Source organism: Pseudomonas sp. NPDC089918 (assembly GCF_050280605.1).
GTDB lineage: Bacteria > Pseudomonadota > Gammaproteobacteria > Pseudomonadales > Pseudomonadaceae > Aquipseudomonas.
Genome location: NZ_JBNNVP010000027.1, coordinates 1 through 55,939, shown reverse-complemented (window position 1 = coordinate 55,939; position 55,939 = coordinate 1). Strand labels below are relative to the sequence as shown.

The following is a 55,939-nucleotide window of genomic DNA, read 5'->3' as shown; positions in this document are numbered from 1 at the left end:
AGGATTTCGTGACCCGCGACGGCACGGACAATGGCGATGACACACCGCTGGAAACCCGCGTGCTGCGTGTTCGTCAGGCATTGACCAAGGGCCAGGCGCTGATCGTCTTCGATCCGGAAAGCGAGCAATGCCAGTTGATGCTCAAGCACGACGTGCCCAAGCACCTGTTCGACTGAGGCCCTTATCGGGCTTTGGCTTTGGCCTGTTTGATCTGGATGCGCTCATAGACTTCGGCGCGATGTACGTTGACCTGTTGCGGCGCTTCAACACCGAAGCGCACGCTGCTTCCGTTGACGGCGAGAACCCGCACGGAAATGTTGTCACCAATGGAAATCAACTCGCCCACAACGCGACTGAGTACAAGCATGGCATTCATCCTTCAGGGTTACCGGCCCTTGAAGATGCCCGGCGCGTAGCGGGTCTTCAATGCAACGGCAGCAAAACAGTCTTGCCCTACAGCCAAGGAGGCTTCGCCCTGACGGACGCGTCCGACAAACCGGTTAAATGAAGGAGCGATCCTTCAGGAAGCGGAAAAGCGCGGGCCAAACAGGATGACGCTGGCCCCGATCACACACAGCGCCACGCCAATCCAGTCCGAGCCCAGCGGACGAATCCGCTCGACCACCGCCAGCCAACCGATCGACGCAATGATGTAGATGCCACCGTAGGCGGCATAGGCGCGGCCGGCGTAGCTCGCTTCGACCCGGGTCAGCAGTACCGCGAACAAGATCAGGCTGAGCAACGCCGGGATGATCCACCAAGCGCTTTTACCTTGGCGCAACCACATCCAGAAGGCGAAGCAGCCAGCGATTTCAAACAGCGCGGCGAGGAAAAACCACAGGTAATTGAGCATGCAGATGTCTCGTGAGGATGACCGGTTGCGGCCACCCTAACGACGGTCTTGCGCACGGGCAAGTTCAGCCTGCGGATTGTTTGGCCTTGGCGCGCATTTTGTCGGCCATCACGGTCATTTCGTTGTAGAGCAACTGCGGATCTTTCTGTTTGATCGCCCAGGCCATGCGGCCCTGTTCGTGAGGCAGAATCAGGAATTCGCCGGCGGCGACCTGCTGATAGATGTAATCGGCAATGTCGGCAGCGGTGATCGGCGAGCTTTCCAGCAACTTGCCGACCTGGGCTTTCATGGCCGGAGTCGGGCCGCGGAAAGAGTCCAGCAAGTTGGTCTGAAAGAACGACGGGCAGACCACATGCACGCTGACTTCCTCGTGGGCCAGTTCGATCAACAGACTTTCGGACAAAGCCACCACACCCGCCTTGGCCACGTTGTAGTTGCTCATGGCCGGACCTTGCATCAGTGCGGCCATCGAGGCGATGTTGATGATCTTGCCTTTGCTTTTCTCCAGTAGCGGCAGGAAGGCCTTGCAGCCCTTGACCACACCCATCAGGTTGATCGCGATCTGCCAGTCCCAGTCTTCCAGCGACAATTCACTGAAGAACCCGCCCGAGGCCACGCCGGCGTTGTTAACGATGACGTCGATGCCGCCGAACTTCTCTTCACAGGCTTGGGCGAACGCCGTTAGTTGGCTGTAGTCACGCACATCACAACGCTGAATGAAACCATCACCGCCGGCTTCGCGAACCAGCTTCAGGGTTTCTTGCAGGCCGGGTTCACTGACATCCGACAAGGCCAGCTGCCAGCCTTCACGCGCCCAGCGCAGCGCGATTTCGCGACCCAGGCCTGAGCCCGCGCCAGTGATCATCATGCGATTTTGCATAGCAAACAGCCTTGTTGTTCCGGGGAAGATGCACCGAGTGTAGCGAAGGATAATGCGCGACCCACGCTCCATCAGATTGCTGAATGGCCAGCAATGAACCACGGCGCGGTCCGGTTGTTTCAACTTTGAGACGCAGTAAAAGAAATAAACGTGCTTTCCAAATACATTAAAAAAACCTGGAATTTTTCTTCATATCCATGAGTCGGATTTAGTAAGCAGCTAGGATTAATACAAGTCCAGCTGATGGCTAAAAGCTAAAACGCTAGGTCAACCACAACGCTTCCAACAAGGAAACAGACATGGGCACAATTCTTATCGTTATTCTTATCCTGTTGTTGATAGGTGGCTTGCCGGTCTTCCCACACTCCAGAAGTTGGGGTTACGGCCCGTCAGGTATCATCGGCGTGGTGTTGGTGGTGCTATTGATCCTGCTGCTACTCGGCAAGATATAAAGGTTTTGCCGGCAAAAAAAAGAGGCCCTGCGAAGGGCCTCTTTTCTATTGCGCCAACACTTAGTCCGGCTTGCCGTCAACCACACCGGCGGTGTTATCGATCAGGCTTTTGGTGGCCGTCTGAATGAACGACTCTAGCTTCTGCTTGAGCGCCGCTTCATCAGCCGATGCCGGGATCACTTCACCTTTCGGATTGGCGCCCAGTTCGTATTGATACAACTTCGGCGGCATCTCTTTGGGCAGTACCAGCACGCGATCCCCGGTAAGCAATGCGACCGTCTGATCGCTGCCCGACGGCTTGATCATGCCAAAACCCTTGTCGCCTTCCGGCAGGTTCAGCAAGTCGCGACCCCAGCATTGTTGAATCACCTCTCCACCAATACGGCCCATGATGGTCGGCACGATGTCGATCTGGGTGCCGACGGTATGGTCGACCTGGCCGAATTTTTCCTGGACGCCCGGCCCGATCAGCAGCATCGGCACGTTGAAACGACCCAGGTCCATTTCAGTGATCTGCTGTTCGTTGCCAAAACCGTGGTCGCCGACCACCACAAACAGGGTTTCCTTGAAATACGGCTCTTTGCGGGCCTGTTCGAAGAATTGACCCAACGCCCAGTCGGAATAGCGCATGGCGGTCAAGTGTTCGTTGAGGTTGCCGCGATCGGTCACAGGCTTCACCGGCAATGGCGTCGGCAAAGCGTACGGCGTGTGGTTGGACAGCGTTTGCAGCAAGGCATAGAACGGCTTCTTGTCCTTGCCATCGCGAGCCTTCAATTCTTCCAGGCCACGGTTGAACATGTCCTGGTCAGACACGCCCCAGGTCGGATCGGAGAACACCGGGTTGACGAAGTCATTACGCCCGATGAAGTTGGTCATGCCCTGGTTGCTGAAGAAGCCCGACTGGTTGTCCCAGGCGAAGTCGCCGTTATAGACGTACACATCGTCGTAGTCACGGGCACTGAGCAACTGCGGCAGGCCGGACAGTTTGTGGCTGCCTTCAGGCGTCTGCATCAGGTATTCGAAACCCGGCAAGTTCGGGAAGCAGGCCATGGTGGCGAACATGCCCTGGTGGGTATGGGTGCCGTTGGAGAAGAAACGATCGAACAACAGGCCCTCTTTCGACAGTTTGTCGAAGTACGGCGTGATTTCACCCGGACGACCCAGAGCGCCCACCGAGTGACCGGCGAAGCTTTCCATCAAGATCACCACGACGTTCTTGATCGGCAGTGTCTTGTTGGTGTCGGGGCTGAAATTGCGACGCACCGCAGCGGTCTCCGGATCGACCAGCTTGTCACTCGGGGTCAACAACAAATCGCGCACGGTCTGCTGGGCCAGGGGCTGTGGCAGTGTGGCTTTCCAGACATTGTCGCGATGTTCGGACAGCCGGCTCTTGGCCGCTGCGATCAACGACAGCGTGCCGTTGAGGCCCAACTGATTGGCGAAGTTGGAGTCGGTGGTGTAAACGTCACCCCAACGCAGCGGCGGGCCTTGACGCAACGTACCGCGAGCCGCGACCACGCAGACCAGCAGGCAGACCACGAACACCACGCCACGCGCATACCACGGAGCGACCTGCCGCGTACTGATGCTGCCACCGCTGAACGGCCCGCGAGGACGCGTGGCGCGGTCGGCGCCCTTGAATGCAAGCGTCAGAATCAACGTGCCCACGGCCCAGGCCAGCAGGTAGCGAACCACCGGAAAACCGTACCAGAGCATGCTCATCACGGTTTTCGGGTCTTCTTTCACGTACTGGAAGACCAGACCGTTGAGGCGCTGGTGGAACTCGCGGTAAAAGTCCATCTCCATCAGGCCGAGGAACAGCGCGATGCTCGAGACAACGGTCAGCCACAACCGGAAGAACCCGCGAGCGGCCATCGCCCTGGCACTGAACAGGGCCAGCAGCAGCGGAATGCTGAGGTAAACCACCAGGCGCAAGTCGAAACGCAGGCCGTTGGCGAACGCTTCCAGAAAGGTCGAGGCCGGTGTGTCGAGGATCATCGAGCTGTTGTAGACCAGCAGCGCCACGCGCAGCAGGCTGAACATGACCATCATGACCAAGGCACACAATAGCGTGTAGGCCAGATGCGATTTGACGGTCGGTTGCAGCAGGCGACTAGAAGCTCGCTGCTGACTCAGGGCGTCCGGGTTTGCCATGTCGTTTTAGGACCCATTGGAAGTTGAAGTTTCAAAAATACAGCGGCGCCTTGCCTGATGCTGGTCGGTCAAGAAGCGAAAACCGTGGGAGCGGGCTTATGTGGCGAGAGGGCTTGCCCCCGTTCGAGTGCGCAGCGCTCGCAAATTTTTGGGTCCGCTGCGCGGCCCAACGGGGGCAAGCCCCCTCGCCACAAACCCGCTCCCACATGGATTGCGTTTAACTGACCGGCATCAGCTGTCTCGCCCTCTGTTGGCCATCCTCGGCCCCGGGGCTTGCGCGGTGCGCAAATGTTGCACGATCAACCGCGGCATTACCATTGATTACTGACCCGCAGGCCCGACTGTCGCTTGTAGCGTTGTGGGACAAGACGTGGTGCAAAGTTGCGGGCTGACTCATTGGGACGCGAGTGAATTGTCTTGGAGGCTTTGTGAAAATTTCGTTCAACGCATATCCAGAAACAAAATAAAGCCCCGTCCCTTGGTAAAAACACGAACGCCCCGATCAAATCGGGGCGTTGTTGAACGGGCATTATCAAAAGTATACGCGGTTACTTCTCGGCGCGTTCTTTCAGGGCTTTGAGGGTGTTGAACGGCGCATCGACCACAAACTTGTTGGCCAACCACGACGGCACGCTGCCGCCGGGTTCGGTATGGGCCTGATAAGTCACTTCGACTTGATCGCCCTTAGGCACGAGCTTCCAGAATCCTTTGACCTGGGCGACCCGTACAAAACCTTTTTCTTCCGGAACGTACTTGGGCTGCCCTTCCAACTCGCGGGTCAGGCTGCCATCGGCGCCTTCAACAGTGGTGACATGCAATACGGAGTCGCGAGGAGTGACCGGCCAAGGGGTATTGAATTGGGTGTAGGTCCAGCTCTGGTTACCTTCATGTTTGAGCAACTTCTGAGTCTTGCACTCGTGAATCCATGCACAGGCACCCGGCACGTCTTCCTGCAATGCACGCAGTTTGGCCATGGTGGTCTTCATGACGGTCACGCCACTGTAAGCCTTGTATTGGGAACCGGCCACTTCACTCAAGGACACCTTGATGCCCTCTTCTTCCTTGGCGGTTTTCCATTCTTCGGCCTGGGCCGTGGAGGCCAGTAAAACCGTCAAACCACACAGCACAGCCATACGATGCAGCGAACCCATAGTCTTATTCCTTATTGTTGAAGTTCCGTTCGTTGAACACATCACGCGGCCGTCATTTGCTCCCACCAGCCCAGCAACTTGATCGCTTCGTCGCTGCTGCTTCCGCAGACCTCGACATCGGCTTCAAATGCCGAACACACCGCAGGACGTTCCGGTTTGCCGAAAATGCTGCACAGGTTATCGGTAGACAGCTGTACGCAACGTTCTCCGGCGGCTTTGCCATTGGGCATTCCGGGAATCGGCGAACTGATGGAAGGGGCAATGCAACAGGCGCCACAGCCTTCACGGCATCTCATGACGACAAGCTCCTCGCGACGGGTAAAGGGACGTGGCACAGAGTAACGGCTAAAACGACTGTTTAAAATTACCTGAGCCCGGGTTTTTTCGTTGAAACGAACGTGACTGACCAGTCTCCGACAAAGCGTCTGGTCCGCGGGTCACGAATGCGAGGGATTTACTGCTTGAACTCGAATTCCAGCGCCGCGCCTTCAACTTCCCGACGCTCTTCATTGCGCAGTTGCAACTGCATTTCGTTGCTGAGCAGACGACCGTTGAGCTGGAACGGGCTGCTCTTGTCACCGAACATTTGAGGCAACAGCGCATCGTGTCGGGGCAAGGTTACCGTGCCGACCGGCTTCAGTTCTTCGACCATGTCCTTGGGCAGGCTCAAGTCGAGATTTGCGGAAGGGAGTTTGGTTTTCACGACTTCACTGGCCGGTTTCGACTTGGAAGCAACGGGGGAACGTTTCTTTACCGCTGCAGCCTTCTTTTTGGCCGGTGCGGCCTTTTTGACCGCTGCCGTTTTTTTCTCGGTGGTGCTGGCTGTCGGTTTTTCCTGAACGGAAGCCGCCATGACGCCTTCCGGGTGACAGGTCATTAACAGGCAGATCAACAACCAGGCGGCAGGATAAATCGGCTTCATGGACCCAACGGCGTGAACGGCAGAAGGCTACATGCTCTCCTGTTGGAGACGACAAGACAAGCGGCCAGTTCAGAACTGCCCGGCCGCTCAAAAACCGCTCGCCGTCTCCTGACAAAGTTGCGTCGCCAGCAACCCCAATGTCATCAATGCACGCTCGGCCTCGCGGTTCCAGGGGATGCCACAGTTCAGGCGAATGCAATGATTGAACTGCTCGGTATTACTGAAAATCAGCCCTGGCGCAATGCTGATGCCCTGCTGCAACGCACGCACATGCAGTTCCTGCGTATTCACCCGCCCCGGCAGGCTCACCCACAGAATAAAACCACCGGTGGGCCGGGTCATTTGCGTCCCTTCAGGGAAGTACTGCTGCACCGCCAGCTGAAAAGCGCTGAGGTTCTTGCGGTACTCCTGACGGATGTAGCGCAAATGCCGGTCGTAACCGCCGTTCTCCAGATAGGCCGCGATGCCCATTTGCGTGACGCTACAGGCTGAATGGGTGCTGAAGGTCTGCAAGCGCTGGATTTCCTGCTGGTACTTGCCGGCAATCATCCAGCCGATGCGCACACCGGGCGACAGGGTTTTGGAGAAGCTGGAGCAATAGATCACCCGATCCAGTCGGTCGTAGGCCTTGAGGGATTTGGTGCGACCCTGCTCGAACATCAGTTCGCCGTAAATATCGTCTTCGACGACCTGGATATCGAAATCCGAAGCCAGGCGCAGCAATTGTTTCTGCCGCTCTTCGGGCATGGTGCCGCCCAAGGGATTGCTCAGGCGTGTGGTCAGCACCAGCGCCTTGATCGACCACTGGTTGGCAGCCAATTGCAGGGCCTCGAGGCTCATGCCGGTGGCTGGATCGCTGGGAATTTCGATGACTTTCAGCCCCAGCAGGTCGGCCAGTTGCAGCAAACCGTAATAGGTTGGCGACTCGGCCGCGATCAGATCGCCCGGCCTGGTCAATACGCGCAGAGACATCTGCAACGCATCGACGCAGCCGTGGGTGATCACCACTTCCGACGGGTCGACCACCACGCCGGCGTCGCGCATGCGGATCGCCACTTGCCGACGCAACGGCTCGAAACCGGGGCTGAACATGTAGCTGAACGCCCGCGGGCTATGGAAACGGGTGACTTTGGCCAGTTGCTGATGCAGCGCCCGCACCGGCAGATAGTCAACGCTCGGTACGGCGGCGCCCAACGGGAAGACACCTTCGCGGCGGGATTCGACCAGGACTTGCTGAATGATGCTGCTGCGCGTGACAAGGCCAGGTCGCTCGACCCGTGCAATGTCCGGGGTTGGCGCCGTGAGCGCAGGCGTCTGGTGCACGTAGTAACCGGATTGCGGCCGGGCACGAATCAGCCCCTGATCTTCAAGGTTGGCGTAGGCCTGCAACACCGTTGCATGGCTGACGTTGAGCTGCGAGCTCATCTTGCGCACCGAAGGCACGCGCTCCCCCGGTTGATAAACACCGCGCCGGATGTCTTCGGCCAGTTGCTGAGCAATACGTTGGTAGAGCAAGAGATTGGTCATGACGCAGCACTCGATTTCACGGGCATTTTATTCTTGTGTGAAACAATACCGGAACAGTTTTGAAGTGTACTGGGACAGTTGTCACAATAGTCGACCGTACAGTGCATTGTCAGCAAAAACTGTACTGTTTTATGGAGAGTATTGCGCTGATTGGCAGGCACAAAAAAACCCGGCACTGCTGACAGGCCGGGTTTTCCAGTAACGCAGCCCTTAGCGGGCGGCGCCGAGCTGGCCTTTTTCGTCGGAGAACACAATTTCCACCCGACGGTTCTGTGCACGACCACGTTCTGAGGCGTTCACGTCCACCGGGTATTCATCGCCGTAGCCTTCGACTTTGATACGTTTGTCGTCGATGCCCAGGTCCATCAGCACGTCAGCCACCGATTGCGCACGGTCGCGGGACAGCTTGAGGTTTTCCTGTTTACCGCCAGTGCTGTCGGTGTAGCCTTCGATCCGCACCACGCGTTTGGGATTGAGCTGCAAGAACTGGACGATCTTCAACACCACACGATTTGCCGAGTTTTTCAGCTCTGCTTCACCGGTATCGAATAGCACATCGCCCAGAGTCATCACCAGACCACGGTCGGTTTGGGTAGTCGCCAACGCCACAATCTGCTCTTCGAGCCACTTGCCCTGTTGCTGCACGCTGAGCAACTTGGACTCACGCAGGGCCAGTTGCAGGCGCTGACGCTCGAGTTCGAGCTTCGCCGCGCGTTCCTCGTTGAGCACTTGATTGGTGTGTTCCCGGGCGATTTCGCTGTAGCGCCGGCTCAGGTAGGCGTAATGCACAACGTCCGAACCGCTGCCCCAGTAGCTGGACAGACGATCGGCGCGGGCCAGCGACTCGCCGGCACGGATCACGTCTTTGGGCGCAATGCGCAGCACGTTGGAGTCTTCCTTGACCTTCTGAAAGTCAGTGCCGGCCTGCTGGATTGCGGCTTCGCTGTGTTGACCAGCGCAACCATAAAGGCTTGCGCAACCGGCCAGGATCAAGCCGCCGAGTGCTTTGGTTTTCAGGCTCATTGGGCATCTCCCAGTTGCTTGCGCAGACGAGTGATGCGGGTATTGAGCACGTTCAACTGCTCCTCACTCTTGAGGGTCAGAACCCGGGCTTCGGCCAGACGCGCGTCCAGCTCGGCCTGCTCGGCCCGCATGCGCGCATTCTTGAAGGACTGGTCGGCCATGTTGCCCTTGGCACGCTTGAACTTGTCTTCAGCCAGTTTCAGCTCCGGCACTTCGTCGGCGGTAGCACCCACGGCCTTGGCTTGTTCGAGGGCCTGTTCGGTCAGGCGTATTTGTTCATTCGGCGCCGGATCGGCTGCACAACCCGCCAGAGCCAGAACGGCCAGGGCAGCGAAAAGAGGTCGAATACTCACTAAAAATCCCTACTGTTTTGGGGTACTGACAGGTTGTGGCTGCGGTTGTGAGAGTTGCGCTTTCCAACGCTCGATATTGCGCAGCAGCGCAGCTTCCGTCAGTCCGGACGCGGGCAATTCTGTCATCTTTTTAGCCAGCTGTCCGCGCAACCAAGGATCGTTGCAGGCAGAGTTATGGGAAACGGCAAGATACAGGCCCGGTTTGTCGATGGGGTGTGGGTGGGCCATCAAGTCATCGGCCATCCCCAGCGTTTGCACCAGGGCCATGCCCGAGTAGCGTCCGGCGAGGACAAATTCCACCTCGTTCAGCAGCAACTTCTGAAAGGCCTGGGTCAGATTGGGCGTGCGAACCAGAGTCAATTGCTGCTCGGCGAAAGTGCCAAATGACGTTGTTACTCGAGCCTTTTCTGACAAGGCGCCGGGATGACCGTGAAGGTCCTGGGCTTCGTTGTAGACCAGTAACGAGTCGTTGCGAGTCCAGACCAGGTAATCGTTCTCCAGCAGCGGTGGATGGATGTAATCCAGATTTTCCAGCTCACTGACCGTCAACGGCGCATCGGCCAGCATGTCCATGCGCCCGCTGCGCACTTCGTCCAGGGCCTGGGAGCGTTTGCCGGCGTAAAGCAGTTCGACCTTGATGCCCAACTCCCCCGCCACTTGCTGCAACAGGTCGGCGCTGGCGCCTATCAGGTACTTGGGGTTTTGCGGGTCTTGCCACAGATACGGCGGCGCGTCCGGACTACCGGTCACCACCAGGCGCTCACATTTGCCCGCGGCTATGGATAGCCCCGGCAACAGCGTCAGCCCCAGCAGTAATGACCAGCCACACACGCGGCGTAAATCCATGGGGACACTCCCTACAACCCAATATTTTCGCCCGTAGGAGCTCCTACAGAAGAACAAAAAAAAAGCCCGACCAAAAGGTCGGGCTCTTTATAAGTCAAGCCGCCGGATTAGACCAGCTTCTCGAACTCAGGGATGGCTTCGAACAAGTCTGCCACCAGGCCGTAATCGGCCACCTGGAAGATCGGCGCTTCTTCGTCCTTGTTGATCGCAACGATCACTTTGGAGTCTTTCATGCCGGCCAGGTGCTGGATCGCGCCGGAAATACCGACCGCAATGTACAGCTGTGGCGCAACGATCTTGCCGGTCTGACCGACCTGCATGTCGTTGGGAACAAAACCTGCGTCGACCGCGGCGCGGGAAGCACCGACGGCAGCGCCCAGCTTGTCAGCCAAGGCGTACAGGTGTTTGAAGTTGTCGCCGTTCTGCATGCCGCGACCGCCGGAAACGACGATCTTGGCAGCGGTCAGTTCCGGACGATCGGACTTGGCCAGTTCTTCGCCAACGAAACTCGAAGTGCCAGCGTCGTGAGCAGCCGCAACCGCTTCAACGGCAGCCGAACCACCTTCAGCGGCAACCGGGTCGAAACCGGTGGCACGCACGGTGATCACTTTGACCGCAGCGTTCGACTGAACGGTAGCAATGGCGTTACCAGCGTAGATCGGGCGCTTGAAGGTGTCAGCGCTTTCGACCGAGATGATCTCGGAGATCTGGTCAACGTCCAGGTTTGCGGCAACGCGCGGCAGGATGTTTTTGCCGTTCGAAGTAGCGGCAGCCAGGATGTGGCTGTAAGCCTTGCCCAACTCTGCAACCAGCGGAGCAACGTTTTCCGGCAGTTGATGAGCGTAAGCGGCGTTATCGGCCACCAGCACTTTGGCCACACCAGCGATTTTCGCCGCGGCTTCAGCCACGGCGCCAGCGCCCTGACCTGCAACCAGAACGTGGATATCACCACCGATCTTGGCGGCAGCAGCCACAGTGTTCAGCGTGGCCGGGGCCAGTACTTTGTTGTCGTGTTCAGCAATAACCAAGATAGTCATTTAGATTACCTTCGCTTCGTTTTTCAGTTTCTCGACCAGTTCAGCCACCGACTTGACCTTGATACCCGCGCTGCGTGCAGCCGGCGCTTCGACTTTCACGGTCTTGTTGGTGGAGGCGGTGGAAACGCCCAAAGCGTCCGGAGTCAGCACTTCGAGAGGCTTCTTCTTGGCTTTCATGATGTTTGGCAGAGACGCGTAGCGCGGCTCGTTCAAACGCAGGTCGGTGGTGACGATGGCCGGCAGTTTCAGGGAAACCGTCTGCGCGCCGCCGTCGATTTCGCGGGTCACGGCAACGCTGTCGCCGGACACTTCGACTTTCGAAGCGAACGTGCCCTGACCGTAGCCGCTCAATGCAGCGAGCATCTGGCCAGTCTGGTTGTTGTCGCTATCGATGGCTTGTTTGCCGAGGATCACCAGCTGAGGCTGTTCCTTGTCGACAACAGCTTTCAACAACTTGGCAACCGCCAGGGAAGTCAGATCTTCAGCGGATTCGACGAGGATGGCACGGTCGGCACCCAGAGCCAGCGCGGTGCGCAGTTGCTCTTGAGCGGTGGACGGGCCGATGGAGACGACGACGATTTCAGTCGCAACGCCTTTCTCTTTCAGACGTACGGCTTCTTCCACTGCGATTTCGCAGAATGGGTTCATCGACATCTTGACGTTAGCGAGGTCGACGCCGGAATTGTCCGCCTTGACACGAACCTTGACGTTGTAATCCACAACGCGTTTGACAGCTACAAGAACCTTCATGGATTCCTCGTTACTCTCCGGTGAAAAGAAAGTCGCCTAGGCGAACCTGGCGGTTGATGCTCATCGGCGCAAGGGCACCTCTAAAAACGCTGGCAGGTGTATCGGGTGAACGTTGCTCACGAGGCTGATAACCGTTCGTCAGTGGTGACCGACGAGTCATTCATTATCGCGGCGTGTAAACTGCGCGCCTGACCGCACTGCGCATCACCTTATACCGCCATCGCCCTGTCTTTAGAGGTGCTCTTGAAACCAACAGTCAGCCTACGGCGAGCGCAAAACCGACCGTATCTTGACCGGAACGCCTATTCCGGTCAATACGGCAAAATGGCCACTCATAAGCCGCGGTGACTTTGATTTATCTGGCTTTGAGCCAATTCAAACAAACGTTTGTATTGGACGCTAGGAGTGGTGTAGATATAATGCGCCACCTAGAGAGAAAGGTGAGTCATCCATTATCCCTTCCGACCGTTGCCGGAGGAAATAATGGATGCAACGCCAAACCTCCAATTAGAAAAAAACTGTTGAGCCTTGAGTAGGAGATAGCCTGTGGAACGCGAATACATGGAATTCGACGTGGTCATCGTCGGTGCCGGCCCCGCTGGCCTGTCCGCCGCCTGCCGTTTGAAGCAGAAGGCCGCCGAAGCCGGTAAGGAAATCAGCGTCTGCGTGGTCGAAAAAGGCTCCGAAGTCGGTGCTCACATCCTGTCCGGTGCCGTGTTCGAACCACGCGCCCTGAACGAACTGTTCCCGGACTGGAAAGAACTCGGCGCTCCGCTGAACACGCCAGTCACACGCGATGACATCTTCGTTCTGAAAAACGCCGACAGTGCGCAGAAGATTCCTGACTTCTTTGTGCCCAAGACCATGCACAACGAAGGCAACTACATCATCTCCCTGGGCAACCTGTGCCGTTGGCTGGCTCAACAGGCCGAGAACCTGGGCGTGGAAATCTACCCGGGCTTCGCCGCCCAGGAAGCACTGTTCGACGAGAACGGCGTGGTTCGCGGGATCATCACTGGCGACCTGGGTGTTGATCGCGAAGGCAATCCGAAAGAAGGCCTGTACACCCCGGGCATGGAACTGCGTGCCAAGTACACGCTGTTCGCCGAAGGTTGCCGCGGCCACATCGGCAAGCAGTTGATCAAGCGTTTCAACCTCGACAGCGAAGCCGACGCCCAGCACTACGGCATCGGCCTGAAAGAAATCTGGGAAATCGACCCGGCCAAGCACCAGCCAGGCCTGGTGGTCCACACCGCCGGCTGGCCGCTGGACATCATGGGCACCGAGAACACCGGCGGCTCGTTCCTCTATCACCTGGAAAACAATCAGGTGGTGGTCGGTCTGATCGTCGATCTTTCCTACAGCAACACCTTCCTGTCGCCGTTCGACGAGTTCCAGCGCCTCAAGCATCACCCGGTGCTCAAGCAATACCTGGAAGGCGGCAAGCGCATCAGCTACGGCGCGCGTGCTATCTCCAAAGGCGGCTTGAACTCGCTGCCGAAAATGGTCTTCAAGGGCGGCGCGCTGATCGGTTGCGACCTCGGCACCCTGAACTTCGCCAAGATCAAAGGCAGCCACACGGCGATGAAGTCCGGCATGCTTGCCGCTGAATCGGTAGCTGACGCACTGTTCGCTGACAAAGACGGCACCGAAGAGCTGACCCCTTACGTCGACGCCTTCAAGAAGAGCTGGCTCTACGATGAACTGTTCGCCAGCCGTAATTTCGGCCCGGCGATGCACAAGTTCGGCCCGATCATCGGTGCCGGTTTCAACTGGCTTGACCAGAACATCTTCGGCGGCAAACTACCGTTCACCCTGCACGACACCAAGCCGGATTACGCTTGCCTGAAACTGGCGGCCGACTGCAAGAAGATCGACTACCCGAAACCGGACGGCAAGATCAGCTTCGACAAACTCAGCTCGGTGTTCATCTCGGGTACCAACCACGAAGAAGAGCAGCCTTGCCACTTGAAGCTGGCCGACGCGAGCATTCCGATCGCCAAGAACCTGCCGATGTACGATGAGCCTGCCCAGCGTTACTGCCCGGCCGGCGTGTACGAAGTCGTCACCCAGGAAGACGGCGAGAAGCGCTTCCAGATCAACGCCCAGAACTGCGTTCACTGCAAGACCTGCGACATCAAGGACCCTGCACAGAACATCACCTGGGTGGCGCCGGAAGGCTCTGGCGGCCCGACTTACCCGAACATGTAAGTTGACTCGCTGAACATCAAGGCTCCCGAAACGGGGGCCTTTTTGTTGCCCGAAATTAAGCCACACCACAAAACCAATGTGGGAGCGGGCTTGCTCGCGAAAGCGGTTTATCATCCAACATTGATGTCGACTGATACATCGCTTTCGCGAGCAAGCCCGCTCCCACAGGGGATCATCGTCAACTTAAGCAGCCCGCTCATCTCCGGGATTACGTTCGAAGTAACGCTTGTACTCGCGGCTGAACTGCGACGTGCTCTGATACCCCACCCGATGCGCCACCTGGGCCACGCCCAAGCCTTCGCCCAGCAACAACTGCTGGGCTCTGAGCAAGCGCAAACGCTTCAAATACTGCACCGGCGACAACAAGGTACTGCGCTTGAAATGCTCATGAAACGTCGACGCGCTCATGTTCGCGCAACTGGCCAGGGTCTCGACGTTCAGCGGTTCGGTGTAATGCGCATGCAGATGACTCAGGGACGCCGCGATCCGGGCGAACTGCCCCTGTTGTTCCACCAGCGCGCGCAATACATCCGCTTGCGGCCCCCGCAACGCCACGAACAACAATTCACGCAAACGCGCCGGGCCCATGATCTGGCATTCCAGCGGATCGTGCAGGCAGCGCAACAACCGTTCCACACAACCGCGCATGGCATCGTCGAGCACCGCCGAGGTCATGGACTCGGGCGTCTGTGCGGGAACCGTGCGCCCCGGTGACAGCCCCATGGCCAGCACCAACTCGCCGAGCATTACCCGGTCGATGGCGATGGAAACGCCCAGCATCGGGCCATCCGGCGCCGAAAACGTTTCGCACTCGAAGGGCACCGGCAACGCCTGAATCAGATAATGCCCGGCACCGTATTCAAGCGTACGCGGGCCCAGATACGCCAACTTGCTACCCTGGGCGATGATGACCAGGCTTGGCTCGTAGATTTGCGGGCCACGGGCCACATCACAACTGGCGCGCAAAACCTGCACCCCCGGCAATGCGGTGGGCGCGAAACCATCGCGAAGGGTCAGCGGCTGGATCAGCGAAACCAGGGTGGCATTGGCATCGAGATGACGGGTCAACAACATGAGGGAGCTCTTCACAAAAGAAGTCACAAAAAAAGTCGCGAAAAAAGGGATGAAAGCATCATCGCAGGTCTGAACGCCAATGCGACCAATCAACGGTGCATGCCGGAGGATTAGGCATGACACCCGGAGGAATCGCCATGGCCGGTCACCCGTGCGGCGCCCAGAATTGCTCGCCTCACCTGTCACTGCTTTTGCGAGGTTCACCATGTACACCGCCATCGGATACGCCGCTCAGTCAGCCACCACTCCCCTCGCCCCAATGAAATTCGAACGCCGCAGCCCACGGGCCGACGACGTTGCGATCGACATTCTCTACTGTGGCGTCTGCCATTCCGACATCCATCAGGCCCGCAACGAGTGGGGTATTGCTGTTTACCCGCTGATGCCCGGTCACGAAATCGTAGGCAAAGTTACCGCCGTCGGTGCGAACGTTACTAAACACAAAGTCGGCGACCTGGTCGGGGTCGGTTGCATGGTCGACTCGTGCCGTCACTGCGAAGCCTGCCAGGCGGATCTGGAGCAATACTGCCTGGAAGGTCCGACCATGACGTATGCCACCCCGGACCGGGTCGATGGCAGCAACACCATGGGCGGTTACTCCGACAGCATCGTGGTCAGCGAGCACTTTGTCGTGCGTATTCCGGAGCAACTCGACCCGGCCAGCGCCGCGCCGATTCTGTGCGCCGGCATCACCACCTACTCGCCGCTCAAGCACTACGGCGTCAAGGCCGGTGACAAGGTCGGGATTCTCGGCATGGGTGGCCTCGGCCACATGGGCATCAAGTTCGCCAAGGCGATGGGCGCTGAGGTGACGTTGTTCACCCGCTCGGCGAGCAAGGCCGAAGAAGGTCGTCGCCAAGGCGCGGACCACGTGATCGTGTCCACCGACGCAGAACAGATGAAAGCCGCCGCAGGACATTTCGATTTCCTGCTGGACACCATTCCGGTGCAGCACGACCTCAATCCCTACCTCGATACCCTGCGTTTCGACGGCGTACACATTCTGGTGGGCTTGATCGAACCGATCGATCCACCGGTGCATGCTGCCAAACTGGTATTGGGTCGTCGCGTGCTGGCCGGCTCGCTGATCGGCGGCATCGCCGAAACCCAGGAAGTGCTGGATTTCTGCGCCGAGCACGGCATCACCTGCGACATCGAAATGCTCGACATCCGCCAGATCAACGAGGCTTACACCCGCATGATTGCCGGTGACGTGAAGTACCGCTTCGTGATCGACATGGCGACACTGAAGGTTTAAACCTTCAAGCCAAGCTCCGCCGACAGCCGGGCTGTGACCCCTTTGATCAGGGGAATCAGCTCGGCCATTTTTTCCAGCGGCATGTACGGCACGGTGCTGGCGATGCTGATGCCGGCGACGATGCGCTTGCTGGCATCGCGGATCGGCGCCGCCACGCAGCGAATCGACGGTTCGTTGTCTTCCAGGTCGAAGGCGTACCCGCCAGCCACATACTCAATCATGCGCTGCTGAAACTGCTCCCAGGATTGCTCCGGGTGCTGCGGCCAGAACTGATTTTTCCCACCCACCGGCAAGCTGATTTCGTAAAGCCGTTGCCATTCTTCCTGCGTGTCATCGAGCATCAGCGCCTTACCGATCCCGGTACGCGCCAATGGCATGCGGTGACCGACCCGCGAACGCATTTCCGGACCGTTGCGCCCCGGATTCTTGTGCAGGTACAGCACCTCGTCACCCTCACGAATCGCCAGGTGAATGGTGTCACCGGTCAACGCCGACAACTCATCCAGATACGGCCCGGCCAACGTCACCAGTGGCAGCTCTTCACGTGCCTGGAAACCCAGCTCGATCAGTTTCGGCCCCAGCAGATAACCGACTTGCGGCACCACCCGCAAATAACGTTCATCCACCAGGCAGCTGGCCAGACGATGAGTGGTGCTGCGCGTTGTGCCGATCAGCCGGGCGATTTCCTTGAGATCGCGGGCGCCACTGGCCACGGCCTGAACCACACCCAAACCACGAAGCAGTGTCTGGGTGCCGGTCGGCGCGGCGTCCTTGGCGATTTTTGGGGCGTCTTCCTGCATATCCAGCCTTTACCGTTGAGCGAGTGAACGGGCGGCATTATGGTCGCCCGATGGCCGCAACTACAACTTGATACGCTCGACCTTGCCCACCAGCAACACGTAGGAAAGTGCACCCAACAACGCCAGAACCGAGATATAGGTAATCGCCGGGGCAAACGAATCACCCGAGGCGAGGTAACCGATGACGATGGGCGTGGTAATCGCCGCCAGGTTGCCGATGAAATTGAACACCCCACCGGTCAATCCAAGCAAGCGCGCCGGGGCCAGGGTCGACACCAGCGACCAGGTAATCGAAGCCAGACCATTACCGAAGAAGGCCAGAGCGAGGAAGGCAATCACCAGCGGCGTCGATTCAACGAAATTGGCGCCGATGATCGAGGTGGAAATCAGCAGGCCGCCAATGATCGGCAACTTGCGGGCGAAACCCACCGTGTAACCGCGACGGATCAAAAAGTCCGAGAAGAACCCCGAACACAGTACACCGACGAATGCCGCCAGAAACGGTAGCGACGCCAGCAAGCCAGACTTGATGAAGTCCATGCCGCGATATTTCACCAGGTAGGTGGGGAACCACGTCAGAAAAAACCACAACGTCGAATTGAGGCAGAACTGACCGAGGTAAATGCCCCACAACTTGCGTTTGCTCAGGACAATCCCGAGGTCGACCCAGCTGAATTTAGCCTTGGTCTTGGCGGCTTCAGCCTGGATATCCACCAACCCGCCGCCCTCGCGGATCAGCTCGATTTCAGCGTCGTTGGCGCCCTTGAAATCCCGTGGTTCGCGATACACCGCGTACCAGATCACCGCCCAAATGATGCCCACCACACCGGTGCTGACAAACACCATGTGCCAGCCATATTGGTGCTGCAACCACGCAAGTACCGGCGTGAGGAACGCCAGGCCGACGAACTGCCCGGAGGTGTAGAAACCAATGGCCGTGGCGCGTTCGCGCTCGGGGAACCAGGTGGTCACCACACGGCTGTTGATCGGATACGCCGGTGCTTCCAGCGCACCGACGGCCATGCGCAGCACAAACAGCGCGATGAAACTGGCAGCGAAGCCGAGCATCACCGTGGCCAGCGACCACAGCAACAATGCGACGCTATAGAGGATGCGTGGCGGCACCCGGTCCACCAGCCAGCCGCCGGGGATCTGCATGGCGGCGTAGGTCCAGCCGAACGCGGAAAAGATCAGCCCGACATGGATCGGATCGATGCCCAGGTCGCTGGTCAGCGCCGGGGCGGCAATCGACAGGTTGCTGCGGTCCAGGTAGTTGATCACCACCGTGATGAACAACAGGACCATGATGAAAAAACGCTTGCGACTGGGCGTCACCAACGACGCCTGCCCGGTGAGGGTTTGCGGTTGCATGGGGGGTGCCTCTTCTTATGTTTATTGAGGTCGATGTGAAATCGGGTTTGCCGCAAATCTCCCTGTCCATGGAGATCAAACTGTGGGAGCCAGCCTGCTGGCGATAGCGGTGTGTCAGTCACCAAGAATGCTGGGGGGGCCGACCAAATCGCCAGCAGGCTGGCTCCCACAGGAATTTGCGGTGGGTCAGGGAGAACTCACCACTCGGCAAAGCTGCCATCGGCATGGCGCCAGATCGGGTTGCGCCAGCGGTGGCCGACGGCGGCGCGCTCGATCACGTATTCCTCGTTGATCTCGATGCCTAGGCCCGGGCCGTTGGGGATCTTCACGAAGCCTTTGTCGTAGTCGAACACCCGTGGATCTTTCACATAATCGAGCAGGTCATTGCTCTCGTTGTAATGGATGCCCAGGCTCTGTTCCTGGATGAACGCGTTGTAGCAAACCGCGTCCAGTTGCAGGCACGCCGCCAGGGCAATCGGGCCCAACGGGCAATGCAGCGCCAGTGCCACGTCGTAGGCTTCAGCCATGTTGGCGATCTTGCGGGTTTCGGTGATGCCACCTGCATGGGAAGCATCCGGCTGGATGATGTCGACGTAGCCTTCGCTGAGCACTCGCTTGAAATCCCAACGCGAGAACAACCGCTCGCCGAGGGCAATCGGTGTGCTGGTCAGCGGTGCCAGTTCTTTCAGCGCTTCGTAGTTTTCACTCAGCACCGGTTCTTCGATGAACATCAGTTTGTACGGGTCGAGTTCCTTCATCAGCACCTTGGCCATGGGCTTATGCACCCGACCATGGAAGTCCACGCCGATGCCGACATTCGGGCCGACGGCATCGCGTACGGCGGCGACGTTGGCCAAGGCCAGGTCGACCTTCTCGAAGGAATCGAGAAATTGCAGTTCTTCGGTGCCGTTCATTTTCACCGCCGTGAAACCACGGCTGACCGCTTCTTTCGCAGCGCGAGCGGTGTCCGCCGGGCGATCACCACCGATCCATGAATAAACGCGAATTTTGTCGCGCACCTGACCACCCAACAGATCGCTGACCGACACACCAAGAGCCTTGCCCTTGATGTCCCACAACGCCTGGTCGATGCCCGCCAGAGCGCTCATGTGGATCGCGCCGCCACGGTAGAAGCCGCCGCGGTAGAGCACGGTCCAGATGTCTTCGATGTTGCGTGGGTCTTTGCCTATCAGGTAGTCGGACAATTCCTCAACCGCAGCAGCGACGGTGTGCGCGCGGCCTTCGACCACAGGCTCCCCCCAACCGGTCACGCCCTCGTCGGTTTCGACCTTGAGGAAGCACCAGCGCGGCGGAACGATGAAGGTAGTGAGTTTGGTGATTTTCATCTATTGCCTCTCTTATTAGATGCAGCGCTCGCAGCGCCAAAAAGTCTTAACGCAAAGCATTCCAGGCAGCGACATACGCCTTGGCGTTTACTGCCACTTGCTCAGGTGTCATACCCGGTTTGAACAACCCGGAACCCAGCCCGAAACCTTTGACACCTGCCTCGATAAACACCTGCATGTTGTCCGGCGTAATCCCGCCCACCGGCACCAGCACCGTCCCTGCCGGCAACACCGCCAGCCAGGCTTTCACAACGGCGGGGCCCATTTGTTCGGCCGGGAACATCTTCAGCACATCCGCCCCTTCGGCCAATGCAGCAAAGGCTTCGGTCGGCGTCGCCACGCCCGGCGACAGGAACAGCCCCGCCGCTTTCGCCGCGCGCAACACCTTGGCATCGCTGTGGGGCATGACGATCACTTGGCCGCCCGCCGCTTTCACGTGCTCGACCTGCTCCGGCGTCAGCACCGTGCCTGCACCGATCAGGCAATCGGCGGGTAAGGTACTGCGCAGGATGCGGATACTTTCGTACGGTTCGGGGGAATTAAGCGGCACTTCAATGACGCGAAATCCGGCCGAGTACAGGACTTCGCCGACGGCTGCCGCTTCTTGCGGACGCAGGCCACGCAGGATCGCGATCAGACCGTTTTGTGCCAGTGCTTGCTTGAGCATGTCAGACCTCCAGTCAGGTTTAACGGGATGGGGGTGTCGTGATCAGTCCGGCGGCGACCGCCAACTGCCACAACCCGCGTTCGGTGGCCTGCTCGGCCAGGGTCACCCGGGCAAAACCGCAGGCGTCGAGCGCACGGCTGTAGCGGGCGCAGAGTTGGGAGTTGCCGATGAGGATGATCGACGGCAGATGGACGCTGTTGCGCCGATGCCGCTGAACATTGGCCAGGGCCGACAGTTCATGGCCGATCAACAGGCCGGACAGATAATCCGGCTGCGCGACGGCGCTCAGTTCACCGGTCAGCCCCAGACTGCGAGCACTGAACAATGTCGACAGCGGTCCGATCTCGCCGTCCGCCGACAGGGCCACCCGTACGCCGCGATCAAACGCTTCGCCATCGAAAGACCCGCCGCGCTGCTGAGTGCGCCCCAGAATGCTGTGTTCGCTGAGTACGGCGAAGACTTCGCCGGTCATGAAAGTATCGAAATGCACGATGCAGCCGTCGGCCACTTCCACCCATTTCGAATGGCTGCCCGGCAAGCCGATCAACAGATCGTTGCCCGCCCCGCTCGGCAGATTCTGCAACACGCCGAGGACCTGGGTTTCCTCGCCGCGCATCACGTTCGGCAAGCGAGAACGCTGAATCACGCCCGGCACGATGTGCACATCGACACCGCGAAGACTGCGAACTGTTTGTAGGGAAGTTCCGAGATTGGCGACGTTCGCCGGCGTGTCGCAGTAGGCCGCTTCGCGCCAGCCCTGAGCACTGCCGACCATGCCGCAAGCAATCACCGGCAAATCGGGCTGCGCGTCGAGCCAGTCACCGCACGCCTCATCGAAGGCCAATTCAAAACCGTCGGCACATTCCTGACCGGCGATGATTCGCGGCGTCTTGGGCAGCTGCATGATCCCGGACGACAGCGAGCGCTGTTCCAGCACCTGGCCACCGAAGCCGAGTTTGTAAGCACGTAATGAGGTTGTCCCCCAATCGAGCGCGATCAATTGCGCCAGCATCGCTTCACCTGTTTTGTTTTTTGGCAGTGAGTGAGCTGGACTATAAACCTGGACGAAGGCAAATCTCAATATATAAATATCAATCCCATATAATGGGAAGCGCACAAAAAAAGATCGCAGCTCTCGGCAGTCCCTACAGATCGATGTACGACGCAATAGCGCGGTCAAACACAATCCCGTGTAGGAGCTGCCGAAGGCTGCGATCTTTCAGGAGATCAATTGCCCTCGGCAAAATCCCTTAACACCGCCCCATCCATCCGATACCGCACCCACTCTTCCTGCGGCTGTGCGCCGAGGGATTTGTAGAATTCGATCGCCGGTTTGTTCCAGTCCAGCACGCTCCATTCGAAACGGCCGCAGTCATTGGCGCAGGCGATTTTTGCCAGGTGGCGCAGCAAGGTTTTACCGGCGCCGCCGCCTCGTTGTTCAGGGGTGATGTAGAGGTCTTCGAGGTACAGGCAGTTGCTGCCCAACCAGGTGGAATAACTGAAGAAGAACACCGCAAAGCCGATCGGCAGGCCATTGCGCAGGCAAATCAGGCCATGGGCGGTGGCGCCTTCGCTGAACAGGCTGCGCTCGATGTCGGCGACGCTGGCGATGACTTCGTGGCGGGCACGTTCGAAGTCGGCCAGTTCAGTGATGAACGCGAGGATTTGCGGAGCATCGCTGGGGGTTGCCGGGCGGATTTCGATCGTCATGGACGTGCCTTGTGAAAAGTTGAAAACGCCATACTAAGTCCGCGCGCGGCGCTCGTCACATTTGAAAGCAATGTGGCGAGGGAGCTTGCTCCCGTTCGGCTGCAAAGCAGTCGCAAAACTGGCGACGCCGATCTAACTGAAATACCGTGTCGTCTGGGGGTGGGGCGGCTTTGCAACCCAGCGGGAGCAAGCTCCCTCGCCACATAAGCGTTTCCACACTGAAGGACTTTTATGACCGCTATCGCTTTTGCGCCTCTGCATAATCTGGCCTCAATCCTGCTGCCCCACGCGCTGGAACCTGGCGAGGATGGCGCCCATGATCTGTCGCACTTGCAGCGGGTGTGGCACAACGTGCGCACGCTTCATGCGCAAGAAGGCGGTGATCTTGAGGTGCTGCTGGCCGCCGTGCTGTTGCACGATTGCGTAGCGGTAGAGAAGAACTCGCCGCAGCGCTCACAAGCCTCACGGCTGGCGGCACAGAAAGCTTCGACAGTTCTGATAGCAATGGATTGGCCTCACGCAAAAATCACAGCGGTCGCCCACGCCATCGAAGCCCATAGCTTCAGCGCCAACATCATGCCCATCACCCTCGAAGCGAAAATCATCCAGGACGCCGACCGCCTCGACTCCCTTGGCATGCTCGGCGTGGCGCGTACCTTCTACATCGCCGGACGCATGGGCAGTGCGTTGTATGACCCTTTGGACCCAGAGGCAAAAGAGCGGGACTACGACGACAAGCGCTTTTGCCTCGATCATTTCCAGACTAAGCTGCTGCACCTGGCGGACGGTTTCCAAACGACCACCGGTCAGCGTCTGGCACAGATTCGCCACGAACGCCTGAAGGGTTTCATGGAGCTGTTCAAGGAGGAAATCGGCGTCTGCCCAGAGCATTACTCCGGTCTGCGCTAACCTTGAAATCGGTAACCACAGACCTATCATCGATACCTTGCGTGATAGATAGATGACATTCGCTTCTATCAGGTCAAGGAACGACTCATGTCTACCGCCGCCCCACCCGTCTCAAGCAGGTTGTTCAGTCTGTTCTGCCTCGCCAGCTATTTGTTGTCGTTGTCCTATGGCTCGACTTTTCTACTGTCGTTGCTCATTGGCTCTCGCGGTGGCAACGAACTCGATGCCGGCAGCGTGATTTCGGCGGCGATGCTCAGCACCTTTGCGGCGGTGATTATTTCCGGTCACTTGTCCGACCTGCTCGGCGCGGCGCGCTCCATTGCACTGTTCAGCCTCTTGCTGGTGGCCGCCAGCCTGGGATTTGCCTTGACGCCTGGCTTTGGCAATCTGCTGCTGTTTTTTGGACTGATGCTAGGGTTGGGCTGGGGCGTTTTCTACACGCTCGGACCGATCATCGTCGCGAGTCTGGTGACGCCTGCGCAACGGGCTAAATACTTTGCGCTGCTGTCGGGCAGCATGATGACCGGGATCGGCAGCGGTCCATTGTTGGGCCGCGCAGCCAGCGCTCTCGGGTATCCGGTGACGGCAGCGTTTTACCTCGCGGCGCTGGCCAGCCTGATCGGTGCTTTGCTGTTCTGGCGGCTGGATGCCCAGCTCAAGAAAACGCCCTCGGCATCAGCGTCAGTCGCACGAATATCCTGGCGCGCAACGGCTCGGGTATTGTCCTCCAGAGCCGTGTTCCCGATCATCATGGTCGGCCTCGGCGGCTGTGTATTCGGTGGTCTGTCGAGTTTTCAAACCAGTTACGCGGCGTCCCGTTCACTTGATTATTCACTGTTCTTTTTCGGCTTCATGGGCGCGGCGATCAGCAGCCGAATGTTGATTGCCGGGTTCGTGGTCAAACGCGATCCATTGCGTGCCTCCTGCCTGTTGTCGGGCCTAATGATGGTTTCGATCCTGATGTTCGGTTTTGTCGTCGATGACGGATTCAGCTACGTGCTGGCGGCGATGATGCTCGGGGTGGGTTATGGGCTGACGTATTCGGTGATCAATGGCTTGGCGGCGAACGAAGCGCCGTCCGGCACCACCTCGCAGGCCTTGTTGTTGTTCAGCCTGTCCTACTTCATCGGCGTGTTCGGCTTTCCGTTGCTGGCCGGCAGAATCATCGTCGAACACGGGATGGTGACGCTGTTGCTCACGGTACTGGCGGTGGCCCTGCTGAACTGGCTGATCACCGCAGGTCGGTTGATCTGGCGTCACGTCAGCAGGATCAAATCGTTGCAGCAGGCCTAGGGGGCGTTCTCAATGAGTTTCCCCGCCGCGCCGGGAACTCATTGAGAACGCCCCCTGGACCACTCGTCGTTCATCAGGCACCAATCCAGGTCAGAAAGGACCAACATCAGGTAAGGACTCTAATCAACGGAGACGACACCATGATCACGTCCCGACTGACCGCCCTCGCTCTAACCACGCTGCTCTCCTCTGTCGCGCTCGCCGCGACCAGCTCTTCCGGGACCGACCCGACCGATCCACTCCAAAGGCCCGAATCTGCGACCATCCAAGGCATCGACAGCGGCCGATCGCCTTCTCCGACGGCCACAGACCCACGGATTTATCACGACGACGCGGGCGCTCAGGGCGGGATGAATACATCCGGCCCCCAGACTCCCGACAACGCCGGAACCGGCGTCGGCTCGAAAACCACCACCGGTGGCTCGGGCTCCGAAGGCCGTAGCGTCAATCAATAAAATCGCCGATGCGAGCGACCTGCAATACCTATCCGTCCTAACGAAGAGGTAACCATGAACGTCGATAAAAACCTGGAAAAAGAAGTCCTGACCCGCCTGCTACACGCCCACCCAAATGGCTTGGGCAAGGAGGTTCTGGACAATTACCGGGGGGAGAAAGTCGTGGCCAGCACCCTCGCCACTCTGCAGGAACGCGGGCTGATCCAGCACGGTCATGTGATCTGCAACGAAGCCGGCGAGCACTCGCTGAACCTGCCGATCAAACTCAGCGCCGCTGGGGTTGAAGCGGCGCGCAAGCTGGATGTCTAACTGAGTAGGCGCTGCAACAGGTTGCGATCTTTTGCCTGTGAATGTTTGAAGAGCAAAGATCGTCCGAACGCGGCCCGAGCCTTCGCCAGCGCCTACAACCAGGAGAAGTCCCATGCCTCGTGGAAGCAAAGACAAATACACCGCCGAGCAAAAACGCAAGGCCGAACACATCGAAGAAAGCTACGAGCACAAAGGCGTGTCGAAAGATGAAGCCGAAGCTCGCGCCTGGGCCACGGTGAACAAGCAGTCGGGCGGCGGTGAACGCGCCGGCGGCTCGGGGCGCAAGAAGCCGGCCAGCGCCAAGTCTGCAGATCGCAAGGAGTCAGCCCGGCGTGCGGTGGCCACCCGTGAAGGCAAGCCGCGCAACAGCAAGGCTTCGCGCGAGACGCAAACGGTGGACAGCCTGATGAAAGAAGCCCGGGCGAAGAAGATTCCGGGGCGCTCGAGCATGCGCAAGCAGGAGTTGATCGAGGCGTTGCGCAGGGCCGGGTAAGGGTCCGGATTTGAGGGTGAATTCGAGGGCCTCATCGCGAGCAGGCTCGCTCCCACATTGGATTTATGCCAGCCGCCAATATTGCGGCTCACACGAATCAACTGTGGGAGCGAGCCTGCTCGCGATAGCGGTCAATCAGGCGCCATAGGTCTCCCGGATCAACGCATCCACCTCAACCGCCCCCGGCGAAGTCGCCGGCCCCCAGCGAGTGACCGCCAACGCCGCCGCCGCATTCGCCCGCCGCGCCGCTTCGACTGCCGATAATCCATGCGCCAACCCGGCGACAAAAACGCCCGCGTGAGCATCCCCTGCGCCGTTGCTGTCCACCGCCACAACCTTGAATCCCGGCACATGCTGACGGTCACCATGCTGGCTGATCCAGCACCCCTGCGGCCCATCACGAACCACCATCAAAACGTCCGCCGGCAAATGATCCGCCAGCCCATTCAACGCCTCGGCAATGTCTGACGCCCCGGTAAACCGCTGCGCCTCGACGCGGTTGCTGGTCCACAGATCGATGCGCTGCAACAAGGCCTTCATCAGCGGCGCGTCCGGCGAACCCACCAACGGCCCCGGATCGAACACCACCTTGATCCCGTCCGGCAAATCCAGCACCCAATTCACCAGCACCTGAGCCTTGCCGCCATGCAGCAGGCTATAGCCGCTGACATAGACAAAATCGCCCGCCTCGATCGGCACGCTCGCCAGGTCTTCGGCGGTCAATTCGCCTTCGGCACCAATGCAGGAAATGAACGTGCGCTCGGCCGAAGCTTCGGTCAGCGCGACACACAGCCCGGTGTCGCGCTCAGTGCTCTGATCGATGCCGATCCGAATGCCTTCAGCCGTCATCGCCTCTCGGGCCATGTCGCCGAAACGGCCCTTGCCATGGCCACCGAGGTAGACCACCGGCAAGCCGTTTCGCCGGGCCGCAGCCATCACATTGAAGCCACCGCCAGCCTCGAAACGGGCGGATTGCGCCAGCACGTCGCCGCCTGAATGAGGCAATTTATCCACGGCCATGACCAGGTCGATCATGACCTGGCCGGTGTGTAGCAGATTAGGCATGAGCCGGCTCGATCAACGCAGTGCGGCGATCCTTGGCACCGCCGAGTACCCAGTAAACGCCACCGGCCACCAGGAACGTGACGATCCAGCCCAGGCCGTTGTGGCCCAGCCAGGAGTCGGACAAAAAGCCCCGGAACCAGACATCTTGTTCAGTAGTGCCAATGGTGGTGAAACTGAAACCCAGCACGATCGCCAGCGCCCATGCACCGAAGGCGCGCCACTCGACGCCACCGCGATACCAGTAGGCGCTGCTCGGGCTGACGTCCAGCAGGTCTTGGGGGCTGTAGTAATGACGATGAATCAGGTCGACCACAAAGATCCCGACCCATGCCGTGATTGGCACCGCCAGCAAGGAAATGAAGGTGATGAACGGGCCGTAAAAACTCTCGGCGATCAGCATGAAGTAGATCGAACCGGCGAAGATCGCGATGATATCGAGCACCACCGCATACACGCGCTTGACCTTCAGGCCGAGGGTCAGCGTGGTCAAACCGGCGGAGTACACCGACAGGTTGTTCGACAGCAGCAGCCCGCCGAATGCGGTGATCAGGTACGGCACGGCCATCCAGGTCGGCAGCATGTCGCGGATCGCGACGATTGGGTCAGTGGCCGAGGCCAGATCGTTATTGCCCACTGACAGCAAACCACCGAGGGTGATCAGCAGCACCAACGGAATCCCCGCACCGAACGCCGCCGACGCCACCAGACGCACGGCTTTGACGCTGCGGTGCTGGTAGCGCGACATGTCGGCACCGGCGTTGGCCCAACCGATCCCGGTGCCGGCGGCCATGGTGCCGATGCCGATGATCATTGCGCTCAGGGGCGCTGGCGTGGCGTTGAATACGGCGCTCCAGTCGATGGTCGCGCAGAGGAAACCGCCGACCAGGATGTTCAACGCACCGAACACGTAAGTCGCCCATCTCTGGATCACCAGCAACGTGGGGTGGCCGAGGCCGGACACCGACAACGTCAGCAGTACAAAAATCGCGATAAACACCAGGGTCAGCAGCGGCGCGCTTTTGGCTTCCACTGGCGAGCCGAACAGAATCGAGCACAGCGACAGCAAGACGAATGCGGCGGTGGTGGTGTTGACGGTTTCCCAACCCAGTCGCGACATCAGCGAGACCAGCGTCGGGCCGATATTGCCGCGCACCCCGAAGATTGCTCGCGACAGCGTCAGGCTCGGTGCGCGACCACGACGCCCGGCAATGGAGATGATCCCGACCACTGCGAAAGAGCCGGCGGCACCAAGGATGGCGACGATGATCGCCTGCCAGATCGCCAGGCCGCGGAAGGCCACCAGCGTGGCGCCCAACGGTAAGCCGAGGATGGAAATGTTGGCCGCGAACCAGACCCAGAACAGTTGCAGTGGGTGACCGTTGCACTCCCCTTCCGGCACCGGCTCGATGCCACGGGTTTCCAATTGCCCGGCACTTTGCCCGGTGTTCGATGAACTCATAAAACTGCTCCTGTTGCCATTGTTGTGGTTATGGGCAATTTCGGAAGTCGAGATAACATTCCGGCGATCCTTGCCATATCAGTGCGTCCATTGCGGGTGAAATACTTCTAATGTGCGTTGCGCCCTTCGCGAGCAAGCCCGCTCCCACAGGTTTGATGTGAACCATGAGAATTGCGCCATCCTTGTGGGAGCGGGCTTGCTCGCGAAGACGCCAGTCCAGTCAACGCAAAGCCAGCAGCCCCTGCACCAACGGTTCCAGCTGCAAATCATTTACTGCTTTAACCTGCTCGATCATCGCCACCGGCCAATTCTCAAGCCCCTGGCAGGCTCCAAGCATGGCGCCGAGAATCGCCGCGATGGTATCGGTATCTCCGCCCAAACCGGCAGCCATGCACAACGCTTCGAAGGCTGTCATCTGCCCGATAGCCACTTGCCGAGCCAGCGCAAACGACACCACCACCGACTCCTGCGAGGCCACCGACGTGCCGATCACGTCGTACAGCAAATCCGCCAGCAATGCCTTGTCGCTGTCGACGCTGATGCTCCACGCCCAACCGATGCGCGCGGCGATACGTCCGCCAGCGACCCAGTGGCCATGGCTTTCGGCTTGCCGAGCAATCTGCTGGCCAAGGTTCAATGCTTCGCCCAGGTCCATGCCGTTGATCCCGGCAGAAACCACCGCCGCCACCGCCGCCGCACTGGCAATTCCCAGCGTGGTGTTGTGGGTCACCTGACAGGCCTGCACCACGGCGCGGATGAAACGCTCGGGATCGGCAATATCGGCCGCAATACCCACCGGCGTGATGCGCATGGCCGCGCCATTGGTGGTGCCGTGGCGGCCTGCCTCTTCCAGCGAGTGGCCGGCGAGGATCATCTCGATCGCGCGTTTGGTCGAGGGGCCGAGCAAATCCTGCGAACCCTTGGCCTGCATCCCGGCTTCCCATTCGATCAAGCGCTGGGCCAGCACCGCCGGTTCGATCCAGCCTTCGCCTTCAATCAATAACTGACCGACCAGGATCGCCTGCTCCGTATCGTCAGTGATCGAGCCTTTGGGCATGTTTGCGGCGATCGGTTGATCCGGGCCAGCGTCTTGCAGATCGGTGATCTCGCCGAAACGCGCCTTGATCTCGGCGCGGCTCAGGGATTGTGTAGGCATGCCCAACGCATCGCCCAGGGCCAGCCCATAGAAGGCGCCCAGCGCACGGTCGAGCGCGGTCATTTTGAAGTTCCAATTTGCAGATGCAGACGAAAATGCACCGGATCGAGCAGGCTTTCGACCTGTTCCATGAAGCGATTCTGACGGTCGTAAGTGGTGCGCAGGGCCTTGAGGAACACCGTGCCCTCCGGGCGCCCGAGCAATTCGGCGTCTTCGGCATTCAAGGGTTCGGCGCCGATCCACTGATCGCCGTGATCGCCAATGTAGCCATAGGCGGCCAACGTGATGGTCAGGGAGTCATCGATCAGGCCGACTCGCGGCAGGCCTTCCAGGCCTCCGGTGGCGGGCATCAATGAGCGCTCAAGAGACACCAGCGTGCCATCGGTGCCACGGCGGCGACGGTCGAGGGTGATGAATTGGTCGGTACCGAAACGCGCCAACAGGTCCGGTCGGGTCACCGCCTCCAGCCGCAGCACTTCGGTATTGATCAGCGCCCCATTGTCGGCCAGCGCCTGGGCCCAGCCGTTGCGCTGATCGAGCACCACACCATCGAACGTGACGATGGACCCCACTGCGCCTTGCGTAACGATGTCGTGGCGCCGCTTCAGTTCGACCAGGGCTTCACGCAGCGTGCCGCGGCTGACCTTGAACTCCTGAGCCAACTGATGTTCGCCCGGCAATAGAACGCCGTCCTCCATGAGGCCGTTTTCGATGCGCCGGACGAGCTCGTCGACCACCTGTTGTTTCTTGTCAATTCGTAGCGGTCTAATCATGTACACCTCGGGTGTACCGTCATAGCTGAAACGGGTTGGGGCGAGCAAGGGATATTTTGTGAAAGTGGATGAAGGATCCTTCAAATGATCGTTCCCATGCTCCGCGTGGGAATGCCTCAATGGACGCTCTGCGTCCGCTGTTGGGACGCGGAGCGTCCCGGGCTGCGTTCCCACGCAAAGCGTGGGAATGATCGGTGACAACCCGCTCCCACAAGTGGAAGTCAGCGCTGTTTCAACCGGTCAATCACCACCGCCAGCAACAGGATCGAACCACGAATCACGTACTGATAAAACGTATCGATATTCTTCAGGTTCATCGCATTCTCGATGATCGCCAGAATCAGCACCCCGGCAATCACATGCCGAATCATCCCGATCCCGCCACTCAACGACACCCCGCCGAGTACGCAAGCCGAGATCACCGTCAGCTCGAAACCCTGGCCAATCATCGGCTGACCGGACGTCATGCGCGACGCCAGGATCACCCCGGCCAACGCACCGATCACACCGTGTACGGCGAAGATGAGGATCTTGGTCCGGTCAACGTTGACCCCGGCCAGCAACGCCGCTTCCTGGTTGCCGCCGATGGCCATGGTGTTGCGCCCGTAGGTGGTGTAGTTCAGCAACCAGCCGAAAAACAGGAAGCAGACGATGGTGATTAGAATCGGCACCGGCACGCCGAACAACTGACCATTACCGAAGACGAAGAACTGTTCCTGCGAAACGCCCACCGCTTTGCCGTTGGCAAAAATGTACGCAAGGCCCCGAACGATCTGCATGGTCGCCAGCGTGGTGATCAACGCATTGACCCGCAGCTTGGCAATCACGATCCCGTTGATCAGCCCGACGATCAGCCCCATCACCAGCGCCGCACTGACACCGAGGAACACGCTGTCGGTGTCGCGCATCACCACCGCCGCGACTACGCCGGCGCAGGCAATCACCGAGCCCACCGACAAGTCGAAATGCCCGGACGCCAGGCAATACAACATGGTGCACGCGGCAATTCCGGTCGTAGAAATCGCCAGGCCCAGACCGCGCATGTTCAGCGGCGACAGGAAGTTGTCGATCAGCAAGGTGCAGAGCACGAAGATCCCGACGGCCGCCAGCAGCATCACCCAGTCATCGAGAAAGCGCCGCAGGTCCAGAGGTTTTCGCGGGGTTGGCAGAGCATTGTTTTGGACGGTCATAGTCACCTCTCAGTTCGCCACGTCGGCAGCACGTTGGCGTGGCAACGCCAGTTGCAGCAGGTTGGATTCATTGGCTTGTTCGCGGGTCAGTTCGCCGCGCATCGCGCCTTCGCAGAGCACCAGGATGCGGTCAGAAATACCCATGACTTCCATCAGGTCGCTGGACACCACAATCACCGCGATGCCGCTGGCGGCCAGGTTATGGATGATCTGGTAAATCTCGGCTTTGGCACCGATGTCGATGCCCCGGGTGGGCTCGTCGAGCAGCAGGACTTTCATCGGCATCGACAGCCAGCGACCGAGAATCGCCTTCTGCTGATTGCCGCCAGACAGGTACATGATTTTCTGCGCCGCGTTGGGCGTCTTCACCTTCAGCGCCTTGATCTGCTTGTCGGCATTGTCTTTTTCCCACAAGCCGCGCAACAGGCAACCGAAGGTGGAATGGGCGCCGCGAGCGCTGATGTTGATGTTCTCGGCGACGCTTGCGAGCGGCAGGATGCCCTCCTTCTTGCGGTCCTCGGGGCACAGCAGAATCCCCGCGGCGATGGCATCGCGTGGCGAATGCAGTTTCAGTTCGCGACCGCGCAACTCCAGGCGCCCGGCGGTGTTGCGCGTGAGCCCGCTGAGCATTCGGAACAGCTCGGTGCGCCCGGCCCCGACCAGGCCGAACAGCCCGAGGATTTCCCCCTTGTGCGCCTCGAAACTCACCGGCTCACGCAAGCCCGGCCCCAGTAACCCGTCGACCTTGAGCGCCACCGCACCACGCGCACGGCTGCGGTAATCGTAGATGTCCTGAATGTCGCGACCGACCATGCACGTCACTAACTGATCATGGGTCAGCGCGCTCATGTCCTCGAAGGTGCGCACGAAGCGACCGTCCTTGAACACCGTCACCGCGTTACAGATGCGGAACACTTCTTCCATGCGATGTGAGACGTAAAGCACCACTTTGCCTTCGTCGCGCAGGCGTCCGATGATCGCCATCAAGCGATCGATTTCCCGCGCCGACAGGCTGCTGGTGGGCTCGTCGAATGCAATCACATGCGCGCCACGGGACAACGCCTTGGCGATTTCCACCAGTTGCCGCTGACCGAGGGACAAGCGCCCGACTTTCTCTTGTGGATCGATTTCATCGGCCAGGCCTTTAAGGCAGGCCAATGCCTGTTGCCGCAAAGCGCCGCGATTGATCAGGCCGAAACTCGCCGGCAGATGCCCGAGAAACAGGTTCTCGGCGACGGTCATTTCCGGCACCAGGTGCAGCTCCTGATGGATCACCGCAACCCCGCTGCCAATGCTGTCGGCGGTGGACTTGAAGACCCTCGTCCGCTCACCGATCTGCAGATCGCCGCTGCTCGGCGTGTAAGCACCGCCAAGGATTTTCAGCAGCGTGGATTTACCGGCGCCGTTCTCGCCCATCAAGGCGTGAACCTGCCCCGGATGGGCGACGAAACTGATGCCGTCCAGCGCCTTCACCCCGGGAAAGGTTTTGCCGATCCCGTTGAAGCGCAGGCTGCCGCCAATGCTCTGTTCATTTGTTTGTACGTGCGCGTGCATAAACCCACCTCATCACACCGGTCAGGCAGCCCCGTCGCCAGGGCCGCCGATGAAATCAACCGCGCCTCAGTTCCACAGGCCGATTTTTTCCAGTTCCTGCTTGAAGTTGTCGCGCGTGATCAGCGTAACGTCGTCCATCGCGGTGTATTTGGGCGGTTCTTTGCCGGTGGTGACCCACTCGTACATCATGCTCGCGGTGTTGTAGCCCTCAATGTGCGGGCTCGGCAGCATCGAGCCGAAGAAGCCGCTGTTGGGTTTCTTCAGTTCACCGATGGCATCGGTGCCGTTGATGCCGATGCCGATCACGTTGGCTGCGGCAAAACCGGCGCTCTCAGTGGCGCGCACGCCGCCCAGCACGGTGTTGTCGTTCATGCCGCCGATGATCAGGTTTTTCGCCGCGCCCGGAAGCTTCACCAAGGCCGAGTTGGTGGCGTCCATGCTGCCCGGTACGTCGAGGGTTTTCAGCGCAGAAAAGAGGATGTGGTCTTTCGGCATACCGGCGTCTTCCAGCGCTTTGACAGAACCGTCAGTGCGTTTCTTACCGGTATCAAGTTCGTTGTAGGTGTTGATCACCGCGTAGGTGTCTTTCCAGTCCCAGCCGCGTTTCTTCGCCTCTGTGGCCATGGCGGCGCCCTGCTTCTGGCCGACTTCGAAGGCCGCCATGCCGAGGTACGGCACGTCCTCCATGAACTTGCCGCCGGCATCGACGAAACGGTCATCGACGGCGATCACTTTCAAACCGTTGAGCTTGGCCTTGGCCATGATCGCAGGGCCCAGGGACACGTCCGGCGGGCAGATCACGAAGCCCTTGGCGCCGTTGGCCGCCAGGCTGTCGATGGCCGAGAGGGTTTTCTCGCCATCAGGCACGGCGATTTTGATGAGGGTGAAGCCCTTGTCCTTGCCGGCCTTTTCGGCGAAGGCCCATTCGGTCTGGAACCAGGGCTCTTCCGCTTGCTTGACCAGAAAACCAATCTTCACTTCCTCGGCCGCCAGCAATGTACTGCTGAGGCTGACCGCGGTGACCGCCAAAGCGGCACAGCACAGGGAACGGATCCCACGACGACGTTTCATAAGCTGACTCCTTGTTATTTTTTTTGAGCGTTATTTGAAAGCCTTCAAAGCATGCAGCTAATAGTCATATCGTATGATGATTGGATTTCAGACGTAGTTTCGCGCTTGAAACCCGAGTTATTCAGTCGTGGTACATGACCGAGCGCCCACCATCGATGGTGATGCACGAGGCATTGATGAACGGCGCTTCATCGCTGGCCAGGAACACAGCGGTCATCGCCACTTCAATCGGCTGGCCGATGCGCCGCGGTGGATGCAGGTCGAAGGCCCGCTGACGTTCGGCATGGGGGTCGGCAAAACCGTTCCAGTAATCGACGTTCAGTTGGGTTTCGATGTAGCCCGGTGCGATGGCGTTGACGCGAATACCCTTCGGTGCGTACTCGATGCCCAAGGCGCGGGTCAGTCCCAGCAAGCCATGCTTGGCCACCGGGTACGGGAAGCAGCCGGGAATGATGTGAGTGGAATGGGTGGAGGCAATATTGATGATGCTGCCGATGCCCTGCTCGATCATTTGCGGCAACACGGCTTTGCAGCCATACCAGGCGCCGTCCAGATCGATGGCGAAGCAGCGACGCCAATCTTCCTCGGTCATTTCCAGCGGATCGCGGAACACGTTGACCCCGGCGCAGTTGACCAGCACATCGATCCGGCCGTGAAGCTCAATGGCCAATCTGGCCATGGCGTGCAGGTCTTGCTGGCGCGATACGTCGGCCTTGATTGCCACGACATCCGCACCTTGTTCACGCCAGTGCGCCGCGACTTTTTCGACTTTCTCGCCCTGGATATCGCTGATGATCAGCTTGGCCTGCTGAGAGGCGAAGGTCGCGACAATCGCTTCGCCAATACCCTGAGCGGCGCCGGTCAGCAGCACGACCTTGTTTTTCAACCGCTCGCCCTTGGGCGGTTCGGGCACTGGTGGCAAGGAAAGAGGTTCAGCCATGGATCAACACTCCTGTTTGAAGGCACGACGAAAACCGGACATCTGTCGATGTCCGGTCAAAAGGCTTTTGGAAATAGGCAGGCAGGCGCGAAAACGCCCGGGCGCCGAGGCGGCCTGAAGCACTGACTCCGTACGGGAGTGCGGTGGAATATCGCTGCATCACTTCACCTGTTTTGTTTTTTTAAGTGTGAGTGCGTGTAACTGATGGGGCCGACTATAAACCCGACCGCCAAATAATCTCAATATATAATTTTACATCCCATATTTTGGGATTTATCCAGCGAATCGCTGACAGGGTTTTCCGGGCACATCCACGCGAATCGATAACAGCGCGCCGTCCAGCGGGTGATTGAGCGGGCTTGCGGCGCTGGTGATGTACAGGGTTTTGAAGTCTTCGCCACCGAACACGCAACTGGTGGGACGGCTGACCGGCAGTTCGATCACCCGATCCACATAACCATCCGGGTTCAGCCTGAGCAGACAACTGCCATCCCATCGGGCATTCCAGATATAGCCCTCGGCATCCATCGCCGAGCCATCGGGGCCGCCACGTTCGTGGGGGCCAAACCAGACATAGGCGGTGTCCAGGTTGCCGTCGGTATGGATGAAATGCCGGTAAAGCGTGCTGTCGAGGCTGTCGGCGAAATACAGGGTTGTGCCGTCGTCGCTCCATAGCAACGTGTTGGGGATGCCTAATCCTCGTAGTAGCGGCGTGACCCGAGCATCGCGGTCGATGCGAAACAGGCCACCGGACCGGCGCACGACGGGCAAATCTTCGCCCTGCTCACCGATGTTGTTTTGCATGGTGCCCAACCAGAGCCGGCCCTGGGCATCGCAGCGAGCTTCGTTGGGGCGATTGCCGGGTTGCGGATCGGCGACGCAGAACAAGGTCAGCCGAGGTTCCAGGCCTGGGGAATCCAGATCCAGCCGATAAACCCCACTGCTCAATGTCACCAGGGCATCGCCGCTTTCGCTGGGGATGAATGCGGACACGTGCTCCGGCATCTGCCAGATTTGCACATTGGCGCCGATCAGCCTGAGCGCTTGTTTACCGGCGATATCTACCCAATACAGCGCCTGGGTCGGAGCATCCCAAAACGGGCCTTCGCCGAGTTGCGCACGGTGTCCGGTAACCGCAGTCCACGTCATGAAACCTCCTTTTTTATTGCTTTTATGTTGGAACAAGCCTGTGTGGCGAGGGGGCTTGCCCCCGTTCGACTGCGAAGCAGTCGTAAAACCGTTACATGCGGTTTAACTTTGAAATGCCGGGGCCGCTTCGCGACCCAACGGGGGCAAGCCCCCTCGCCACACAAGCCCGCTCCCACAAGGGTTCTTATTGTCAGCTAGCCTTCTTGTCGGCCATGACTTGCGGGTAGAAGCGTTTGATCGCCAGGTCCGCGTTATCGATCAGGGTCATGCAAGCCCACACACCCCGCGCGGCATCCCGGGCGGCGATGGCGTCGGCCATGTCTTTGTGGATTGGCAAGGTTCGGCGCAGTTCGTCCGGGTCGGCGGCAGACACTTCGAAAGACACGGCCAGCAACGCACCGAGGGCCGGGACCATTTGTTCGATGAATTGATTGTGGCTGGCGGCGAGGATGCACTCGTGGAAGAACTGGTCCGCGCGGTTGTAATCGATGCCGCTGTCCACTGCCCGTTCCAACGCGTTATAGGCCTGGAGTACGGCTTGCACTTGTTCCACCGTCGCCCGCTCGCAGGCCCAGCGCACCGCCATGGGTTCGATGGTGCGGCGCAGGTCGAGCAGGTCGTCGACGAAGTTTTCCGGCAAGCCGTTGCGCGACAGCCAGCCGACGACTTGAGGATCGAAGAGGTTCCAGCGACGCACCGGCAATACGCGTGTGCCGACCTTCGGCCCGACTTCGAGCATGCCTTTGGCCACCAGGGTTTTGATGGCTTCGCGGATGACCGTGCGGCTGACACCGAGCTGCTCGCCCAGGTCGGCTTCGACCTTGATGGTTTCGCCGGGCTTTACCTGGCCGGCAGCAATCCAGCACCCCAGCCAGTCGACCGTCGACGCATGAAAACTGCTGGACATGGGCACCTCGTCGACCGGTGATAAAAAACAAACGACACAACGCCGTTCGCGATGGGTGTCCACGCTAATCATCATATGATTGGGTGTCAATTGGATTTTCAGATGCCTTGCCATACGGACACGGCTGTTCGTCCGAATCCTGCTCGAAGCGCTTTGATCCCATCCACTTTGTAAACTACGGTTAGCCGCAGCAGATCGGGCAGTCAGCGGTCTGTTCTCCTTCAAATCCGCTATCGATAGGTATGAACATGGACATGGATGCGTCTACGAAGTACCCCATTGTGTTGGTTCACGGTCTTTTCGGCTTCGATAAAATCGCCGGTTACCCTTACTTCTTCGAAATCGAGGAAGCCCTTGAACGCGCCGGTGCTCAGGTGTTTGCGGTCAATATTCCAACCGTCAACGGCAATGAAGAACGCGGCGAAAAACTGCTCGAGCACGTCAACCGCATTTTGCTGGAAACGGGAGCTGCCAAGGTCAATCTGATCGGCCATAGCCAAGGCCCTCTGGCCGCACGCTACGTAGCAGCGCTGCACCCGGAAAAGGTCGCGTCGGTCACGTCCGTCAGTTGCCCCAATCATGGCTCCGAGATTGCCGACCAATTGCATAAGGCGCTGACGCCCGGAGAGTTGCCCGAAGCGTTCGTACTGGCCCTGTTTGGCGCGGTCGGCACCTTCATTTCGTTGATCAGCGGCCATCCGGAAAACCCGATTGATGCTGAAGCGGCATTCGAATCGCTGACCAGCGCAGGATTGGCCGCCTTCAATCGCAAGTACCCGCAAGGGGTGCCAAAGGTTTGGGGCGGGGAAGGTAACGAAGTCGAAAACGGCGTGTATTACTACTCCTGGAGCGGGATCGTGCAGAACTTCCAAAGCCTGCAACTCCTCGACCCGACCCATTTGAACTGTAAAGTGCTGTCGAAGTTGTTTTACAAGGAGGAGCACGCCAACGATGGATTGGTCGGCCGCTACAGCTCTCACTTGGGCAAAGTGATCCGCTCGGATTACCCCATGGACCATTTCGACGCAGTCAATCAGATGGCAGGGATCAACAGTTGGAACGTGAGCCCGGTCATGCTCTACCTTGAACATGCCGCCAGGCTCAAGAGCAAAGGTTTGTAAGCCCAAAAAAACGGCCCGTTGCAATAACGGGCCGTTTCGTTGCCAACGCTCAATCGACTATGGCTCAAGCCCGATCGGGAAGAATTCGCCACCGCTCCACACGCCCAGCCAACGCTGCCCGTCGATTTCACGACTCACCGCCAGCTCCACCAGTTGGTAGAACACATTGCGATGGATCAGCGCTTCAAGGTTGGTGCGCACATGCACGTACGGCGCGGGTTCCTGAGTCACCGGATCGATCACCACGCGCATAGGGTGCTCGGCGCCGGCATCGGCCGTTTCATCGACGTTGGTGGTAAAGCGCAAGACCTGGGCTTCACCCTCGCCTTCGACCTCCACGGCAATCGCCACGAACGGCGCATCGTCGACCTTGATGCCAACCTTTTCGACCGGGGTAATCAGAAAGTAATCATCGCCGTCTCGGCGAATGATGGTGGAGAACAGCTTGACCATCGGCTTGCGCCCGATCGGCGTGCCCAGGTAATACCAGGTGCCGTCGCGGGCGATGCGCATGTCGATGTCGCCGCAGAAGTCGGGGTTCCACAAGTGGACCGGCGGCAAGCCTTTGGTTTTGGGGATTTGCCCCAACAGATCGTTGGCTTTTTGCGGGCCACTCATGGCGTTCTCCTTTGAATTACTGGTCGCTGAGCCCCAGCAGGCTACGAGCGTATTGCTCCAGCGGCGGGCCCAGCAAGTCTTCTGGCTTGTTGTCGTGGAACGTCAGTAAACCGCCACGACTCTTGATACGTGCAGTATCAATCAAATACTGGGTGCTGGTCTCGATCAACATGATCTGAATCACGCCGTTGTCGATTCCGAGGCGATCCACGTGTTCCTGGTCGAGCCATTCGTCCGAGTTACCGATGCGGTCGTCAGCCTTGGCGAAACGCGTGTACAGCAGGTAATGGGCGCCGGCGGCACGGGCTTCGCCCATGGCAGCGTCGAGGCCTTCCGGCGCGCGGGCGCGGCGGATCATCGGGAAATATTCGATAAAGCCGTTGAAGGCCTCTTCGGCCACCACGTTAGGTCGCGGGTAGGCATTGCCTGGCGGCACGAAGGCACCTTGGGCGATGTAGATGAACGAGTCCGGCTGAATGCGGAAGTTATTCACACGACGGCTGTCGCTGTGGTCCAGCAGGCCGGCGTCGCTCATGTGGTAGCGAGTCCCTTCGGCCATATCGCTGACATTCATGCAGCCACCAAGCGCCAAAACGGCCAGCAGCAAAACCAGGCTACGCATCCTACCCTCCAGAGGCCGGTGACGGAAAACCGGCGAATGGCCATGGGATGCAGCTTCCGCGCCAGTCCCTGGAACTCATATCATTTCAAGCATGAACTGTGGCGAGGGGGCTTGCCCCCGTTCGGCTGCATAGCAGCCGTAAAACCGATACATGCGGTGCTTCTGACACAATGGGGAGAATGGTTTTAGGGCCGCTTCGCGACCCAACGGGGGCAAGCCCCCTCGCCACAGGGCCCGATCAGCCGCCAATAATCTTCATGATGGTCGCGCCACCGGAGAACGCCACTTCCTGCTTGTCGCCCAAGGCTTTGACCAGCAGTCGCTGCAAGGCCGGTAGCGCCTGGTGACGAGGTTTATCCAACAAATCGCCGACATAGTGACGATTGCTCGACGACAGGCAGCCATGCAGCCAACCTGTAGACGACAAGCGTAGACGCGAACAGGTGCGGCAAAACGGAACGCTTTCGTTGGCGATCACGCCAAAGTGGCCCAGCCCCGGAATCTGGTAACGCACCGCCGTGGCATCGACTGGCGCATCGGCCTGAAGGTACTCGTAGCGTTCGCCGATCAGGCTCAGCAACTGCTGAAGGCTGACGAACTGTTGCAGGAAGGCATTGGAGTCGCTGGCCAAGTGGCCCATGCGCATCAACTCGATAAAGCGCAACTCGTAGCCGCGCTCCAGGCAGTAGTCGAGCAGCGGCATTACCTGATCAAGGTTCTGCCCACGCAGCGGCACCATATTGACCTTGATCTTCATACCGGCCGCTGCGGCCTGGTCCATACCGTCGAGGACGGTCGCCAGATCACCACCGCGCGCAATGCTGCGAAAAGCGCTGGCATCCAGAGTATCGAGGGAAACGTTGATGCGCCGAATGCCGGCATTCACCAACAGCGGCAGCTTTTTCGCCAGCAACTGACCATTGGTGGTCAGGCTGATGTCCGCCAGGCCCATCTGCCCGACGGCAGTCATGAAGGCTTCGAGCTTGGGACTGACCAATGGCTCGCCACCGGTAATGCGCAAACGCTCGATGCCCGCGGCCTCTATCAGATAGGCCACGCCGCGTGCCATGGCCTCGGCCGACAACTCATCCTGCGCAGCCACCAGCCGCTTGCCGTTGGGCACGCAGTAAGTACAAGCGTAATTGCAGGCTGAGGTCAGACTGATCCGCAAATTGCGAAAACGCCTGCCTTGACGGTCAACGATCATGGATCACTCCGGCGAAAGAAGATTCGAACACGCAAAACTTGACTCACAAATCAAGTTTTAGCAAGCCCTATGCCTGAGTATATTCCTGCGGTACTGCGCCATGTAGCTAAATCATGGCGCAACAAGGCAACTGACGGGTTCAGTTGCTCGGCGTGTCGGTATCGCGTTTGCGCTTGTTGCCCATGCGCACGCCGATGTCCATCAGGAACTGGAAGAAACCTTCCTGATCTTCCAGCACATTGCTCCAGAACGGCGAGTGATACAGCGCCACCGCGCCATGTACCAGAGCCCAGGCCGCGCAGTAATGGAAGTAAGGCGGCACGTCTTCGAGCTTGCCTTCGCTGATCCGGCCCTTGATCAGCAGGGTCAGGCGCTCGAAGTTCGAGGCGCGGATCTTGTGCAGTTCCTCGACCATCTCCGGCACCTGGTTGCCCTTGACCACCTTTTCTTCCAGGCGATCGAACAACCGATAGCGTTGCGGGTCGCGCATGCGGAATTCGAAGTAGGCCCGGGACAGGGCTTCCTTGTCCTTATCGACATCGGCGGAATGCAACAGCTCGTTCAAATCGCGCTCGTAATCGAGCATCAGGCGCAGATAGATCTCCGCCTTGGATTTGAAGTGCTTGTAGATCGTGCCTTTGCCGATACCGACGGCATCAGCAATCATCTCGACGGTGTCACTGTCTTCACCTTGGTCGAGGAACAGCTTGAGCGCGGTATCGAGAATTTCTTGCTCGCGGCGACGAAACTCACGGACCTTACGAGGTTCTTTATGCATAAGAAAAGGTCTGTAGGGGTCAAAATTCGAAGCCGCGTATTATGCCTAACTTACGCCAAAATGCACGGATCATCCGACCATATCTGTGTTTCTTGATGAATTCGCGCCACCTTGAGGGTTGATGAGAACTCAACCGAAGCGCGCGTATTCCAAATTTGTTTAAAAACCCGACCAGCTAAACTGGACTCGGCGCAATACTGATCAATACTTCAACTGTCGGCGAGGCATCTCCCCCAAGTGTCGCGCCGATGAAGGTACCAACGGATTGCGTGCCTTTGTTTTACTCCTAATGGTCTTAACCCGGATTCCCCCCCCAGAACCCGGGTTTTTTTTGCCTGTGATTCAGCGGCCAAAGCCACGTAGGTGCTGCCGAAGGCTGCGATCTTTTCTAACGTTACACCGATGCCCTGACGTGCGCCAACGGGAACAAACGCTTGAAATTCTCGGTGGTTTGCTCGGCAAATCGTTCGTAGGACTCACCTCGCAACATGGCCAGAAATTCCGCTACCTCGCGTACGTATTGCGGCAGGTTCGGTTGGCCGCGATAAGGGATCGGCGCCAGGTACGGCGAGTCGGTCTCCACCAGCAACCGGTCAGCCGGTACCTTGCTGGCCACATCCCGCAGGGCATCGGCATTGCGAAAAGTGACAATACCGGACAAGGAAATGTAATACCCCATGTTCAGCGCAGCCTTGGCCATTTCCCAGTCTTCGGTGAAGCAATGCAGCACACCCGCCTGAGGCAGTGCCGCTTCGCGCAGCAGTTCAAGGGTATCGGCCCGCGCGCCACGGGTATGAATGATCACCGGTTTGCCGGTCTTTTGAGCTGCTTGCAGGTGCAGACGGAACGATTCCTGCTGCAGCGCTGCCGCTTCCGGCTCGTAGTGATAATCCAGACCGGTTTCACCGATCGCCACCACTCGCGGATGATTGAGTTCGTGCAACAGCCAGTCCAGCGCCGGTGCGGCACCCGGCTGCACATCGAGTGGATGCACACCGACCGAACAGTCGACATCGTCGTAACGTTCAGCCAGGGCTTTGACGTCGGCGGCGTTATCGGCGCTGACGCCAATGCACAGAAAGTGCCCTACCCCGCGCTCACGGGCCGCATCGAGCGCGGCATCCAGGGAGCCGTCGTGGGCGGTGAGGTCGAGGCGATCAAGGTGACAATGGGAATCTACGAGCATAAAAGGGCTGCAACTTACATCGTATGAGTGGGACGGTCGGACTTCAGGGCTCCGGCCAGATGGGTTTCGATTCGACTGCGCGCGGTGTTGTCGCCTTCGTTGAATTGCACGCCAACCCCGGCGGCGCGATTGCCCTGGGCACCTTTGGGGGTGATCCAGGTGACCTTGCCGGCGACCGGAATTTTTTCCGGTTCGTCCATCAGGTGCAGCAGCATGAAGACCTCATCGCCCAACTTGTAGCTTTTGTTGGTCGGGATAAACAGGCCACCATTCTTGATGAACGGCATGTAGGCCGCGTAGAGCACGGCCCTGTCCTTGATGGTCAAGGACAAAATGCCATTGCGCGGCCCCGGACTGATGGCTTCGTTCATGCTGACCTCCACTGTCTGATGATCAGAGTCTAGGCCTAGACAGTTACTTCTGGGTAGGCAAGGATACCCATTGCACCAACAGCGCCTCCAGCAACAACGCAGGATTGAGGTTGGCTTTGCTCATCACTTTCTGCCGCTGGGCGAGAATCCAGTCCTGGATATTCAGGACTTTGTCCTGAGCGGATTTCTGCGCCAGGTATTGAATCACTTTGCGCATGTCTGCCAACCCCAGCCCGGCTTCATCCTGAGTCAATTGATAACGCAGGATCAGGCTCGACCAGTCGCAGAACCAGTCGAACAGCAGCAACATGGGAATGGTTTTCCACTCCTCGGCCAACTGGGTCGGCGATTGCTGGTGCTTGAGCAACTTCTTCACGCCCTCGACCACCAGAGCCCGCTGCTCGCGCACGCCTTGTGCCTGCAATTTGACCGCGGCCAATGGCGAACCGGCGGCGAGGGTAAGCAGCTCGATGCGCTCTTCTTGCGCACAATCCGGCAAAGCGCTGGCCAACCAGGCCAGACTCATGGCTTCGCTTGGTAATGGACAGGCTTGCTGCACGCAACGGCTCTTGATGGTTGGCAGCAGACGGCTGGTCTGGTGGCTGACCAACAGCAAAACAGTATCGCCGGACGGCTCTTCAAGGCTTTTCAGCAAGGCGTTGGCGGCGTTGATGTTCATCGACTCGACTGGCTCGATCAGCACCACTTTGCGCCCGCCCATCTGCGCGGTCTGAACCACGAAGCTGACCAGATCACGCACCTGATCAACCTTGATCGCCTTGTCTGCTTCTTCCGGCTCCAAAATGTAGTTGTCGGGGTGACTGCCAGCCTTCAGCAGCAGACAGGATTTGCACTCACCGCAGGCGTCTTGGGCGGTCGGGCGCTGACACAACAAATGGGCCATCAGACGCTCGGCCAGCGCGCGCTTGCCGATCCCGGCCGGGCCATGCAGCAAATAGGCATGGGCGTGCTGGGCACGGCCGGCCAATTGCTGCCAAAGACTGTCCTGCCACGGATAGGCTTCAGCCACGGGTCAGCTCCAGCAGACGTGGCAACAAGGCATCCAGAGCCTGCTGAACCTGTGCCAACGGCTGAGCGGCATCCACCAGGACATAACGCGCAGGATCCGCCTTGGCACGCTCGAGGAAGGCAGTGCGCACCGCATCGAAAAACGCTCGGCCTTCGAGCTCGAAGCGATCCAGGCGACCGCGGGCGCTGGCGCGGGCCAGACCCACTTCTACCGGCAGATCGAAAATCAGCGTCAAGTCCGGGCGCAAATCGCCCTGGACGAATGTTTCGAGGGTCGCAATGCGCTCCAGCGACAAACCGCGACCACCGCCCTGATAGGCATAAGTCGAATCGGTAAAGCGATCGCACAGGACTACCGCGCCACAGGCCAGCGCCGGACGGATCACCTCGGCCAGATGCTGGGCTCGCGCGGCGAACACCAAGAGCAACTCGGTGTCGGGGTTCATGACCTCATCGACCGGCGCCAACAGCACGTCGCGAATCCGCTCAGCCAGGGGCGTGCCGCCGGGCTCCCGGGTCAACACCACCTCGATCCCGGCAGCGCGCAGACGCTCGGCCAGGTATTCGCGATTAGTGCTCTTGCCGGCGCCTTCCGGGCCTTCCAGGGTAATAAACAAGCCAGTCACAGGCAGTCCTTAGTCAGAGTCATTGCGGGCTTTGCGGCGCAGGCGCATCCGCTTCGGGTGCTGGCGCAGGTTCTTGTGCAGGCTCTTGTGCAGAGCCTTGCTCAGAGTCTTGCGGCGCTACTGGCGGCATTTCTTCGGGCGCCGTATTGGGCGAAGCCGCCGGGATTGGCGCCTGGGCATCCTCCGTCGACGGCGTAACAGTCGGCGCAGGGCTGGAACGGTAATCGGCACGTCGATTGATCTGGAACTCGCGCACCGCATTGTTGTGGGCGTCCAGATCATCGGAGAACACGTGGCTGCCATCACCGCGCGCGACAAAATACAGGCTGTTGCCGTCCGCCGGATTCAACGCCGCATGGATCGCTTCGCGACCCACCATCGCAATCGGCGTCGGCGGCAGCCCAGCAATCATATAGGTGTTATACGGCGTCGGCTCCTTGAGATGAGCACGGGTCAACTTGCCGTTGTAACGATCACCCAAACCATAAATCACCGTTGGATCGGTCTGCAACAGCATGCCCATCTCCATGCGCCGCACGAACACGCCGGCGATCTGCCGACGCTCCTGCGGCACACCGGTTTCCTTTTCCACCAGCGAGGCCATGATCAGCGCCTGATAGGGCCCGGTGTAAGGGACGTCGGCAGCGCGCTGGTTCCATTCCTTGAGGAGGACCTCATCGAGGCGGTCGTAAGCTTTCTTGAGCAGATCGGCGTCGGTCATGCCCCGCACGAAACGATAGGTGTCGGGGAAGAATCGTCCTTCGGGGAAAATCCCGCTGTGGCCGAGTTTGTCCATCACTTGGCTGTCGCTGAGACCGTTCAGGGTCTGTTCGAGTTTTTCATCCTTGGCCAGGGCCGCGCGAACCTGATGGAAATTCCAGCCTTCGACCAGCGTCAGACTGTACTGCACCATTTCTCCGCGCTTCCACAGGTCGATCAGCCCATTGACTGTCATACCCGGCACCATGCGGTATTCACCGCTGTGCAACGGTTGCCCTGCCAGATTAAAGCGCCAATACACGCGCAGCCAGAAAGCGTCTTTGATGACGCCATCGGCTTCGAGTCGAAGGAAGGTGCGGTTTGGCGTAGTGCCTTTGGGCACTTCCAGCAGCTCTTCCTGGGCGATGTTCAGCGGCTGTTCCAGCGCCGAATCGATTTTCCAGGCGCAAGCGCCGGCCAACAGCCCCGCCAGAACCAATCCGGTTTCCAGCAGCAGCAAGAATTTACGTCTCACGAATCAAGCATCCAGTAGCGCACGGGCAATGGTTTGGAGTTTACGGGTGAGCGGCCCAACCGGCCAGCTCAGTGCGGCATAGGCGCGCACCGGCCAAACGCCATACACGCTGTTGCAGACAAAGACCTCGTCAGCCCATTGCAGCTGCTCGAGGGTGATATCGGTAATTTGCGTGGGAATCCCCAATGACTTGGCTTGAAACAATAATTCGGCACGCATCACGCCCGCCACGCCACAGCGTTTGAGATTGGCGGTTACCAGCACGCCATCGCGCACCAGGAACAGATTACTGAACACACCTTCGACCACCCGCCCGACCTGATCCAGCATCAAGCCTTCGGCATGCTCGGTGTCCTGCCATTCGGAACGGGCAATGACCTGCTCCAGACGATTCAAATGCTTGAGACCGGCGAGCAATGGCTGTTTGGAAAGCCGTGTCGCACAAGGAAACAGCCGAACGCCCTGCTCCGCATGAACAGCCGGATAAGCAGCAGGAGGATTGCCTTGCAGAATGCGCCGAGCCTGAGCCGAGGGATCGACGGCGTAACCGCGCAGGCTGTCGCCGCGGGTGAGGATCAGTTTGAGCACGCCCTCGCCCAACGCGGCGGCATAGGCCAGCAGCTCTGCACGGATCAGTTGATGATCAGCGGCAATCGCCAGGCGCGAACATCCCTCCGCCAGACGCGACAGATGTCGATCCAGCAGCAGCGGCTGCCCGCCCTTGACCGCAACGGTTTCGAACAGACCGTCACCGTAAGCCAGGCCGCGATCCTTCAGCGACAAAGCGTCAGCCGGTTGACCGTCGACCCAGCTGTCCATCAGTCAGCGAACCGGCGGAACACCAGCGAGCCATTGGTACCACCAAATCCGAAGGAGTTGGACAGCACCACGTCGATATCCATGCCACGCGCGGTGTGGGGTACGAAGTCGAGGTCGCAGCCTTCGTCCGGCTCATCGAGGTTGATGGTCGGCGGTGCTACCTGGCTGTTGATTGCCAGCACGCTGAAAATCGCCTCGACCGCGCCCGCCGCACCCAACAGGTGACCGGTCATGGACTTGGTCGAACTGACCGCCAGCTTGTAGGCATGATCGCCGAACACGGATTTGATCGCACAGGCTTCGGCAAGGTCGCCAGCCGAGGTCGAAGTGCCGTGGGCGTTGATGTACTGAACCTGATCGCTATTGATCTTCGCATCGCGCAAGGCATTGGTGATGCAACGCGCAGCACCCGCGCCATCGGCCGGTGGCGAGGTCATGTGGTAAGCATCGCCACTGGTGCCGAAGCCGATCAGCTCGGCGTAGATGGTCGCGCCACGGGCCTTGGCATGCTCCAGTTCTTCGAGCACCAGTGCGCCGGCGCCATCGGACAGCACGAAGCCATCACGGCCCTTGTCCCATGGACGGCTGGCGCGGGTCGGCTCGTCGTTGCGGGTCGACAGTGCGCGGGAGGCACCGAAGCCGCCCATGCCCAGACCACATGCGGCCATCTCGGCCCCACCGGCAATCATCACGTCGGCTTCGTCGTACATGATGTTGCGTGCCGCCATGCCGATGCAGTGCGTACCGGTGGTACACGCCGTGGCGATGGCGTAGTTAGGTCCCTGTGCGCCCAAGTGGATGGACAGGAAACCGGAAATCATATTGATGATCGAGCCTGGCACGAAAAACGGAGATATCCGTCGTGGGCCGGAATCATGCAGCGTGCGGCTGGTTTCTTCGATATTGGTCAGACCGCCAATACCCGAGCCCATGGCCACGCCAATCCTCTCGCGGTTAGCGTCGGTGACCTCAAGACCTGCGTTACGCACGGCTTGAAAACCTGCAGCCAGACCGTATTGAATGAACAGGTCGAGTTTGCGAGCTTCCTTGACCGACAGGTATTCCTCGACATTGAAGCCCTTTACCGAGCCGCCAAAACGGGTGGAATAGGCAGAAAGGTCGGTGTGTTCGATCAGACCAATGCCACTGCGGCCAGCCAGAATGCCCTGCCAGCTGCTCGGCACATCCGTGCCCAGTGGCGACAACATACCCATACCGGTGACTACGACGCGTCTACGCGACACAGCACTCTCCTTTTTCAAATGACGACTTTGCATCAGGCCTAAAGAAAAAACCGCACGCCAGGATGGCAGTGCGGTTTTTCCATGACAGCGAGCGACGACTAAAAACTATTACGCCTGGTGGCTGGTAACGTAGTCGATTGCTGCTTGTACAGTAGTGATCTTCTCGGCTTCTTCGTCAGGGATTTCGGTCTCGAATTCCTCTTCCAGAGCCATCACCAGCTCAACAGTGTCAAGGGAGTCGGCACCCAGGTCTTCAACGAAGGAAGCAGTGTTGACCACTTCTTCTTCTTTAACGCCCAGTTGCTCAGCAACGATTTTCTTGACGCGCTCTTCGATGGTGCTCATACCTTGTTTTCACTCCTAATGGACAAATTCAGGCAGCTGGCCGGTGGGTAAGTGTATAGAAAGACTTTTCAGTTTTTCAACTGAAAGCTTCACTCCTCAAACCCGGCGACCCTCTGTCTATAAATAGATTGCAGCTTTATAACGGATTTTAGACAGCTCGTATGACATTTTTTTGAAGCAATCCGTCACATTTAACTCATGTACATCCCGCCGTTCACCGGGATTGTAGCCCCAGTAACGTAAGCCGCACCGTCGGATGCAAGAAAAGCGACCACAGACGCGATCTCTTGAGCTTGCCCCAGACGACCCAGCGGAATCTGCGTCTGCAAGGCTTCACGCTGCGCCTCGGGCAGTTCACGGGTCATATCGGTGTCGATGAACCCTGGGGCCACCGAGTTTACCGTAATCGAACGCGAACCGACTTCACGCGCCAGTGCACGGCTGAAACCTTCCAGACCGGCCTTGGCGGCAGCGTAGTTTACTTGGCCTGCGTTGCCCATGGCACCCACAACCGAACCAATACTGATAATTCGTCCCCAACGGGCTTTGGTCATGCCGCGCAAAACGCCCTTGGACAGGCGGAACAGACTGTTCAGATTGGTATCGACGACGTCATGCCATTCGTCATCTTTCATGCGCATCATCAGATTATCGCGGGTGATACCGGCATTATTGACCAGGATCGCCGGCGCACCGAATTGCGCCTGGATGCTCGCCAGCACGGCCGCTACGGACTCGTCGCTGGTGACATTGAGTTCCAGGCCAGTGCCCTGAATACCATTTTCTTTCAGGGTCGCAGCGATACGCTCGGCCCCCGAAGCGGAAGTCGCGGTGCCGATAACAATGGCACCCTGACGACCCAATTCCAGAGCGATAGCCTGGCCGATACCACGGCTGGCACCGGTAACCAGTGCAACTTTACCTTGCAGACTCATGCAAGCTTCTCCTTGTTCAGGCCAGCGCTGCGCGGGCGGCAGCGAAAGCGTCTGGGGTATTGAGGTTAGAGGTCGACACGCCTTCAGCGCAACGTTTGTTCAAACCGGCAAGCACTTTACCAGGGCCGCACTCGACCAGATTGGTCGCGCCCTTGGCCGCCAGCGCCTGGATCGACTCGACCCAGCGTACAGGCTTGTAGAGCTGTTCAAGCAGATCGCGCTTCAGGGTTTCCAGATCCGCCGGCACGTTGGCGCTGACGTTCTGTACTACAGGAATCTGCGGTGCCTGCCAGTCGATCGCTGCGATCGATTCGGCGAACCGCTCGGCGGCCGGACGCATCAATTCGCAATGAGACGGCACGCTGACCGGCAATGGCATGGCGCGCTTGGCGCCACGTGCCTTGCAGCCTTCGATGGCGCGCTCGACCGCCGCCTTGGCGCCAGCGATCACTACCTGGCCCGGGGAGTTGAAGTTGACCGCGCTCACCACTTCGCCTTGCGCCGCTTCGGCACAGGCTGCCAGTACGTCAGCATCTTCCAGACCCAGGATTGCAGCCATGCCGCCCTGCCCGGCCGGAACAGCCTCTTGCATCAACTGACCGCGACGCTCTACCAGCTTCACTGCGTCGCCCAGGCTCAGACTGCCTGCAGCCACCAGGGCGCTGTATTCGCCCAGGCTGTGACCGGCAACGTACGCCGGTCGCGCGCCGCCTTCAGCCAGCCACAGACGCCACAAGGCGATCGATGCGGTCAGAATGGCCGGCTGGGTTTTATCGGTTTGATTGAGTTGTTCTTCCGGCCCTTGCTGGGTCAGTGCCCACAGGTCGTAACCCAGAGCATCGGAAGCTTCTTTGAATGTTTCGAGGACCACCGGATGTTGCGCGCCCAACTCGGCCAGCATGCCGAGGGACTGCGAACCCTGTCCTGGAAAGACGAATGCGAGGGAAGCAGACATGTAACAAGCCCCTAATGATCTTGTCGTCGGAGAATGACGTCCCGTTTCTGGAACGCAAGAAACTCACAGTTGGATGGCCCATTGAACTGAGCGGTCACATTTAAGCATTGTCCGACGAAAACGCCTAAGGCAACAAATCTTCCAGGCGCCCATGAAGCCGCTCCGGCAGGTTTTCCTGGATCTCGATCAGCGCTCGCTGTATCGCACTCTGAAAACCCTGCACCCCCGCCGAACCGTGGCTTTTCACGACAATTCCCTGCAAACCGAGGAAACTTGCGCCGTTATGCCGTGCCGGCGCCAGCTCAGCCTGCAAGCGTTTCATCAGCGGCAGCGCCAGCGCACCCACCACTTTGGACGCGAAATTTTTCTTGAATAACGCCTCGATGCGCCCGGCAATCATGGTCGCCAGGCCTTCGCTGGACTTGAGCAGGATATTGCCGACAAAGCCGTCACACACCACCACATCCGCCTCGCCACGGTACAAGCCGTCACCTTCGACAAACCCGATGTAATTGATGCCACGAGCATTCTGCAACAACGTAGCCGCCAGCTTGACCTGCTGATTGCCCTTGATGTCTTCAGTACCGATGTTCAGCAATGCGACCCTCGGGCGAACGATACCCAGGGTTTCTGCCGCGACCGAACCCATCACTGCGAACTGCAACAAGTGCTCGGCAGTGCAATCGACATTGGCACCCAGATCGAGCAACTGGCAGTAGCCCTTCTGCGTTGGAATAGCCGCGATCATTGCCGGCCGATCGATGCCCGGCAAGGTCTTGAGCACAAACCGTGACAATGCCATCAGCGCGCCGGTATTGCCGGCACTGACACAGGCCTGGACCTTGCCGTCTCGCAGCAACTCCAGCGCCACGCGCATCGACGAATCGGGCTTGCCACGCAAGGCCTGGGCAGGTTTTTCGTCCATGGTGATGACTTCGGACGCCGGCACAATCGACAGGCGCGAGCGATCCACAGCCGATTGGCCAGAGAGCAGTTCTTCAAGAAGGGAAGGTTGACCGACGAGGGTCAGGTGCAGCGAGGGTGTAGCAGACAGACAAGCAAGGCTGGCCTGAACAATGCTGCGGGGACCGAAGTCCCCGCCCATTGCGTCAATCGCGATGACTTGAGCGGACAAGTGATTACTCGTCAGCGCCCTTGTCGATCACTTTACGGCCACGGTATACGCCTTCTGGCGATACGTGGTGACGCAGGTGAACTTCACCGGTGGTTTTTTCTACAGACAGGGTGCTAGCCTCGAGAGCGTCGTGCGAACGACGCATGTCACGGGCAGAGCGGGATTTTTTGTTCTGCTGAACAGCCATAATTGATTAACTCCTAAACGTTTGGGTCACGCTTTAACTGCGCCAATACACTGAACGGGTTGGACCGCGTTACCTCGTCCTCGCTCGGTTCGGGCTCATCGAGACCCGCCGGCTGCTGGCATTCTTCCGGATGATGAGCAGGCACAATGGGCAAGGCGAGCAGAAGCTCCTCCTCGATCAGTGACTGCAGATCCAAAGGATCTTCGCCCAGTTCCAGCACGTCATAACCTTTCGGCAACGACTGGGTATTCGCACCCTCCTTCACCACAGCATAACTGCATTCGCTATGGATCGGCAGGGTGACCAGCTCAAGACAACGCTGGCAAACCATTTTGACTTCGGTGTCGATAAAGCTGTGAATCACCACAGATTTACGTTCATCTCGTTCAAAAACGAATTTAGCCTGCACCGTACCGACAGTATCGGAAAGCGGGTCGCAGAGTCTCTCCAAATCGGCCAGCAGCAGTTCACCTTGAAGGGTGGTGCCACGGTCAGCCAATTTGCGCGGGTCAACGTGAGGTGGAATCGGGTCATTCAACATAGGCGCAGCATTATAGGGATGCCCCCAGCCATGTCAAAGGAAATTCAGCCCTGTCCGTCACTTGAGCCTGCGCTAGAATTCGCCCCTGCCCTTTTGGAGATGCGCATGCTGCCTTTATTACTCGCTTCAAGCTCGTCCTATCGCCGGGAACTGCTGGCCCGCTTGCAGCTGCCGTTCACGTGCAGCTCGCCGGATATCGACGAAAGCCATCGCCCGGACGAGTCAGCCGTCGAACTGGTAAAGCGTCTCGCCGAAGAAAAAGCCCGTGCACTGGCAGGCAGTCATCCGGCCCATTTGATCATCGGCTCGGATCAGGTCGCCGTACTCGGCGAGCGGATTATCGGCAAACCTCACACTTTCGAAAAGGCCCGCGAACAACTGCTGGCATCCAGCGGCGCCAGCGTGACCTTCCTGACCGGCCTGGCACTGCTCAATAGTCAGACCGGCCACTGCCAGGTCGACTGCGTGCCCTTTACCGTGCACATGCGCGCACTCGACGCAGCGCGCATCGAACGCTACCTGCGCGCCGAACAGCCCTACGACTGCGCTGGCAGCTTCAAGGCCGAAGGTTTGGGGGTGAGCCTGTTTCAAAGCACCGAAGGCCCTGACGCCACCAGCCTGATCGGCCTACCGTTGATTCGCCTGATCGATATGTTGCTGGCTGAAGGCGTGCAAATCCCCTAAAGCCGCTACAACCGCGCTCGCACAAAAAACCGGCCACTCGGGCCGGTTTGTTTATGCAGCCAGATGATCAGCGCAATGCTGGCCCCTGGAAGCCCATCCACATCGCCAAATGCTCAGCCACGCTGGCCCCGAGCTTTTTCGAGAAGCGATCGAATGGCGACTCCTCAACAGTGAAATCCACCAGTTCTTTCTCACCGATCACATCACGAGCAACCGAACTGGCATTGCCCAGCCCATCGATCAAGCCCAGCGACAGGGCCTGCTCACCCGACCAGATCAGCCCGGAGAACAGCTCCGGATGCTCTTTATCCTTCAGGCGATCACCACGACCCTTCTTGACGCTATTGATGAACTGCTGATGGGTGGTATCGAGCACGCTCTGCCAGAATTGGATTTCCGCGGGCTTCTGCGGCTGGAACGGATCGAGGAACGATTTGTGCTCCCCAGAAGTGTAGGTACGACGCTCCACACCCAACTTCTCCATGGTCCCGACAAAACCGTAACCGGCCGCCGTCACACCGATGGAACCCACCAGGCTCGCCTTGTCGGCGTAGATCTGATCCGCGGCGCTAGCGATGTAATAGGCACCGGAAGCGCCCAGATCCGAGATCACCGCATAAACCTTGGTATCTGGATGCAGGCCGCGCAAACGACGGATCTCGTCGTAGACATAACCCGACTGCACCGGACTACCGCCAGGGCTGTTGATCCGCAGAACCACACCCTTGACCTTCTTGTCCTCGAAGGCTGCACGCAGACTGCCGACGATATTGTCGGCACTGGCCGGCTCTTTGTCGGCAATCATGCCCGTTATATCGATCAGCGCCGTGTAGCCAGAGCCGAGGCTTGCGCCTTTCTCCATACTTATCATCGGCGACAAGAGAACCAACACGCCGAACAGGTACAAGAAAGTCAGCGACTTGAAGAATATCCCCCAGCGACGGGACCGGCGCTGTTCCTGCACACCAGCCAGCAAGGTTTTCTCCAGCAGCTTCCAGCTTTTCTCGTCACCCGCTTCCGCACTCGCCTTGGCGGGCGCTTTCCATTCGTCGGTCATGCCATGTACCCCAGCAGAAAAACCAATTAAACCCGCTGATTCAGCCAGGCGTGCAACTCTGAAAAACGATCAATGGCCAGTTTCGGCTCAAATAGCTTCAAGGCGTCGATCGATTGAGCTCCATAGCTGACCGCCACCGAATCCATGCCCGCATTGCGCGCCATCTGCAGGTCGAACGACGAATCGCCAACCATCAGCGCTTGCTCCGGGCGAACCTCGCAATGGGCGAGAATCTGCTCAAGCATTAGCGGATGGGGCTTGCTGGCGGTTTCGTCAGCAGCACGGGTGATATCGAAATAATCTTCCCAGCCGTGAGACTTCAGCACCCGATCCAGCCCACGACGAGCTTTGCCGGTCGCTACTGCCAGATGATACCCCTCGGCACGAAACGCTTCGAGAGACTCGACAACACCCTCAAACAGCGGGGACGGCACGGCCTCCGCCGCAATGTAGTGATCCGCATAGTGCTGACGGAATGCTATCAGCTCGGTGTCGCCAATCTCGGGATACAGGGTGCGGATCGCTTCCGGCAAGCCCAGACCGATAATGCCTTTGACGGCAAAATCGTCACGCAACTGAAAACCGGCCCGCTCGGACGCGACATGCATCGCCTCGACAATCCGACCAATGGAGTCAGCCAGCGTGCCGTCCCAATCGAAAATCAGCAGCTTGTAATCAGTAGGGTGCACTCAAGCGCTCCACGGTTTTGGCCCACATCTCGTCGACCGGCGCCTGCAACTTGAGCTCACCACCATCAGGCAGCGGCACCGTCAGCATGTACGCGTGCAGAAACAGACGCTTGCCGCCAAGATCACGAATCTCTTTGCTGAAACCCTCATCGCCGTACTTGGTATCACCAGCAATGCAATGTCCGGCATGCAGAGTATGGACGCGAATCTGGTGAGTGCGACCCGTGATCGGCTTGGCTTCGATCAGGGTAGCGAAGTCGCCAAAACGACGCAGGACCTTGAACACGGTCACAGACTCCTTGCCCTCCTCCTCGTCCACTTCGACCATGCGCTCGCCGGAGCGCAGATTGCTCTTGCCCAGCGCCGCACGGACTTGCTTGATCGAGGCCGCCCAGTTGCCGCGCACCAGCGCCATATAGCGCTTATCGACGCCATCGCCGCGCAATGCCGTGTGCAAGTGGCGCAACATGCTGCGCTTTTTGGCAATCATCAGCAGGCCGGAGGTATCACGATCGAGACGATGAACCAGTTCGAGCTCCTTGCAATCCGGACGCAACTGACGAAAGGCTTCGATCACCCCGTAAGTCAGGCCGCTGCCGCCATGAACCGCAATGCCGCAAGGCTTGTTGACCACGATCAGCGCCTTGTCTTCGTAGACAATCGAGGCTTCGAGCCGCTGCAACAGCCCTTGGGCCAAGGGCACGGGTTCGTCGCGCTCAGGCACGCGAACCGGCGGCACGCGCACGATATCGCCCGCCTGCAGCTTGTATTCGGGCTTGATCCGACCCTTGTTCACCCGCACTTCGCCCTTGCGCAAAATGCGGTAAATCAAGGTCTTGGGCACGCCTTTGAGCCGAGCGAGAAGGAAGTTATCAATACGTTGGCCGGCATATTCCGGCGAGACCTCCAGCAGTTGTACGGCTGGGGTCGAAGGGGCAGTAGTCGTCATGGTGCGGATGATAACAATTTTTTATGGAATTGAAGCACTTAATCATTGCTGCTATAGTCGCGAACGCCGCCAAAAGTGGCCTGGACAGCGGACTAACGGTCAAAAACCGGCCCTGACCAACGCAATTCACGAGGACGAGAGGCCGTCCTACGGGGCTTTCGCTACGTAACGGCAGAGTTTGCAGTTGTAACGAGCGCAGGTGACATAAGGCCTGAATCATGCCGCAAAGCAGAGTTTTCACTCGCCTTCCGAGCAAATATTCACGGCCAGTTCACAAAGTGCAGTCAGCTGCGAACGACCCCGAGCGAACGCTTCGGAAACACCGCCTAAATTAGCCATGATGCGTGACCTCCCCTTTCGGAGCTCACGGTAAATGCCAACCCGCTGCGGATTCTGCGCGCGGCAGCACCCGAATTATCAGGGATACGTGTAGGGTGGAGATGCATTCAGGCAAACCGCACTCGCCGGTTTTACGACTGCTGCGCAGCCGAACGGGGCG

61 protein-coding genes (1 of these 61 cut by a window edge) are annotated in these 55,939 nt (G+C 59.0%); 11 read left to right on the top strand and 50 right to left on the bottom strand.

What is annotated here, in order from left to right:
• Positions 1–176 carry the 3' portion of a YheU family protein gene (locus ACQKPC_RS19335; RefSeq protein ID WP_003199186.1) on the top strand. It extends 52 nt beyond the left edge of the window, so 176 of the gene's 228 nt are visible here — the last part of the coding sequence; its start codon lies off the left edge, out of view; its stop codon occupies positions 174–176.
• 5 nt (positions 177–181) lie between these two features.
• On the opposite strand, the gene csrA is transcribed toward ACQKPC_RS19335, so the two are convergent.
• The 3 genes from csrA to ACQKPC_RS19320 form a co-directional block, all read right to left on the bottom strand.
• Positions 182–367 carry a carbon storage regulator CsrA gene (gene csrA, locus ACQKPC_RS19330; protein ID WP_064616631.1) on the bottom strand — a complete coding sequence of 62 codons (186 nt, stop codon included), beginning with the start codon at positions 365–367 and terminating at the stop codon, positions 182–184.
• 153 nt (positions 368–520) lie between these two features.
• Positions 521–853: a YnfA family protein gene (locus ACQKPC_RS19325; protein ID WP_063341152.1), complete on the bottom strand. Its 333-nt coding sequence runs from the start codon at positions 851–853 to the stop codon at positions 521–523.
• A 64-nt stretch (positions 854–917) separates the two neighbouring features.
• Positions 918–1,733 (bottom strand): SDR family oxidoreductase, encoded by an 816-nt coding sequence (locus tag ACQKPC_RS19320; protein WP_008075150.1) that lies wholly within the window; start codon positions 1,731–1,733, stop codon positions 918–920.
• A gap of 299 nt (positions 1,734–2,032) precedes the next feature.
• Here ACQKPC_RS19320 and ACQKPC_RS19315 point away from each other — a divergent pair, with 299 nt between their 5' ends.
• Positions 2,033–2,185 (top strand): DUF3309 family protein, encoded by a 153-nt coding sequence (locus tag ACQKPC_RS19315; RefSeq protein WP_008012020.1) that lies wholly within the window; start codon positions 2,033–2,035, stop codon positions 2,183–2,185.
• A 60-nt stretch (positions 2,186–2,245) separates the two neighbouring features.
• On the opposite strand, the gene ACQKPC_RS19310 is transcribed toward ACQKPC_RS19315, so the two are convergent.
• From ACQKPC_RS19310 to ACQKPC_RS19265, 10 genes are all read right to left on the bottom strand, one after another.
• Positions 2,246–4,339: an LTA synthase family protein gene (locus ACQKPC_RS19310; protein ID WP_427625938.1), complete on the bottom strand. Its 2,094-nt coding sequence runs from the start codon at positions 4,337–4,339 to the stop codon at positions 2,246–2,248.
• A gap of 548 nt (positions 4,340–4,887) precedes the next feature.
• Positions 4,888–5,490: an START domain-containing protein gene (locus tag ACQKPC_RS19305; protein ID WP_427625937.1), complete on the bottom strand. Its 603-nt coding sequence runs from the start codon at positions 5,488–5,490 to the stop codon at positions 4,888–4,890.
• A 41-nt stretch (positions 5,491–5,531) separates the two neighbouring features.
• Positions 5,532–5,786: a YkgJ family cysteine cluster protein gene (locus tag ACQKPC_RS19300; RefSeq protein ID WP_008012026.1), complete on the bottom strand. Its 255-nt coding sequence runs from the start codon at positions 5,784–5,786 to the stop codon at positions 5,532–5,534.
• 158 nt (positions 5,787–5,944) lie between these two features.
• Positions 5,945–6,412, bottom strand: a complete 468-nt coding sequence (locus ACQKPC_RS19295; RefSeq protein WP_427625936.1) for a translation initiation factor 2 — start codon at positions 6,410–6,412, stop codon at positions 5,945–5,947.
• Positions 6,413–6,499: 87 nt separating this feature from the next.
• Positions 6,500–7,939, bottom strand: a complete 1,440-nt coding sequence (locus tag ACQKPC_RS19290) for a PLP-dependent aminotransferase family protein (protein WP_007903895.1) — start codon at positions 7,937–7,939, stop codon at positions 6,500–6,502.
• A 210-nt stretch (positions 7,940–8,149) separates the two neighbouring features.
• Complete coding sequence (locus tag ACQKPC_RS19285) at positions 8,150–8,962, bottom strand: OmpA family protein (protein WP_427625935.1); 813 nt, start codon at positions 8,960–8,962, stop codon at positions 8,150–8,152.
• The gene (locus ACQKPC_RS19280) at positions 8,959–9,315 is read right to left on the bottom strand and encodes a DUF4398 domain-containing protein (RefSeq protein WP_008073146.1); all 357 of its coding nucleotides are present in this window, start codon (positions 9,313–9,315) and stop codon (positions 8,959–8,961) included. The genes ACQKPC_RS19285 and ACQKPC_RS19280 overlap by 4 nt, the downstream gene beginning before the upstream one ends.
• Before the next feature lie 9 nt (positions 9,316–9,324).
• Positions 9,325–10,161 carry a substrate-binding periplasmic protein gene (locus ACQKPC_RS19275; protein ID WP_427625934.1) on the bottom strand — a complete coding sequence of 279 codons (837 nt, stop codon included), beginning with the start codon at positions 10,159–10,161 and terminating at the stop codon, positions 9,325–9,327.
• A 107-nt stretch (positions 10,162–10,268) separates the two neighbouring features.
• A complete protein-coding gene (locus tag ACQKPC_RS19270; RefSeq protein WP_427625933.1) occupies positions 10,269–11,198 on the bottom strand; it encodes an electron transfer flavoprotein subunit alpha/FixB family protein in 930 nt (309 codons plus the stop codon).
• Entirely contained in the window at positions 11,199–11,948 is a 750-nt protein-coding gene (locus ACQKPC_RS19265; protein ID WP_007942046.1) for an electron transfer flavoprotein subunit beta/FixA family protein, read from the bottom strand. It lies immediately after the preceding gene.
• 546 nt (positions 11,949–12,494) lie between these two features.
• Here ACQKPC_RS19265 and ACQKPC_RS19260 point away from each other — a divergent pair.
• Positions 12,495–14,159 (top strand): electron transfer flavoprotein-ubiquinone oxidoreductase, encoded by a 1,665-nt coding sequence (locus ACQKPC_RS19260; RefSeq protein WP_427625932.1) that lies wholly within the window; start codon positions 12,495–12,497, stop codon positions 14,157–14,159.
• A 183-nt stretch (positions 14,160–14,342) separates the two neighbouring features.
• Here the strand turns inward: ACQKPC_RS19260 and ACQKPC_RS19255 are convergent, their stop codons facing one another.
• The gene (locus tag ACQKPC_RS19255; RefSeq protein ID WP_063341158.1) at positions 14,343–15,233 is read right to left on the bottom strand and encodes an AraC family transcriptional regulator; all 891 of its coding nucleotides are present in this window, start codon (positions 15,231–15,233) and stop codon (positions 14,343–14,345) included.
• A gap of 205 nt (positions 15,234–15,438) precedes the next feature.
• On the opposite strand from ACQKPC_RS19255, the gene ACQKPC_RS19250 reads away from it, so the two are divergent.
• Complete coding sequence (locus tag ACQKPC_RS19250; protein WP_427625931.1) at positions 15,439–16,491, top strand: NAD(P)-dependent alcohol dehydrogenase; 1,053 nt, start codon at positions 15,439–15,441, stop codon at positions 16,489–16,491.
• Here the strand turns inward: ACQKPC_RS19250 and ACQKPC_RS19245 are convergent.
• From ACQKPC_RS19245 to ACQKPC_RS19220, 6 genes are all read right to left on the bottom strand, one after another.
• Positions 16,488–17,291 carry an IclR family transcriptional regulator gene (locus ACQKPC_RS19245; RefSeq protein ID WP_008012044.1) on the bottom strand — a complete coding sequence of 268 codons (804 nt, stop codon included), beginning with the start codon at positions 17,289–17,291 and terminating at the stop codon, positions 16,488–16,490. The two genes, ACQKPC_RS19250 and ACQKPC_RS19245, sit on opposite strands and share 4 nt — an antisense overlap.
• Before the next feature lie 60 nt (positions 17,292–17,351).
• Positions 17,352–18,662, bottom strand: a complete 1,311-nt coding sequence (locus ACQKPC_RS19240; RefSeq protein WP_427625930.1) for an MFS transporter — start codon at positions 18,660–18,662, stop codon at positions 17,352–17,354.
• Positions 18,663–18,859: 197 nt separating this feature from the next.
• Entirely contained in the window at positions 18,860–20,008 is a 1,149-nt protein-coding gene (dgoD, locus tag ACQKPC_RS19235; protein ID WP_007903915.1) for a galactonate dehydratase, read from the bottom strand.
• Between the two features lie 46 nt (positions 20,009–20,054).
• Positions 20,055–20,675: a 2-dehydro-3-deoxy-6-phosphogalactonate aldolase gene (locus ACQKPC_RS19230; protein WP_427625929.1), complete on the bottom strand. Its 621-nt coding sequence runs from the start codon at positions 20,673–20,675 to the stop codon at positions 20,055–20,057.
• 19 nt (positions 20,676–20,694) lie between these two features.
• A complete protein-coding gene (locus ACQKPC_RS19225) occupies positions 20,695–21,687 on the bottom strand; it encodes a 2-dehydro-3-deoxygalactonokinase (protein WP_427625928.1) in 993 nt (330 codons plus the stop codon).
• Between the two features lie 215 nt (positions 21,688–21,902).
• Positions 21,903–22,385 (bottom strand): N-acetyltransferase family protein, encoded by a 483-nt coding sequence (locus ACQKPC_RS19220; protein ID WP_427625927.1) that lies wholly within the window; start codon positions 22,383–22,385, stop codon positions 21,903–21,905.
• 231 nt (positions 22,386–22,616) lie between these two features.
• On the opposite strand from ACQKPC_RS19220, the gene ACQKPC_RS19215 reads away from it, so the two are divergent.
• From ACQKPC_RS19215 to ACQKPC_RS19195, 5 genes are all read left to right on the top strand, one after another.
• Entirely contained in the window at positions 22,617–23,294 is a 678-nt protein-coding gene (locus ACQKPC_RS19215; protein WP_427625926.1) for an HD domain-containing protein, read from the top strand.
• Between the two features lie 87 nt (positions 23,295–23,381).
• Positions 23,382–24,587, top strand: a complete 1,206-nt coding sequence (locus ACQKPC_RS19210) for an MFS transporter (RefSeq protein ID WP_427625925.1) — start codon at positions 23,382–23,384, stop codon at positions 24,585–24,587.
• Positions 24,588–24,727: 140 nt separating this feature from the next.
• Positions 24,728–25,042, top strand: a complete 315-nt coding sequence (locus ACQKPC_RS19205) for a hypothetical protein (protein ID WP_427625924.1) — start codon at positions 24,728–24,730, stop codon at positions 25,040–25,042.
• Between the two features lie 54 nt (positions 25,043–25,096).
• The gene (locus tag ACQKPC_RS19200; protein ID WP_427625923.1) at positions 25,097–25,351 is read left to right on the top strand and encodes a hypothetical protein; all 255 of its coding nucleotides are present in this window, start codon (positions 25,097–25,099) and stop codon (positions 25,349–25,351) included.
• Between the two features lie 112 nt (positions 25,352–25,463).
• On the top strand, positions 25,464–25,844 hold the full coding sequence (locus ACQKPC_RS19195; protein WP_427625922.1) for a Rho termination factor N-terminal domain-containing protein: 381 nt from the start codon (positions 25,464–25,466) through the stop codon (positions 25,842–25,844).
• 135 nt (positions 25,845–25,979) lie between these two features.
• Here the strand turns inward: ACQKPC_RS19195 and ACQKPC_RS19190 are convergent, their stop codons facing one another.
• The 10 genes from ACQKPC_RS19190 to ACQKPC_RS19145 all read right to left on the bottom strand — a co-directional run bounded on the left by ACQKPC_RS19190 (position 25,980) and on the right by ACQKPC_RS19145 (position 37,108).
• Positions 25,980–26,909, bottom strand: coding sequence for a PfkB family carbohydrate kinase (locus tag ACQKPC_RS19190; protein WP_427625921.1), 930 nt, complete (start codon positions 26,907–26,909; stop codon positions 25,980–25,982).
• The gene (locus tag ACQKPC_RS19185; protein ID WP_427625920.1) at positions 26,902–28,368 is read right to left on the bottom strand and encodes a purine-cytosine permease family protein; all 1,467 of its coding nucleotides are present in this window, start codon (positions 28,366–28,368) and stop codon (positions 26,902–26,904) included. The genes ACQKPC_RS19190 and ACQKPC_RS19185 overlap by 8 nt, the downstream gene beginning before the upstream one ends.
• A 220-nt stretch (positions 28,369–28,588) precedes the next feature.
• Positions 28,589–29,587: an ADP-ribosylglycohydrolase family protein gene (locus ACQKPC_RS19180; RefSeq protein ID WP_427625919.1), complete on the bottom strand. Its 999-nt coding sequence runs from the start codon at positions 29,585–29,587 to the stop codon at positions 28,589–28,591.
• A complete protein-coding gene (locus tag ACQKPC_RS19175) occupies positions 29,584–30,297 on the bottom strand; it encodes a GntR family transcriptional regulator (RefSeq protein ID WP_008067814.1) in 714 nt (237 codons plus the stop codon). Before ACQKPC_RS19175 ends, ACQKPC_RS19180 begins: the two co-directional genes overlap by 4 nt.
• Positions 30,298–30,518: 221 nt before the next feature.
• Positions 30,519–31,487, bottom strand: a complete 969-nt coding sequence (gene araH, locus ACQKPC_RS19170) for an L-arabinose ABC transporter permease AraH (protein WP_007903950.1) — start codon at positions 31,485–31,487, stop codon at positions 30,519–30,521.
• Positions 31,488–31,496: 9 nt separating this feature from the next.
• Complete coding sequence (gene araG, locus ACQKPC_RS19165) at positions 31,497–33,041, bottom strand: L-arabinose ABC transporter ATP-binding protein AraG (protein WP_427625918.1); 1,545 nt, start codon at positions 33,039–33,041, stop codon at positions 31,497–31,499.
• A gap of 66 nt (positions 33,042–33,107) precedes the next feature.
• Entirely contained in the window at positions 33,108–34,112 is a 1,005-nt protein-coding gene (locus ACQKPC_RS19160; protein ID WP_427625917.1) for a substrate-binding domain-containing protein, read from the bottom strand.
• A gap of 121 nt (positions 34,113–34,233) precedes the next feature.
• Entirely contained in the window at positions 34,234–35,052 is an 819-nt protein-coding gene (locus ACQKPC_RS19155; RefSeq protein ID WP_427625916.1) for an SDR family oxidoreductase, read from the bottom strand.
• Positions 35,053–35,325: 273 nt separating this feature from the next.
• Positions 35,326–36,201, bottom strand: coding sequence for an SMP-30/gluconolactonase/LRE family protein (locus tag ACQKPC_RS19150; RefSeq protein ID WP_427625915.1), 876 nt, complete (start codon positions 36,199–36,201; stop codon positions 35,326–35,328).
• Positions 36,202–36,391: 190 nt separating this feature from the next.
• On the bottom strand, positions 36,392–37,108 hold the full coding sequence (locus tag ACQKPC_RS19145; RefSeq protein ID WP_427625914.1) for a FadR/GntR family transcriptional regulator: 717 nt from the start codon (positions 37,106–37,108) through the stop codon (positions 36,392–36,394).
• A 248-nt stretch (positions 37,109–37,356) separates the two neighbouring features.
• Here ACQKPC_RS19145 and ACQKPC_RS19140 point away from each other — a divergent pair, with 248 nt between their 5' ends.
• The gene (locus ACQKPC_RS19140; protein WP_427625913.1) at positions 37,357–38,229 is read left to right on the top strand and encodes an esterase/lipase family protein; all 873 of its coding nucleotides are present in this window, start codon (positions 37,357–37,359) and stop codon (positions 38,227–38,229) included.
• A gap of 57 nt (positions 38,230–38,286) precedes the next feature.
• Here ACQKPC_RS19140 and ACQKPC_RS19135 read toward each other — a convergent pair whose 3' ends face one another.
• From ACQKPC_RS19135 to ACQKPC_RS19055, 17 genes are all read right to left on the bottom strand, one after another.
• On the bottom strand, positions 38,287–38,847 hold the full coding sequence (locus ACQKPC_RS19135; protein ID WP_008067797.1) for a DUF1285 domain-containing protein: 561 nt from the start codon (positions 38,845–38,847) through the stop codon (positions 38,287–38,289).
• A 16-nt stretch (positions 38,848–38,863) separates the two neighbouring features.
• Entirely contained in the window at positions 38,864–39,469 is a 606-nt protein-coding gene (locus ACQKPC_RS19130) for a DUF4823 domain-containing protein (RefSeq protein WP_427625912.1), read from the bottom strand.
• Between the two features lie 238 nt (positions 39,470–39,707).
• Positions 39,708–40,676, bottom strand: a complete 969-nt coding sequence (locus ACQKPC_RS19125) for a GTP 3',8-cyclase MoaA (protein ID WP_427625911.1) — start codon at positions 40,674–40,676, stop codon at positions 39,708–39,710.
• 139 nt (positions 40,677–40,815) lie between these two features.
• The gene (locus ACQKPC_RS19120; RefSeq protein WP_427625910.1) at positions 40,816–41,454 is read right to left on the bottom strand and encodes a TetR/AcrR family transcriptional regulator; all 639 of its coding nucleotides are present in this window, start codon (positions 41,452–41,454) and stop codon (positions 40,816–40,818) included.
• A gap of 394 nt (positions 41,455–41,848) precedes the next feature.
• A complete protein-coding gene (locus ACQKPC_RS19115; RefSeq protein WP_427625909.1) occupies positions 41,849–42,640 on the bottom strand; it encodes a TatD family hydrolase in 792 nt (263 codons plus the stop codon).
• 14 nt (positions 42,641–42,654) lie between these two features.
• Positions 42,655–43,011 carry a PilZ domain-containing protein gene (locus ACQKPC_RS19110; protein WP_427625908.1) on the bottom strand — a complete coding sequence of 119 codons (357 nt, stop codon included), beginning with the start codon at positions 43,009–43,011 and terminating at the stop codon, positions 42,655–42,657.
• A 43-nt stretch (positions 43,012–43,054) separates the two neighbouring features.
• Positions 43,055–44,041, bottom strand: a complete 987-nt coding sequence (locus ACQKPC_RS19105) for a DNA polymerase III subunit delta' (protein ID WP_008067787.1) — start codon at positions 44,039–44,041, stop codon at positions 43,055–43,057.
• The gene (gene tmk / locus ACQKPC_RS19100) at positions 44,034–44,666 is read right to left on the bottom strand and encodes a dTMP kinase (RefSeq protein WP_427625907.1); all 633 of its coding nucleotides are present in this window, start codon (positions 44,664–44,666) and stop codon (positions 44,034–44,036) included. Before tmk ends, ACQKPC_RS19105 begins: the two co-directional genes overlap by 8 nt.
• Before the next feature lie 19 nt (positions 44,667–44,685).
• Entirely contained in the window at positions 44,686–45,900 is a 1,215-nt protein-coding gene (mltG, locus tag ACQKPC_RS19095; RefSeq protein WP_427625906.1) for an endolytic transglycosylase MltG, read from the bottom strand.
• A gap of 3 nt (positions 45,901–45,903) precedes the next feature.
• Positions 45,904–46,719: an aminodeoxychorismate lyase gene (gene pabC / locus ACQKPC_RS19090; protein WP_427625905.1), complete on the bottom strand. Its 816-nt coding sequence runs from the start codon at positions 46,717–46,719 to the stop codon at positions 45,904–45,906.
• A complete protein-coding gene (gene fabF / locus ACQKPC_RS19085; RefSeq protein WP_008067780.1) occupies positions 46,719–47,963 on the bottom strand; it encodes a beta-ketoacyl-ACP synthase II in 1,245 nt (414 codons plus the stop codon). The genes pabC and fabF overlap by 1 nt, the downstream gene beginning before the upstream one ends.
• A 108-nt stretch (positions 47,964–48,071) precedes the next feature.
• Complete coding sequence (gene acpP, locus ACQKPC_RS19080; RefSeq protein ID WP_003175607.1) at positions 48,072–48,308, bottom strand: acyl carrier protein; 237 nt, start codon at positions 48,306–48,308, stop codon at positions 48,072–48,074.
• A gap of 191 nt (positions 48,309–48,499) precedes the next feature.
• Positions 48,500–49,243 (bottom strand): 3-oxoacyl-ACP reductase FabG, encoded by a 744-nt coding sequence (gene fabG, locus ACQKPC_RS19075; RefSeq protein WP_305425726.1) that lies wholly within the window; start codon positions 49,241–49,243, stop codon positions 48,500–48,502.
• A gap of 16 nt (positions 49,244–49,259) precedes the next feature.
• Complete coding sequence (fabD, locus tag ACQKPC_RS19070) at positions 49,260–50,198, bottom strand: ACP S-malonyltransferase (RefSeq protein ID WP_427625904.1); 939 nt, start codon at positions 50,196–50,198, stop codon at positions 49,260–49,262.
• 124 nt (positions 50,199–50,322) lie between these two features.
• Entirely contained in the window at positions 50,323–51,333 is a 1,011-nt protein-coding gene (plsX, locus tag ACQKPC_RS19065; RefSeq protein ID WP_427625903.1) for a phosphate acyltransferase PlsX, read from the bottom strand.
• A 4-nt stretch (positions 51,334–51,337) separates the two neighbouring features.
• Positions 51,338–51,520 (bottom strand): 50S ribosomal protein L32, encoded by a 183-nt coding sequence (gene rpmF / locus ACQKPC_RS19060; protein WP_003179396.1) that lies wholly within the window; start codon positions 51,518–51,520, stop codon positions 51,338–51,340.
• A gap of 13 nt (positions 51,521–51,533) precedes the next feature.
• Positions 51,534–52,061, bottom strand: coding sequence for a YceD family protein (locus ACQKPC_RS19055; protein WP_004371317.1), 528 nt, complete (start codon positions 52,059–52,061; stop codon positions 51,534–51,536).
• Positions 52,062–52,166: 105 nt separating this feature from the next.
• Between ACQKPC_RS19055 and ACQKPC_RS19050 the strand changes: the two genes are divergently transcribed.
• Entirely contained in the window at positions 52,167–52,745 is a 579-nt protein-coding gene (locus ACQKPC_RS19050; RefSeq protein WP_427625902.1) for a Maf family protein, read from the top strand.
• Between the two features lie 67 nt (positions 52,746–52,812).
• Here the strand turns inward: ACQKPC_RS19050 and sppA are convergent, their stop codons facing one another.
• Genes sppA through rluC form a run of 3 tightly spaced genes read right to left on the bottom strand, consistent with a single transcriptional unit; the run spans position 52,813 to position 55,440 of the window.
• Positions 52,813–53,802: a signal peptide peptidase SppA gene (gene sppA / locus ACQKPC_RS19045; protein ID WP_427625901.1), complete on the bottom strand. Its 990-nt coding sequence runs from the start codon at positions 53,800–53,802 to the stop codon at positions 52,813–52,815.
• Positions 53,803–53,828: 26 nt separating this feature from the next.
• A complete protein-coding gene (locus ACQKPC_RS19040; RefSeq protein WP_427625900.1) occupies positions 53,829–54,491 on the bottom strand; it encodes an HAD-IA family hydrolase in 663 nt (220 codons plus the stop codon).
• Positions 54,478–55,440: a 23S rRNA pseudouridine(955/2504/2580) synthase RluC gene (rluC, locus tag ACQKPC_RS19035; protein ID WP_218397724.1), complete on the bottom strand. Its 963-nt coding sequence runs from the start codon at positions 55,438–55,440 to the stop codon at positions 54,478–54,480. The genes ACQKPC_RS19040 and rluC overlap by 14 nt, the downstream gene beginning before the upstream one ends.
• Between the last annotated feature and the right edge of the window lie 499 nt (positions 55,441–55,939).

Bases quoted from the DNA above. Each gene is read 5' to 3' on its own strand.
- csrA (WP_064616631.1), bottom strand. From the start codon at position 367: ATGCTTGTACTCAGTCGCGTTGTGGGCGAGTTGATTTCCATTGGTGAC.
- ACQKPC_RS19325 (WP_063341152.1), bottom strand. From the start codon at position 853: ATGCTCAATTACCTGTGGTTTTTCCTCGCCGCGCTGTTTGAAATCGCT.
- ACQKPC_RS19320 (WP_008075150.1), bottom strand. From the start codon at position 1,733: ATGCAAAATCGCATGATGATCACTGGCGCGGGCTCAGGCCTGGGTCGC.
- ACQKPC_RS19315 (WP_008012020.1), top strand. From the start codon at position 2,033: ATGGGCACAATTCTTATCGTTATTCTTATCCTGTTGTTGATAGGTGGC.
- ACQKPC_RS19310 (WP_427625938.1), bottom strand. From the start codon at position 4,339: ATGGCAAACCCGGACGCCCTGAGTCAGCAGCGAGCTTCTAGTCGCCTG.
- ACQKPC_RS19305 (WP_427625937.1), bottom strand. From the start codon at position 5,490: ATGGGTTCGCTGCATCGTATGGCTGTGCTGTGTGGTTTGACGGTTTTA.
- ACQKPC_RS19300 (WP_008012026.1), bottom strand. From the start codon at position 5,786: ATGAGATGCCGTGAAGGCTGTGGCGCCTGTTGCATTGCCCCTTCCATC.
- ACQKPC_RS19295 (WP_427625936.1), bottom strand. From the start codon at position 6,412: ATGAAGCCGATTTATCCTGCCGCCTGGTTGTTGATCTGCCTGTTAATG.
- ACQKPC_RS19290 (WP_007903895.1), bottom strand. From the start codon at position 7,939: ATGACCAATCTCTTGCTCTACCAACGTATTGCTCAGCAACTGGCCGAA.
- ACQKPC_RS19285 (WP_427625935.1), bottom strand. From the start codon at position 8,962: ATGAGCCTGAAAACCAAAGCACTCGGCGGCTTGATCCTGGCCGGTTGC.
- ACQKPC_RS19275 (WP_427625934.1), bottom strand. From the start codon at position 10,161: ATGGATTTACGCCGCGTGTGTGGCTGGTCATTACTGCTGGGGCTGACG.
- ACQKPC_RS19270 (WP_427625933.1), bottom strand. From the start codon at position 11,198: ATGACTATCTTGGTTATTGCTGAACACGACAACAAAGTACTGGCCCCG.
- ACQKPC_RS19265 (WP_007942046.1), bottom strand. From the start codon at position 11,948: ATGAAGGTTCTTGTAGCTGTCAAACGCGTTGTGGATTACAACGTCAAG.
- ACQKPC_RS19255 (WP_063341158.1), bottom strand. From the start codon at position 15,233: ATGTTGTTGACCCGTCATCTCGATGCCAATGCCACCCTGGTTTCGCTG.
- ACQKPC_RS19250 (WP_427625931.1), top strand. From the start codon at position 15,439: ATGTACACCGCCATCGGATACGCCGCTCAGTCAGCCACCACTCCCCTC.
- ACQKPC_RS19245 (WP_008012044.1), bottom strand. From the start codon at position 17,291: ATGCAGGAAGACGCCCCAAAAATCGCCAAGGACGCCGCGCCGACCGGC.
- ACQKPC_RS19240 (WP_427625930.1), bottom strand. From the start codon at position 18,662: ATGCAACCGCAAACCCTCACCGGGCAGGCGTCGTTGGTGACGCCCAGT.
- dgoD (WP_007903915.1), bottom strand. From the start codon at position 20,008: ATGAAAATCACCAAACTCACTACCTTCATCGTTCCGCCGCGCTGGTGC.
- ACQKPC_RS19230 (WP_427625929.1), bottom strand. From the start codon at position 20,675: ATGCTCAAGCAAGCACTGGCACAAAACGGTCTGATCGCGATCCTGCGT.
- ACQKPC_RS19225 (WP_427625928.1), bottom strand. From the start codon at position 21,687: ATGCTGGCGCAATTGATCGCGCTCGATTGGGGGACAACCTCATTACGT.
- ACQKPC_RS19220 (WP_427625927.1), bottom strand. From the start codon at position 22,385: ATGACGATCGAAATCCGCCCGGCAACCCCCAGCGATGCTCCGCAAATC.
- ACQKPC_RS19215 (WP_427625926.1), top strand. From the start codon at position 22,617: ATGACCGCTATCGCTTTTGCGCCTCTGCATAATCTGGCCTCAATCCTG.
- ACQKPC_RS19210 (WP_427625925.1), top strand. From the start codon at position 23,382: ATGTCTACCGCCGCCCCACCCGTCTCAAGCAGGTTGTTCAGTCTGTTC.
- ACQKPC_RS19205 (WP_427625924.1), top strand. From the start codon at position 24,728: ATGATCACGTCCCGACTGACCGCCCTCGCTCTAACCACGCTGCTCTCC.
- ACQKPC_RS19200 (WP_427625923.1), top strand. From the start codon at position 25,097: ATGAACGTCGATAAAAACCTGGAAAAAGAAGTCCTGACCCGCCTGCTA.
- ACQKPC_RS19195 (WP_427625922.1), top strand. From the start codon at position 25,464: ATGCCTCGTGGAAGCAAAGACAAATACACCGCCGAGCAAAAACGCAAG.
- ACQKPC_RS19190 (WP_427625921.1), bottom strand. From the start codon at position 26,909: ATGCCTAATCTGCTACACACCGGCCAGGTCATGATCGACCTGGTCATG.
- ACQKPC_RS19185 (WP_427625920.1), bottom strand. From the start codon at position 28,368: ATGAGTTCATCGAACACCGGGCAAAGTGCCGGGCAATTGGAAACCCGT.
- ACQKPC_RS19180 (WP_427625919.1), bottom strand. From the start codon at position 29,587: ATGACCGCGCTCGACCGTGCGCTGGGCGCCTTCTATGGGCTGGCCCTG.
- ACQKPC_RS19175 (WP_008067814.1), bottom strand. From the start codon at position 30,297: ATGATTAGACCGCTACGAATTGACAAGAAACAACAGGTGGTCGACGAG.
- araH (WP_007903950.1), bottom strand. From the start codon at position 31,487: ATGACCGTCCAAAACAATGCTCTGCCAACCCCGCGAAAACCTCTGGAC.
- araG (WP_427625918.1), bottom strand. From the start codon at position 33,041: ATGCACGCGCACGTACAAACAAATGAACAGAGCATTGGCGGCAGCCTG.
- ACQKPC_RS19160 (WP_427625917.1), bottom strand. From the start codon at position 34,112: ATGAAACGTCGTCGTGGGATCCGTTCCCTGTGCTGTGCCGCTTTGGCG.
- ACQKPC_RS19155 (WP_427625916.1), bottom strand. From the start codon at position 35,052: ATGGCTGAACCTCTTTCCTTGCCACCAGTGCCCGAACCGCCCAAGGGC.
- ACQKPC_RS19150 (WP_427625915.1), bottom strand. From the start codon at position 36,201: ATGACGTGGACTGCGGTTACCGGACACCGTGCGCAACTCGGCGAAGGC.
- ACQKPC_RS19145 (WP_427625914.1), bottom strand. From the start codon at position 37,108: ATGTCCAGCAGTTTTCATGCGTCGACGGTCGACTGGCTGGGGTGCTGG.
- ACQKPC_RS19140 (WP_427625913.1), top strand. From the start codon at position 37,357: ATGGACATGGATGCGTCTACGAAGTACCCCATTGTGTTGGTTCACGGT.
- ACQKPC_RS19135 (WP_008067797.1), bottom strand. From the start codon at position 38,847: ATGAGTGGCCCGCAAAAAGCCAACGATCTGTTGGGGCAAATCCCCAAA.
- ACQKPC_RS19130 (WP_427625912.1), bottom strand. From the start codon at position 39,469: ATGCGTAGCCTGGTTTTGCTGCTGGCCGTTTTGGCGCTTGGTGGCTGC.
- ACQKPC_RS19125 (WP_427625911.1), bottom strand. From the start codon at position 40,676: ATGATCGTTGACCGTCAAGGCAGGCGTTTTCGCAATTTGCGGATCAGT.
- ACQKPC_RS19120 (WP_427625910.1), bottom strand. From the start codon at position 41,454: ATGCATAAAGAACCTCGTAAGGTCCGTGAGTTTCGTCGCCGCGAGCAA.
- ACQKPC_RS19115 (WP_427625909.1), bottom strand. From the start codon at position 42,640: ATGCTCGTAGATTCCCATTGTCACCTTGATCGCCTCGACCTCACCGCC.
- ACQKPC_RS19110 (WP_427625908.1), bottom strand. From the start codon at position 43,011: ATGAACGAAGCCATCAGTCCGGGGCCGCGCAATGGCATTTTGTCCTTG.
- pabC (WP_427625905.1), bottom strand. From the start codon at position 46,719: ATGGACAGCTGGGTCGACGGTCAACCGGCTGACGCTTTGTCGCTGAAG.
- acpP (WP_003175607.1), bottom strand. From the start codon at position 48,308: ATGAGCACCATCGAAGAGCGCGTCAAGAAAATCGTTGCTGAGCAACTG.
- fabG (WP_305425726.1), bottom strand. From the start codon at position 49,243: ATGAGTCTGCAAGGTAAAGTTGCACTGGTTACCGGTGCCAGCCGTGGT.
- fabD (WP_427625904.1), bottom strand. From the start codon at position 50,198: ATGTCTGCTTCCCTCGCATTCGTCTTTCCAGGACAGGGTTCGCAGTCC.
- rpmF (WP_003179396.1), bottom strand. From the start codon at position 51,520: ATGGCTGTTCAGCAGAACAAAAAATCCCGCTCTGCCCGTGACATGCGT.
- ACQKPC_RS19055 (WP_004371317.1), bottom strand. From the start codon at position 52,061: ATGTTGAATGACCCGATTCCACCTCACGTTGACCCGCGCAAATTGGCT.
- ACQKPC_RS19050 (WP_427625902.1), top strand. From the start codon at position 52,167: ATGCTGCCTTTATTACTCGCTTCAAGCTCGTCCTATCGCCGGGAACTG.
- sppA (WP_427625901.1), bottom strand. From the start codon at position 53,802: ATGACCGACGAATGGAAAGCGCCCGCCAAGGCGAGTGCGGAAGCGGGT.
- rluC (WP_218397724.1), bottom strand. From the start codon at position 55,440: ATGACGACTACTGCCCCTTCGACCCCAGCCGTACAACTGCTGGAGGTC.